At 60.4% G+C, this 57,671-nt stretch carries 45 protein-coding genes and 1 tRNA gene (1 of these 46 cut by a window edge); 20 read left to right on the plus strand and 26 right to left on the minus strand.

Annotation, left to right across the window (positions count from 1 at the left end; genetic code table 11):
• Positions 1-155: 155 nt before the first annotated feature.
• Positions 156-2,099 carry a DEAD/DEAH box helicase gene (locus AADH44_RS09225; RefSeq protein ID WP_341952508.1) on the plus strand — a complete coding sequence of 648 codons (1,944 nt, stop codon included), beginning with the start codon at positions 156-158 and terminating at the stop codon, positions 2,097-2,099.
• A gap of 43 nt (positions 2,100-2,142) precedes the next feature.
• On the opposite strand, the gene AADH44_RS09230 is transcribed toward AADH44_RS09225, so the two are convergent.
• The 6 genes from AADH44_RS09230 to AADH44_RS09255 all read right to left on the minus strand — a co-directional run bounded on the left by AADH44_RS09230 (position 2,143) and on the right by AADH44_RS09255 (position 7,933).
• Positions 2,143-3,009, minus strand: coding sequence for a glycosyltransferase (locus AADH44_RS09230; RefSeq protein ID WP_341952509.1), 867 nt, complete (start codon positions 3,007-3,009; stop codon positions 2,143-2,145).
• On the minus strand, positions 3,006-3,824 hold the full coding sequence (locus AADH44_RS09235) for a CDP-alcohol phosphatidyltransferase family protein (RefSeq protein ID WP_341952510.1): 819 nt from the start codon (positions 3,822-3,824) through the stop codon (positions 3,006-3,008). Before AADH44_RS09235 ends, AADH44_RS09230 begins: the two co-directional genes overlap by 4 nt.
• A 4-nt stretch (positions 3,825-3,828) precedes the next feature.
• Complete coding sequence (locus AADH44_RS09240; protein WP_341952511.1) at positions 3,829-4,857, minus strand: glycosyltransferase family 2 protein; 1,029 nt, start codon at positions 4,855-4,857, stop codon at positions 3,829-3,831.
• Positions 4,858-4,985: 128 nt separating this feature from the next.
• Positions 4,986-6,425: a trypsin-like peptidase domain-containing protein gene (locus tag AADH44_RS09245; RefSeq protein WP_341952512.1), complete on the minus strand. Its 1,440-nt coding sequence runs from the start codon at positions 6,423-6,425 to the stop codon at positions 4,986-4,988.
• Between the two features lie 147 nt (positions 6,426-6,572).
• Positions 6,573-7,385: a hypothetical protein gene (locus AADH44_RS09250; protein ID WP_341952513.1), complete on the minus strand. Its 813-nt coding sequence runs from the start codon at positions 7,383-7,385 to the stop codon at positions 6,573-6,575.
• Entirely contained in the window at positions 7,379-7,933 is a 555-nt protein-coding gene (locus tag AADH44_RS09255; protein WP_341952514.1) for a hypothetical protein, read from the minus strand. Before AADH44_RS09255 ends, AADH44_RS09250 begins: the two co-directional genes overlap by 7 nt.
• A 94-nt stretch (positions 7,934-8,027) precedes the next feature.
• On the opposite strand from AADH44_RS09255, the gene AADH44_RS09260 reads away from it, so the two are divergent.
• On the plus strand, positions 8,028-9,230 hold the full coding sequence (locus AADH44_RS09260; protein ID WP_341952516.1) for an aminotransferase class I/II-fold pyridoxal phosphate-dependent enzyme: 1,203 nt from the start codon (positions 8,028-8,030) through the stop codon (positions 9,228-9,230).
• A 74-nt stretch (positions 9,231-9,304) separates the two neighbouring features.
• On the opposite strand, the gene AADH44_RS09265 is transcribed toward AADH44_RS09260, so the two are convergent.
• The 7 genes from AADH44_RS09265 to AADH44_RS09295 all read right to left on the minus strand — a co-directional run bounded on the left by AADH44_RS09265 (position 9,305) and on the right by AADH44_RS09295 (position 15,415).
• Positions 9,305-10,120, minus strand: coding sequence for a carbon-nitrogen hydrolase family protein (locus tag AADH44_RS09265; RefSeq protein ID WP_341952517.1), 816 nt, complete (start codon positions 10,118-10,120; stop codon positions 9,305-9,307).
• 9 nt (positions 10,121-10,129) lie between these two features.
• Entirely contained in the window at positions 10,130-11,356 is a 1,227-nt protein-coding gene (locus tag AADH44_RS09270) for an FAD-dependent oxidoreductase (RefSeq protein ID WP_341952518.1), read from the minus strand.
• Entirely contained in the window at positions 11,356-11,547 is a 192-nt protein-coding gene (locus AADH44_RS09275) for a ferredoxin (RefSeq protein WP_009774276.1), read from the minus strand. The genes AADH44_RS09270 and AADH44_RS09275 overlap by 1 nt, the downstream gene beginning before the upstream one ends.
• Positions 11,544-12,422, minus strand: coding sequence for a fumarylacetoacetate hydrolase family protein (locus tag AADH44_RS09280; RefSeq protein ID WP_341952519.1), 879 nt, complete (start codon positions 12,420-12,422; stop codon positions 11,544-11,546). Before AADH44_RS09280 ends, AADH44_RS09275 begins: the two co-directional genes overlap by 4 nt.
• The gene (locus tag AADH44_RS09285; protein WP_341952520.1) at positions 12,415-13,326 is read right to left on the minus strand and encodes a catechol 1,2-dioxygenase; all 912 of its coding nucleotides are present in this window, start codon (positions 13,324-13,326) and stop codon (positions 12,415-12,417) included. Before AADH44_RS09285 ends, AADH44_RS09280 begins: the two co-directional genes overlap by 8 nt.
• Before the next feature lie 2 nt (positions 13,327-13,328).
• Complete coding sequence (locus AADH44_RS09290; RefSeq protein WP_341952521.1) at positions 13,329-14,792, minus strand: aldehyde dehydrogenase; 1,464 nt, start codon at positions 14,790-14,792, stop codon at positions 13,329-13,331.
• 122 nt (positions 14,793-14,914) lie between these two features.
• Positions 14,915-15,415 carry a MarR family transcriptional regulator gene (locus tag AADH44_RS09295; protein ID WP_341952522.1) on the minus strand — a complete coding sequence of 167 codons (501 nt, stop codon included), beginning with the start codon at positions 15,413-15,415 and terminating at the stop codon, positions 14,915-14,917.
• 138 nt (positions 15,416-15,553) lie between these two features.
• Between AADH44_RS09295 and AADH44_RS09300 the strand changes: the two genes are divergently transcribed.
• From AADH44_RS09300 to AADH44_RS09310, 3 genes are read left to right on the plus strand one after another with little or no spacing between them, the layout of a single operon-like run.
• On the plus strand, positions 15,554-16,807 hold the full coding sequence (locus AADH44_RS09300) for a cytochrome P450 (RefSeq protein WP_341952523.1): 1,254 nt from the start codon (positions 15,554-15,556) through the stop codon (positions 16,805-16,807).
• Positions 16,808-16,811: 4 nt separating this feature from the next.
• The gene (locus AADH44_RS09305; protein WP_341952525.1) at positions 16,812-18,182 is read left to right on the plus strand and encodes an aminotransferase class V-fold PLP-dependent enzyme; all 1,371 of its coding nucleotides are present in this window, start codon (positions 16,812-16,814) and stop codon (positions 18,180-18,182) included.
• A gap of 56 nt (positions 18,183-18,238) precedes the next feature.
• Positions 18,239-18,574 carry a cupin domain-containing protein gene (locus AADH44_RS09310; protein ID WP_341952526.1) on the plus strand — a complete coding sequence of 112 codons (336 nt, stop codon included), beginning with the start codon at positions 18,239-18,241 and terminating at the stop codon, positions 18,572-18,574.
• Positions 18,575-18,619: 45 nt separating this feature from the next.
• Here AADH44_RS09310 and AADH44_RS09315 read toward each other — a convergent pair whose 3' ends face one another.
• Positions 18,620-19,327 (minus strand): type 1 glutamine amidotransferase, encoded by a 708-nt coding sequence (locus AADH44_RS09315; RefSeq protein WP_341952527.1) that lies wholly within the window; start codon positions 19,325-19,327, stop codon positions 18,620-18,622.
• Positions 19,328-19,435: 108 nt separating this feature from the next.
• Here AADH44_RS09315 and AADH44_RS09320 point away from each other — a divergent pair, with 108 nt between their 5' ends.
• Positions 19,436-20,782 carry a glutamine synthetase family protein gene (locus AADH44_RS09320; RefSeq protein WP_341952528.1) on the plus strand — a complete coding sequence of 449 codons (1,347 nt, stop codon included), beginning with the start codon at positions 19,436-19,438 and terminating at the stop codon, positions 20,780-20,782.
• A 90-nt stretch (positions 20,783-20,872) separates the two neighbouring features.
• Here the strand turns inward: AADH44_RS09320 and AADH44_RS09325 are convergent, their stop codons facing one another.
• Positions 20,873-21,682 (minus strand): acetoacetate decarboxylase family protein, encoded by an 810-nt coding sequence (locus tag AADH44_RS09325; RefSeq protein ID WP_341952529.1) that lies wholly within the window; start codon positions 21,680-21,682, stop codon positions 20,873-20,875.
• Between the two features lie 141 nt (positions 21,683-21,823).
• Here AADH44_RS09325 and AADH44_RS09330 point away from each other — a divergent pair, with 141 nt between their 5' ends.
• The gene (locus AADH44_RS09330) at positions 21,824-23,320 is read left to right on the plus strand and encodes an APC family permease (RefSeq protein ID WP_341952530.1); all 1,497 of its coding nucleotides are present in this window, start codon (positions 21,824-21,826) and stop codon (positions 23,318-23,320) included.
• Between the two features lie 128 nt (positions 23,321-23,448).
• Here AADH44_RS09330 and AADH44_RS09335 read toward each other — a convergent pair whose 3' ends face one another.
• Both AADH44_RS09335 and AADH44_RS09340 read right to left on the minus strand, forming a co-directional pair.
• Positions 23,449-24,309 carry a sulfurtransferase gene (locus tag AADH44_RS09335; protein WP_341952531.1) on the minus strand — a complete coding sequence of 287 codons (861 nt, stop codon included), beginning with the start codon at positions 24,307-24,309 and terminating at the stop codon, positions 23,449-23,451.
• 121 nt (positions 24,310-24,430) lie between these two features.
• Positions 24,431-25,975 carry an amino acid permease gene (locus tag AADH44_RS09340; protein WP_341952532.1) on the minus strand — a complete coding sequence of 515 codons (1,545 nt, stop codon included), beginning with the start codon at positions 25,973-25,975 and terminating at the stop codon, positions 24,431-24,433.
• 218 nt (positions 25,976-26,193) lie between these two features.
• Here AADH44_RS09340 and AADH44_RS09345 point away from each other — a divergent pair, with 218 nt between their 5' ends.
• From AADH44_RS09345 to AADH44_RS09370, 6 genes are all read left to right on the plus strand, one after another.
• On the plus strand, positions 26,194-27,561 hold the full coding sequence (locus tag AADH44_RS09345) for a glutamine synthetase family protein (RefSeq protein ID WP_341952533.1): 1,368 nt from the start codon (positions 26,194-26,196) through the stop codon (positions 27,559-27,561).
• Complete coding sequence (locus tag AADH44_RS09350; RefSeq protein ID WP_341952534.1) at positions 27,548-28,291, plus strand: gamma-glutamyl-gamma-aminobutyrate hydrolase family protein; 744 nt, start codon at positions 27,548-27,550, stop codon at positions 28,289-28,291. Before AADH44_RS09345 ends, AADH44_RS09350 begins: the two co-directional genes overlap by 14 nt.
• Positions 28,288-29,649 carry an aldehyde dehydrogenase family protein gene (locus tag AADH44_RS09355; RefSeq protein ID WP_341952535.1) on the plus strand — a complete coding sequence of 454 codons (1,362 nt, stop codon included), beginning with the start codon at positions 28,288-28,290 and terminating at the stop codon, positions 29,647-29,649. The genes AADH44_RS09350 and AADH44_RS09355 overlap by 4 nt, the downstream gene beginning before the upstream one ends.
• A 33-nt stretch (positions 29,650-29,682) precedes the next feature.
• Positions 29,683-30,471 (plus strand): 3-oxoacyl-ACP reductase, encoded by a 789-nt coding sequence (locus AADH44_RS09360; RefSeq protein WP_341952536.1) that lies wholly within the window; start codon positions 29,683-29,685, stop codon positions 30,469-30,471.
• A complete protein-coding gene (locus AADH44_RS09365; protein ID WP_341952537.1) occupies positions 30,471-31,214 on the plus strand; it encodes an FCD domain-containing protein in 744 nt (247 codons plus the stop codon). Before AADH44_RS09360 ends, AADH44_RS09365 begins: the two co-directional genes overlap by 1 nt.
• A 68-nt stretch (positions 31,215-31,282) precedes the next feature.
• Positions 31,283-33,499, plus strand: a complete 2,217-nt coding sequence (locus AADH44_RS09370) for a S9 family peptidase (RefSeq protein ID WP_341952538.1) — start codon at positions 31,283-31,285, stop codon at positions 33,497-33,499.
• A gap of 2 nt (positions 33,500-33,501) precedes the next feature.
• On the opposite strand, the gene nadE is transcribed toward AADH44_RS09370, so the two are convergent.
• Complete coding sequence (nadE, locus tag AADH44_RS09375) at positions 33,502-34,326, minus strand: ammonia-dependent NAD(+) synthetase (protein ID WP_341952539.1); 825 nt, start codon at positions 34,324-34,326, stop codon at positions 33,502-33,504.
• Between the two features lie 275 nt (positions 34,327-34,601).
• Here nadE and AADH44_RS09380 point away from each other — a divergent pair, with 275 nt between their 5' ends.
• From AADH44_RS09380 to AADH44_RS09390, 3 genes are all read left to right on the plus strand, one after another.
• Positions 34,602-36,341 (plus strand): FAD-binding protein, encoded by a 1,740-nt coding sequence (locus AADH44_RS09380; protein ID WP_341952540.1) that lies wholly within the window; start codon positions 34,602-34,604, stop codon positions 36,339-36,341.
• A gap of 223 nt (positions 36,342-36,564) precedes the next feature.
• Positions 36,565-37,053 carry a hypothetical protein gene (locus AADH44_RS09385; RefSeq protein WP_341952541.1) on the plus strand — a complete coding sequence of 163 codons (489 nt, stop codon included), beginning with the start codon at positions 36,565-36,567 and terminating at the stop codon, positions 37,051-37,053.
• Positions 37,054-37,214: 161 nt separating this feature from the next.
• On the plus strand, positions 37,215-39,023 hold the full coding sequence (locus tag AADH44_RS09390) for a threonine/serine exporter family protein (RefSeq protein ID WP_341952542.1): 1,809 nt from the start codon (positions 37,215-37,217) through the stop codon (positions 39,021-39,023).
• Positions 39,024-39,380: 357 nt separating this feature from the next.
• Here AADH44_RS09390 and AADH44_RS09395 read toward each other — a convergent pair.
• The 3 genes from AADH44_RS09395 to AADH44_RS09405 form a co-directional block, all read right to left on the minus strand.
• Positions 39,381-39,454 (minus strand) — tRNA-Met (locus tag AADH44_RS09395).
• Between the two features lie 89 nt (positions 39,455-39,543).
• Positions 39,544-42,429 carry a UPF0182 family protein gene (locus AADH44_RS09400; RefSeq protein ID WP_341952543.1) on the minus strand — a complete coding sequence of 962 codons (2,886 nt, stop codon included), beginning with the start codon at positions 42,427-42,429 and terminating at the stop codon, positions 39,544-39,546.
• Positions 42,430-42,540: 111 nt separating this feature from the next.
• Positions 42,541-43,653, minus strand: a complete 1,113-nt coding sequence (locus AADH44_RS09405) for a S16 family serine protease (RefSeq protein ID WP_341952544.1) — start codon at positions 43,651-43,653, stop codon at positions 42,541-42,543.
• Between the two features lie 108 nt (positions 43,654-43,761).
• Between AADH44_RS09405 and AADH44_RS09410 the strand changes: the two genes are divergently transcribed.
• On the plus strand, positions 43,762-45,105 hold the full coding sequence (locus tag AADH44_RS09410; protein ID WP_341952545.1) for a zinc-dependent metalloprotease: 1,344 nt from the start codon (positions 43,762-43,764) through the stop codon (positions 45,103-45,105).
• An 89-nt stretch (positions 45,106-45,194) separates the two neighbouring features.
• A complete protein-coding gene (locus AADH44_RS09415) occupies positions 45,195-46,085 on the plus strand; it encodes a hypothetical protein (RefSeq protein WP_341952546.1) in 891 nt (296 codons plus the stop codon).
• On the opposite strand, the gene AADH44_RS09420 is transcribed toward AADH44_RS09415, so the two are convergent.
• Both AADH44_RS09420 and nudC read right to left on the minus strand, forming a co-directional pair.
• Positions 46,006-47,697 (minus strand): ATP-dependent helicase, encoded by a 1,692-nt coding sequence (locus AADH44_RS09420; protein ID WP_341952547.1) that lies wholly within the window; start codon positions 47,695-47,697, stop codon positions 46,006-46,008. The two genes, AADH44_RS09415 and AADH44_RS09420, sit on opposite strands and share 80 nt — an antisense overlap.
• Complete coding sequence (gene nudC / locus AADH44_RS09425) at positions 47,694-48,620, minus strand: NAD(+) diphosphatase (RefSeq protein ID WP_341952548.1); 927 nt, start codon at positions 48,618-48,620, stop codon at positions 47,694-47,696. The genes AADH44_RS09420 and nudC overlap by 4 nt, the downstream gene beginning before the upstream one ends.
• A gap of 67 nt (positions 48,621-48,687) precedes the next feature.
• Between nudC and AADH44_RS09430 the strand changes: the two genes are divergently transcribed.
• Positions 48,688-49,689: a phosphotransferase gene (locus tag AADH44_RS09430; RefSeq protein ID WP_341952549.1), complete on the plus strand. Its 1,002-nt coding sequence runs from the start codon at positions 48,688-48,690 to the stop codon at positions 49,687-49,689.
• A gap of 45 nt (positions 49,690-49,734) precedes the next feature.
• Here AADH44_RS09430 and AADH44_RS09435 read toward each other — a convergent pair whose 3' ends face one another.
• Entirely contained in the window at positions 49,735-51,192 is a 1,458-nt protein-coding gene (locus tag AADH44_RS09435) for an MFS transporter (protein ID WP_341952550.1), read from the minus strand.
• Between the two features lie 88 nt (positions 51,193-51,280).
• On the opposite strand from AADH44_RS09435, the gene AADH44_RS09440 reads away from it, so the two are divergent.
• A complete protein-coding gene (locus AADH44_RS09440; protein WP_341952551.1) occupies positions 51,281-52,129 on the plus strand; it encodes a LysR substrate-binding domain-containing protein in 849 nt (282 codons plus the stop codon).
• Positions 52,130-52,193: 64 nt separating this feature from the next.
• On the opposite strand, the gene AADH44_RS09445 is transcribed toward AADH44_RS09440, so the two are convergent.
• Both AADH44_RS09445 and AADH44_RS09450 read right to left on the minus strand, forming a co-directional pair.
• Positions 52,194-55,445, minus strand: coding sequence for an ATP-dependent DNA helicase (locus tag AADH44_RS09445; protein WP_341952552.1), 3,252 nt, complete (start codon positions 55,443-55,445; stop codon positions 52,194-52,196).
• Positions 55,442-57,671, minus strand: partial view of an ATP-dependent DNA helicase gene (locus tag AADH44_RS09450; RefSeq protein WP_341952553.1) — the 3' portion only. It continues 872 nt past the right edge of the window; only the last 2,230 of its 3,102 coding nucleotides appear in the window; its start codon lies beyond the right edge, outside the window — the gene reads right to left on this strand; it ends in the stop codon at positions 55,442-55,444. Before AADH44_RS09450 ends, AADH44_RS09445 begins: the two co-directional genes overlap by 4 nt.

Consider the following 57,671-nt stretch of genomic DNA (forward strand, 5'->3'; position numbering starts at 1 on the left):
ACTTCCCACCACACCGTTACCGAGCCGATGCTGATGCGGTGTCGTGAGATTGGGCCGCGGTTTCGATAGTACTCGCCCTGCCTCGCATGGAATTCTGGGGGGCACACTACTCGAATCCGCGGGATTTCGCAGCTTGAGGAGGTACGGTTGATAGAATGACCGATTCTGATTCAACCGCACCGTCTGACACCACCGAGACCGCGATCACTTTCTCCGACCTCTCGCTCAGCGATGCGGTACTGAAAGCGGTCCGCGACATTGGCTACGAGACGCCCTCTGCGATCCAAGCCGCCACGATCCCTACTCTTCTGGAGGGGCGCGACGTGGTCGGCCTCGCACAGACCGGAACAGGTAAGACTGCAGCGTTTGCGCTGCCCATCCTGTCCCGCCTCGATGTTTCGCAACGCAAGCCACAAGCGCTCGTGCTCTCCCCTACCCGCGAACTTGCCTTGCAGGTGTGTGAGGCGTTCGAGAAGTACGCCACCCACATGCGCGGCGTACACGTGCTCCCTGTTTATGGCGGCCAGGCTTACGGCGTTCAGCTTTCTGCTCTGCGTCGCGGTGTTCACGTTGTTGTCGGTACTCCCGGCCGCATCATGGACCACCTTGCCAAAGGCACCCTTGACCTCTCGGAGCTCAAGTATCTTGTGCTCGATGAAGCCGACGAGATGCTCAAGATGGGCTTCGCCGAAGACGTCGAGACGATCCTCGCCGATACCCCCGAAGACAAGCAGGTGGCGCTGTTCTCAGCAACCATGCCTGCTCAGATTCGCCGCATCTCCAAGAAATACCTGCGTGACGCTGAAGAGATCACCGTCAAATCGCAGACCACCACTTCGGCAAACACGAGCCAGCGTTACCTCGTTGTCTCTTACCCGCAGAAGGTGGATGCTCTGACGCGCATCCTCGAAGTCGAAAACTTTGAGGGAATGATCGTCTTCGTTCGCACCAAGAGCGAAACAGAAAACTTGGCGGAAAAGCTTCGCGCACGGGGTTATTCGGCTGCGGCAATCAGTGGCGATGTGGCTCAGGCTCAGCGCGAGCGCACCGTCAACCAACTCAAGTCGGGCAAGCTCGACATTCTGGTAGCAACAGATGTTGCTGCCCGTGGACTCGACGTCGACCGCATCAGTCACGTTGTGAACTTCGACATCCCCGTTGATACCGAATCGTACGTGCACCGCATTGGCCGCACGGGTCGTGCTGGTCGCAGCGGTTCGGCAATCAGTTTCGTCACGCCGCGTGAACGTCGCCTCCTCACCGCAATTGAGAAGGCAACCCGCCAGCCGCTCACCCAGATGCAATTGCCTTCAGTAGAAGACGTCAACTCCACCCGTCTCACTCGCTTTGATGACGCAATTACTGAGGCCCTCAACCAGCAGGGGCGTATCACCGCCTTCCGCGACATCATCGGGCACTACGTCGAGCACCACGACATTCCTGAAATGGATGTCGCTGCCGCTCTTGCCGTTGTGGCTCAGGGCGAGACTCCTCTGCTGCTGTCGGCTGAGGAGGAACGCGCCCAGCGTTTCAGCGAACGTGACGATCGCAACTCACGCAACGATCGCCCTGAGCGTGGCGGAGATCGTGGTGGAGATCGTGGAGACCGCCCAGAGCGTCGCCCCCGTTCGACCAAACCGATGACGGCATACCGCATTGAGGTGGGCAAGCGTCAACGCGTTGAGCCTCGCCAGATTGTGGGAGCCCTCGCCAATGAGGGTGGGCTCAGCCGGGAAGACTTTGGTCACATCCAGATTCGCCCCGATTTCTCACTCGTCGAGTTGCCTGCAGACATGTCGAAGGATGTGTTGGAGAAGCTGCGCGATACCCGCATCAGCGGCAAACTGATCGAGATCAGCCCCGACCGTAAAGCAAACGGTGGCGGAGCACGTGGTGGCGACGGCAAGTACCCGAGCCGAGACCGTTCTTTCGAAGGTGGAGCCCGCGCGAACCGTGAGCGTGAAGAGTCGCGCGGCTACAACAAGCGTGATTCAGGCCCGCGTGACGATGTTGGACGCGACAGCACCACTCGCGACAGCGGCACCCGCGACAGCGGCAGCCGTTACGAAGACCGCCCGACGCGCAAACCACGCAGCTAGGGTTCGCTGCTAGTGGTGCGCCTCTACTGCTGAGACGCCGAGTTTAGATCACGGGAGGGCGGCCGGCACGAGCCATCCGCCCCACGGTCGCCCAGCCAATGCTGCGGCGGCCTCCCGGGTTTTCTCGCCACCCAGCAAACCAGCCACCCCACCAGGCGCGCATGCCGACGGGGTCGCGAGCTGATCGCAGGATTTGGATCGCGGTCCAACTGGCAACGTAGATCGGCACAAGCACAATGGGCAGGTTGCGTTTTGCCAACCAGATGCGGTTGCGTGCGTTGAGTCGGTAATAGTAGCTGTGCCTGGCCGGATCGATGGCCGGATGATTGGCAACGAGATCTCCGGCATACCAGGCGCGTTTTCCTGCACCCCACACTCGCCACGCCAGCTCTATGCCTTCGTGGGCATAGAAATAGGGGTCGCCCCATCCACCGATTTCGTCGAACAGTGGGCGAGGCATGAGCACTGCACCTTCCCACACGGAGAAGACGTCACTCGGATGCTTTGGGTCACCCTTACGGATGCGGGGTATCCACCGCCGCGGGTTTTCTTTGCCCTCGGCATCGTCTACGCGTGGCTGCAGGAGCCCGATCGTGGGGTCGGCCACCATTCTGGCAACTGCGTCGTTGAGGAAGGTTGGTGAGGGGATGCTGGCGTCGTCATCGAGAAAGAAAATCCAGTCACCGGTGACGTGCTCCACACCGCGGTTGCGGCCTGCAGGAATGCCGAGGTTGTCGGCCAGGTGAAGGCCTCGCACGCCATCGGGAAGCCCGGTGGGCTCCCAGCCGTTGCCGACGACGATGATGTCGAGTTCAACGCCCTGTTGTGCTTGCAGGGAGGCGAGCCCGCGAGCGAGTTCGTCGGGGCGCTTTCCCTGAGTGAGGGAAACTACGCCAATGTGGTGGGTCATGAGCGAACGCGCTTGGATGCCATAATCGCAACGAAGTGACCGACCAGGGCGAGCGCTGCTAGCGGAAGCAGGATGAGAAGTACGGCGCGTTCGGCGGCCAGCGCGGGAACAAAGAGCGCCACGATCGCTGTTGCGAAGGCGATCATGGTGAGCTCTACCGAGTGGTACAGGCGGTGGAAGGGAACGAAACGGGCCAGTCGACGCAGTCGTGCAACGACGCTGTGACTCGGTTCGGCTTCGCCTTTGCGGTCGCTGAGTTTCTCTAGCCCAGCATTGGCGCGAGCCACGTGAACCATGTCATTGAGGGCTTTGTTGAGCACGATGAGAAGTGCGAGCGCAAAGCCGGCGGTGGTCCAGGCAAAATCTGCCGGAAAGTCGAGTGGCCACCCTGCTGCCCGGATGCCGAGGGCGATGGGGATGAGCGCTTCGGTTGTGTAGTGCCCAACTTTGTCGAGGAACACCCCGGCCGGTGAGCGCGTGTTGCGCCAGCGAGCAACTTCGCCGTCGCTGCAGTCGACGAGCATCTGTAGTTGGCCGAGTACGAGGGCGAGGGCGGCACCGGTGAAGCCGGGGATGAGGAGGGCCGCTGCGGTGAGCCATCCGGTGAGGATCATGAGCCCGGTTACACCGTTGGCGCTAATTGAGGTTTTGAGCAGTATCCAGGTGAGGTAGGGCGAGATGTCGCGCAGGTAGAGCGAAGCCGTCCAGTGTTCGGCGTTAGCTCGCATCCGCACTTCGGGGGGTTGCGTTATTTCGCGTAGTTGCGCAATGTTTTGTGGGCGGGCTGAGGGGTCTGCTGGTGTGTGGGTAGACACGCGGTCACCTTCCCGTTTGCGCAGTGATGTTTTTGGTGAGTTTTAGGAATCCGAGGATGAAGCCTGTGCCCCATCCGAAGTGGATGCACGGCAGCACGATCAGGTACCAGAGGCCTGATCGTAGCCCTTCTTTGGCGGCTGCAATGCCAGAGGCGCTGAGAACGAAGAGGCCGTAGATTGCTGGGGCGATGTAGGCGAGGTTCAGCCAGTTGGCATTTGTTGCGCTGCCGATGATACCGAGGATGAGTCCGAGGAGTGTTCCGAGCACTGCGAGGGGTGGCACGAAGTAGCGCAGGGAGTTTGCTGTGCCGAAGCGGCGGGAGAGTTCGCCACGCCAGATGCCGGTGGCAACGAATTGGCGGATGAGTTTGCGCAGGTTTGAGCGTGGGCGGTAAACAACCCGGAGCTCTGGCGTGAACCAGACTGTGCCGCCGCTGGCGCGGAGTCGACGGTTGAGTTCCCAGTCTTGGCCGCGCTTGATGTCTTCGTCGAAGAGGCCAACTGCGACGAGGCGGTGTCGTTGGAAGACTCCGAGGTAGGCGGTGTCGGCTGGGCCGGCTTTGCCGCCGGTGTGGTGTTGGGTGCCGCCGAGGCCTTCTGGCGATCCGTAGGCGTGCGCGACGGCCCGTTCGAACGGTGTGCGGCCTTCGGCTTTCATGATGCCGCCGACGTTGTCTGCCCCGGTGCTTTCGAGGGTTTCGACGGCGATGCGGGTGTAGTCGGTTGGCAGCACTGAGTGGGCGTCTACACGCACCACGATGGGGTAGCTGGATGCTCGAATTGCTGCGTTGAGCCCGCCAGGGGTGGAGCCGAGTTCGTTGATGATGTGGCGAATGCGTGGGTCTAGTCGCGCCATTTCGTCGATTACGGCGTTGGTTCCGTCGATGCTGGGGCCGAGCGCGAGAACGATTTCGAAGGGTCCTTCGTAGTCTTGCGCTGTGAGGCTTTCAATGGCTGCCTCGATGTGTTCAACTTCGTTGAGTACGGGCATTACGTACGACACACCTGTGAGGGCTTGAACCTTCTTTGCCATGTGTTCCAATACGTCGGACCGGGTTGTCGGTTGAGCTTATCGTGTGGGGTGCACACTGCGGGGCTTACACACGTATGCGGCGCGCATGGGCTGGTGTGCCCGTGCGCGCCGCAGTGGTGTTGTTGTTGTTAGTTCAGCGATCCCAGCGTGACGTCGACGGTGTTTGCCTTGCCGTCGCGTACGTAGCTGATGGTGGTTTTTTCACCGGCCGAGCGCGCACGCACTTGGGCGGTGAGGTCTGTTTTGTTGGTGATGGGTAGGCCGTCGAAGCTGGTGACGATGTCGCCGACTTTGAGTCCGGCGTCTGCTGCGGCGCCGCCTGATGAGATGTCGACGATGCTTGCGCCTACGACTTGGGCTTTGCTCTGGGCGGGGTCGTCGGTGACGTCGGCGACTGAGGCTCCGAGGAGGCCGTGGGTGGCTGTTCCTGTTTCGAGGATTTCGTTGGCTACTCGACTGGCAAAGTTCGCGGGGATCGCGAAGCCGACTCCGATGCTGCCTGCGGTGCCGCCTGATGATGCGATGGCGACGTTTATTCCGATGAGTTCACCGTCGGAGTTGAGCAGTGCGCCGCCGGAGTTTCCGGGGTTGATGGCGGCATCGGTTTGGATTACGGAGAGCGCTACTGAGGCTTGGTTTGCGGATCCTTGACCGCCGCCTTGACCGTTTTCTCCGAAGAGGTCGAAGTTCCAGAGGTCTGGGGATTCGGGGCTGTTGGGGTCTGGTGCGGTTTCGGGGTCTGCGGGTAGTGCGGACGATGCGACGGTGATGCTGCGGTTGAGGGCGCTGACGATTCCGCTGGTTACGGTGCCGGAGAGTCCGAGTGGGGCGCCGATGGCTACGGTGCTGTCTCCGACGTTGAGGGCGCTGGAGTCTGCGATATTGACGAAGGGCATGTCGCTGGCGTCGTCAATGTTGATTACGGCGATGTCGGAGATGGGGTCGAACCCTACGACGGTTGCGGAGAGTAGGCGTCCGTCGTTTGTGGTGACGGTGACTTTGGGGTCTGCGACTTTGCCGTCGAGGGTGACGACGTGTGCGTTGGTGATGACGTTTCCGTCTGCACTGATGATGACGCCGGATCCGCTGCCGCCGGCGTTTTGTCCGCTTACGTTGATGGTGACGATGGCGGGGGCTGCTTTGGCGACGACTGATGTGACGAGTGTTGCGTTGCCGGGGTCGTTGACGGTGATGGATGCGGGGCCTGCTGTGCCGCTGATGGAGGCGGTGTTTTGGTTGCCGACGGCCCAGAGGGTGACTCCGGCGCCAGAGGCGCCGCCAAGTAGCGCGACGATGGCGAATCCGGCGACGAGCCCGAGGGTCATGCTGGGTTTCTTTGTTTCGGCTTTTGCGTGGCTGGTGTCTGTGTCAGTTGTTGCTGCGGGGCCGAAGCTTGAGCTTGGGGTGGCTGCGGGGATTGTGGCGACAGCTGCGGGGTCTTGTGCCGGCGTTGGTGCGCTGGTGGGGGTTGTTTCGCGAGCGGTTGGTGTGTCGTTGCTCGGGGTGGTGGGGGTGGTGTTTTTGCCGGGTGTTGTTTCGGGGGTGGGTTCTTTGGGGACCTCAGTCATGTTGTGCTCCTTTCGGCTGTGCAAGCTTCTATCGCCAACCTGAGCATTCTATTTAGACGCGCTGTACGGGGGCTGCGTGCTGGCCGCGAGTCAGCCGGGGTGTTGTCAGTTGAGGTTTGTGGTGGGGTCGGCACGTTCGGGTTCGGTTTAGCAGCCGATTCCGGTGGGGTTGGCGTTGCAGTCTTTGTCTACGAGCACTGTTGTGGCGTGGCCTGCGGTTGCGGTGAGTGGTGGGGCGGCGATGGTGAGGGTGCCGATGACGTTTCGCCAGCTGGTTCCGGCTACGCGGTATTCGGCGCTGTAGGTGACAGTCAGGGTAATTGTGTAGTTGCCTGGCTCGTCGTAGACGTGGCTGGTTGGTGTGGGATCAAATTCGGCGATCTTGTATTTTGCCCAGGTTGTGCCTGCTGTTCCGAGTGTCGCGCTGGAGTTGTCGCCGTAGTTCCAGTTGTAGGCGATTGGGGTGAAGCGCACTTGGGCGGTGCCACCGAAGAGTGTTCCGTCAACGACATGAGCGGATGCGTTGGTGTAGAAGTTGGTGTCGAGCCCGACGATCATCCACTGGTTGGGTTGCATCCCTGCCGCTGGTTGCTGTGGTCGGAACGTCGCAATGTCGGAGATTGTGACGGGGCCGGTCTCTACTTCTGTGGCCGGTGGCGTCCGCGGGACACAGGGCAGTCGCTGAAGGTCGCACCAGCTCTCGCCCACCGAGTCGACGACTTCGACCGCGGTCCCGGCGTCGAAATCAACGCCGTCAGCCGAATTGTCGCTCGAGCTAGAGCCACCCGATTGACCGGTCGCGTCAGTTTCAATGGTCCCGACTACCTCCACCGCGCCTTGTTCAGGATCTATTCCGGCAAGCAAATCTTCTTCATTGGGCGGAGCTGCCTGAACGCCCACCGCAAGAACGAGCGATAGCCCAATCACCGCCTTTGCGGCGCTAACAGCGAGATTCAGCATTCCGATTCTGTCCACACATCGCGCTCGGAAAGTCGCAGCTTCTGCTCAAGCGGATCGAAGTCGAAAGTCACTTCAAGCTGAACTCTGGCTTGGCGATCGGCCTTGACGAGTGAATTTCCATCCGCATCAACCAACTCGACACCAGTGACATCGTGACAAACGTAGATTGTGATGATTTTCGCATTTCCACCTATCGCCGAGTAGCGTTGCAACACGGCCGAATCGAACTGAGCGTTGCCGACGCTCCTTTTCCCTTCGCGCCCAAATTTCTCGTAGGAATCGAGCGTCCGACTGGCAAAATCTCCTACGGTGATCGACTCGATCCGCTCGGGGTCTGCTCCGCCTTCATTGAGTATTTCGTTCGATATCGTGACGAACCCCGCATACGCCTCCTCTGCCGCGGCGAGCGCCTCTTCGTCGGTCGCATAGGGCGCGACGAAAGTCGCGGCGGGGTCTGGTGGGGGTGAAGCGTCGGACGGCGCGCATCCACTGAGCAAAGCCAGAAGGAGCGCACCGCCCGCCACATATACGAGGTTCGGTAGCCGCATACATCGACCGTAAACATCGCCCGCGAATGCGGTAGTCAACTTTCCACAGACAAAAGCAGAAACCAGAACAGCAAGTAGTTAGGCTTGCAGAACGATGACTGTTACCGGATCTTGGGAACGCGCCGCCAATGGTGCCATGCTGCTTGGTGCCGACGGGCAACTCAGCCAAACAATTTTTGCCGAAATGTCTGCCCTTGCTGTAGCCACTGGGGCAATTAACCTCGGCCAAGGCTTCCCCGATGAAGATGGCCCGCCCGAAGTGCTGGAGGCCGCCCGCAAAGCCATCAGCGACGGCATCAACCAATACCCACCCGGCAACGGCCTACCCGTGCTGCGCAACGCGATCGCCGAACATCAAGAACGCTTCTACGGAATCGACCTCGACCCCGACACCGAAGTACTTGCCACCGCAGGTGCCACCGAAGCACTAGCCGCCACCATTCTCGCCCTTACTGACACCGATGACGAAGTCATCACCCTTGAACCCTTCTATGACGCGTACGGCGCCATGATCAACTACGCGCGGGCCACCCATGTAACCATTCCGCTGCGCTACCCCGACTTTCAGCCTGACCACGACGACATCCGGGCTGCCTTCAGCGGACGCACCAGACTGATCATCCTGAACAGCCCCCACAACCCCACCGGCAGTGTGCTCGACCGCGAAACCCTCGAACTGATCGTCGAACTCGCGCACAAATATGACGCGCTCATCGTCACCGACGAAGTGTACGAACACATCACCTTCGGCCACGAACACATCCCCATCGCGAGCCTGCCGGGTGCCTTCGACCGCACCATCAGCATCTCCAGTGGCGGAAAAACGTTCAACACTACCGGCTGGAAAATCGGCTGGATCACCGCACCCCAACCCATCCTGCAAGCCATCATGGCCGTCAAGCAGTACCTCACCTACGTCAACGGCGCACCACTGCAGCCTGCAATCGCTGTCGGCCTCGGGCTCTCAGACGACTACTTTGCGGGACTCGCCGACGGGCTCGCCCGCAAACGAGACACCCTCGGGGCTGGTCTCCGCAACGCCGGCTTCGACGTCACGACACCCCAAGCCGGCTACTTCATCATCGCGGATGCCGCACCACTCGGAGTGACCGACGCCGCCGAATTCTGCCGCACCCTCCCCGAACTCGCCGGAGTCGTCGGAATCCCCGTCACCGCGTTCGTGCACCCCCAGAACCACGACGACTACAACACGCTCATCCGCTTCGCCTTCTGCAAAAAGACAGACGTGCTCGACCGCGCAGCAGCCCAACTCTCCGGAATGAAACTGCGCCACTAGCGCGGCGGGGAGCGCGCCGCGAAATCGGCAGGAGTAGAAACGGCGCAATCAGAGCGAGCGCCGGAAACTAGCGGTCAGCGCTCCTCGCGCGGGCGCACTTCATAGCGCCGCAACTCGAGCGCGGGATTGATAGCCCGCACCTCATCGAGGCGCGCGTGCTCAATGTGGGCGACCGCAACATCCGTGCGCTCACCAATCGTCACCAACTCAACCCCCATCGGGTCAACCACCATGCTGTTGCCGACACCGATCGGCGGCGCATGATCCGCAGCCGCGACGAAGACCGTGTTTTCGATCGCACGCGCCGTGAGCAGAGTGCGCCAGTGGTACTCCTTCAGCGGGCCACGCACCCACTCGGCGGGCACCACAATGAGGTTGGCCCCGGCATCCACCAAACGGCGTGACACCTCCGGGAACCGGATGTCGTAACAGGTCTGCAAACCGACAGTGAAGCCCTCCCACGCAAACGTCTCCGGCGCACCAATCGACCCCGGAATGACCCAGTCCGATTCGCGCTGCCCGAACGCATCGTAGAGGTGCTGCTTACGGTAAGTCGCCACCACAGCACCGGTGGGTGCAATCGCCACCAGGGTGTTCGAGAAGCGACCGATTTCGTCGCTCGACTCCAACATGCCAGCAGCGACATGAATGCGCAAACGCTGCGCCAGTGACGTCAACGCCTGCACGAAAGGGCCATCGAGCGGCTCCGCCGCCGCCACCCAGTCATCCCCCATCGTGGGCGTAAAGTACGCCGAATACTCGGGGAACACCACAAAATTAGCCCCCCGCGAAACCGCCCGCCCAGCGAGCTCCGTGATCTTGGCGATATTCTCATCGCGATCAGCACCGGGCGCAAACTGGGCAACAGCAATGGTCGAGGCGGAAGTCATGACCCCAGCCTACGACCCACCCTCAGCAATCAGCTTGCGATACGGCAGCAGCGCAGCCTTCATGCCAATTCCCAGCACCCCCACAAGGCGGTCGTCGCGGTAGTAGCCCACGGCAACTTGATCGGCGAGGTCTCCCTCAAGGATGCGGATGTCGTCATCCGAGACCAAACCCAGCAGACCATAAGCCTGCAGTTTGATCTCGAACTGGTTCGACCAAAACGATGGCATTGGAGCGAAAGGCTTCGCAACAACCTCATCGAAAGAACCGTCATCGGCAAACCACGCAGCCAGCACTGCGCCAGCGCGCTTGCCCGTGTCGGTCGGGATATTCCAGTGCTCAATACGACGAGCCACATCATCAAACATCGGGTTCGGGAAACGCGCAATATCGCCAACGACATAGACGTCATCGAGCGCGACACCCTCGGTCGTCACGGCACGCATCGCGTTATCAGCGAGCACACCATCTCCCATGTCGAGGCCAGTGCCCTCCAGCCATTCGATATTGCAGTCCGAGCCAACAGACTCAATCAGAACATCAGCCTCAATCACGCGGCCATCGCTCAACTCAACAGACTCGACCGAAGTCTCACCATTGATTGCAGCAACAGTCACACCAGAGAAAATCTCCACGCCCTCAGCGTTAAGTCGCCGACGCATCTCCTGAGCGACCAGCAACCCCAACGGGCGAATCATTGGCTCAACGCTCGGAGTGACAATCGTCACCGAACAACCCAGCTTGCTGGCGGTCGCACTCAGCTCGCAGCCCAAAAAGCCTGAACCGACAACAACCACACGCGCACCGTCAGTGAGCTCCGCGCGCAACGCCATCGCGTCATCCAAGGAACGAACCACGTGACGGCCGGCGATCGGCTCAAAATCCAAGCGACGGGCGCGCAAACCGGTCGCAATCACCAGGGCACGCCACTCGTGCACGTTGCCATCGTCAGTAGTCAGAGTGCGAGCCTCGAGATCCACCGCGGATGCCCGAACCCCGAGCATCCACTCAACATCACCCATCTCCGCTCGCGACGGAAACGCCACAGCCTCGTGGGTCACGTCAGTGGCCAACACTTCCTTGGACAGGGGCGGACGGTTATAGGGCGCATGAAGCTCATCGCCCACGACACGAATAGCACCGGTGTAGCCCGAACGACGCAGAGACTCCGCCGCGCGAAGCCCACCCATCGCCGCACCGACAATAACGACCGGTGCGGCGGGGTTAACCTCAGACACTATTCGACGATTCGGATGGCCTGCATCGGGCACACATCAACAGCAGCTTCAATGTTGTCGCGCTCAGAGTCGGGCGCTTCAGCCACATACTCAAGCTTGTCGTCATCGTTGAGCTTGAAGTTGTCGGGTGCCTCAAACACGCACTGGCCATAGTGCTGGCACTGGTTCATGTCGACTTCGATTTTGATCATCGCTTTTCCTCAACTTTCGACGGGTAGAGATCTTTAGAAGGAGTACGAATTCCTCGGAACTCCCAGTCGCCACCCATTGCGGTCGACATTACCTCTTCGCTCTGGGTCGGCTGTGCACCCACGTCGGTGCGGATCGGAGTCGGGCCAGTAACAATGCGGTTAGTGAGCTTTCCGAGGCCTTCCACTTCAACCTCGACGACGTCTCCGGGCTGAACCGGACGTGAGAACGCGGGCGTTCCCGAGAACAACAGGTCACCAGGGCTCAGCGTGATTGTGCGCGCAATATCGGCAACGAGATAGTTCATATCCCACTCCATGTTGTCGGTGTTGTCGTCTTGCTTCACCTCACCATTCACAATGGTGCGCAACTGCTTGCCACGGAAATCCCAGTCTGTAACCAGGCCAGGACCGACCGGGGCGAGCGTATCGCTACCCTTCACTCGAAGCATGGAACCGGCATCCGTGTCACGGAAGTCATGCAGTCCGTAGTCGTTGCCGATGGTGTAACCAGCGATGTAGTCGCCAGCTTCATCAGGAGAAACGTTGCGGCACGTGCGACCAATGACGATCACAATTTCACCCTCGAAGTTCAACCACTTGCAGCCCTCGGGGCGCACAACATCACCCTTGTGGGTGTTGAGAGCGGTGACCGGCTTGTGAAAGTACGTCGGAGCTCCGGGCAGCTTGGTCATGAACTCTTCGGTGCGGCTTGCGTAGTTCAAGTGCACGGCAATGATTTTGCTTGGTTCGGTTGGCGGCAAATGGATTGCTTCATCCACGCCCACCTCGCGACCGTCACCGGCCACGAGGGTGTCACCATGGCGCACCACCTGTGTTGGGTAGCCGTCAAGAAGTACTCTGCGAAGCTCAGTCACGAGAGAGGACCACATCCTTTGCTGCGGGGAAGCCACCTTCGGGCTTCGGGAACCAGACATGTACCTGGCCGGTGCCGATCGAGTTCTCATACTCGCTATACATCACACCGGGAGCCGTGCACGCTTCTTCACCGATCGCACCCGCCGTAATCAGCCAATGGCCAAACATTGCTTCGGGGCGAACTTTCTGGAACGCCGGCATGGTCTCCAGCACCTTCGCGTGGTTGCCCTCCTTGAACCAGTCAAGACGCTCATAGTCTGCCTCGCGGGCGGCATCCGAGAAGATGTGTGCCGGGTCGGCCATCTCGTGCTTGCGCAGTTCGCGCAGCTTGAAGAAGGTGTGCGAGAGAGCGCCAGAGGCGAGCAGGATGACGCGGCGGTCACTCTTAGCGATAGCCTCACCAATCGCACGGCCTGCACGCAGGAAGTCCTCGTCCGTTGCGGTCTGGCAGATCGAGACGCTCACCCATTTCTTGTTAGGCAGTCCCTTGCCGAGGTAGTCCCACAGGTTGATCGTGGCGTACATGATCGGCAAGTACTCGTCATCAATCGGGGTGATCCAAGTACCGTTTTTCTCGGCCTGCTCCCCCATCAGCTTCGCAAGCTCAGGGTCGCCCTTAAAGTCGTAAGGCACAGCACTCATGCCACGCGGAAGCTCCTCCGAGGTGAACTTGCCGTGACGACGCTCATGCGAAGTAACAACAAACTCCACAGTGGTTGCCCAGTGGCTGTCGAGCACGACAACAGTGTCGTAGTCGTCGTTCTCGAAGTAATCCTTGCGGAGCCGTTCGAGGCCTTCAACGAGCGTCGAGTCTTTGCCCTCATTGAGCTCCATACGGGTCTCTTTAGGCAACATGATCGTGGGTACGTGAGCAATCAGCCCAACCCCAACAACTTCTCCCATGACTATTCCTTCCATCCGTTCGGTGAAACCACCGTGTTCTTAACATCTGCATAGAAATCAAACGACCAGGTGCCGCCCTCGCGACCAACACCCGACTTCTTCGAGCCACCAAAGGGTGCCCGCAAGTCACGGACAAAGAAGCAGTTGACCCAGATTGTGCCTGCCACAAGCTGCTTGGCAATGAGATCGGCGTGGTCGCGGTTGCCCGAGACCAGAATTGCGGCCAAGCCAAACTCGGTGCCGTTGGCCATCGCCACGACTTCCTCATCGGTGCGGAATGTCTGCATCGTCAGCACCGGCCCGAAGACCTCCTGAGTGACAATCTCACTACCAACTTCGGGATTTTTCACCAGAGTCGGTGCGAAGTAGAGCCCGCCTAGTTCGGCGTTCGGGGTGCCGCCAACAACGATATTCGCGCCGCCCTCCTTTGCACGATCGACGAAGCCCTTGATCCGCTCAAAGTGCACGCGGTGAATCTGTGGGCCAATGTCGGTCTCGATGTCGCGAGGGTCACCCTGACGCAAAGTCGCAACCTTGGCCGTGAAAGCGTCGGCAAAGGCATCCGCGATGTCTTCATGAACGAGGATGCGCGTACCCGAGAGGCATACCTGCCCAGCGTTGTCGTACTGCTCCACCGCAAGGGTTGCTGCGAGCTCGAGGTCGGCATCGTGCATGACAATGCACGGGCTTTTGCCCCCAAGCTCAAAACTGCAGGGGGTCAGGTTGTCTGCCGCTGCACGGGCGATCGACTTGGCGGTGGGCACGGAGCCAGTGAACGAGATACGACTGAGGTCGGGGTGGGCCACTAAGGCTGCACCCGCCTCTTTGCCGTAGCCTTGCACGACGTTGAACACGCCTGCCGGCAAGCCTGCTTCGACGGTGATGTCGGCCAACAGCGATGCGGTGAGCGGCGTCCATTCTGCGGGCTTCAGCACCACGGTGTCCCCGGCGGCGAGCGCGGGGGCGATCTTCCACGTGGCAAGCATGAGGGGTGCATTCCACGGGGTGATTAGCGCGGCAACGCCCGAGGGATCCCACGAGACGTGGTTGTTGTGACCGCGCGTTTCGAAGTCGGGATGCCCAAGGTCGTTCACGAGGTAGTCAGCGAAGAACCGGAAATTGTGCGCCACTCGCGGCATTACACCGCGCAGGTGGCTGCGCAGTAGTGCGCCGTTGTCCATCGTCTCAACGTTGGCAAGTTCGCTGACGCGATCTTCGACAAGGTCGGCGATCTTGTGCAAGATCGCTGCACGGTCATGGGGGCTTGTTGCGGCCCATGCGGGGAACGCTGCACGCGCTGCCGCGACCGCAAGGTCGACTTCTGGTTGGCCACCGCGGGAAATTTCTCCGAGGTTGCTGCCGTCGATGGGGGATGTGTTCGTGAAGGTTTCGTCGGAGGCTACGCGTTCTCCGTTGATGAAGTGCCGCGTATCGACGGTCACCCCGGCTACTTGAACGTTCGTCATAGTGGTCCCGTCTCGAATTGCTCGCCGTTAAGTCATTCGGATACTAATGACTTACCTTAGCGAGTGATTCCAAGCCAAACAAGCGTTAGCAGCGTCTGACCATCAAAAAATATGGGCGAACACTAATTCTTCGGCTCGACGCCAGCCGTAATAACCCGCAGCATCTCAGCCAGTTCTTCACGTTTGGCGGGATCAACGGGACCGGTCACTGCCTGCTCTTGAATGTTGAATGCCGGAAAGAGTTCTATCATCAGCGCGCGGCCACGATCCGTGAGCTTGACGACAACTAGGCGTCCATCGCTCGCACTACGTTCACGGGTGAGCCAGCCGCGGCGTTCGAGTGTGGAAAGCACGCCAGTGAGGGTCGCTTTCGAAAAACCACCCTCGAGCGCGATCTGACGAGTCTCGATGGGCTCCCAGATCCATGTGACCCACAGCACAACAAAGGCCGTCCACGACAGGTTGTGTTCTGACAGAACCGTGCGCTCAAAGTGATTGCGCACAGCATTTGCCGCACGAAAAAGGTTCGACGCAACTGCCATCGCAGAGTAGTCAAGCGGCAAGCCGCCAACTCTCGCCTGTACCTGACGCTCTGTTTCGGTGAGTGTGTGTGGTCCGGCCACTGAGGTCCCCTCGCTCGCATTTAGCTGCGGTTACTCTATCCAACCACCGGCGTCGAGAAAGTTTTTGTGGGCAACCACTCGCCCTAACGTGACCACGTGCCCTATTGTTTGGATACAAACAACTTTCGGAGGATTGAGTTGACTTCAACGGCGAACGTCACCCTGGCAGACCTAGACCTATTCGAAAACGGCACACCGTGGAACGTTTTCGACAAGCTTCGAACAGAAGCACCCGTGCACTGGTCAGAAGAAGCAGCGCCCAACCATGGCTTCTGGTCGCTCACTCGGTATCACGACATCGTTGCTGTGCTGCGGGATACTGAAACGTTTTCGAGCGAACGTGGCGGTGTCAACATTGAAGAACTTGATGACGAGCAGCTCGAAGTACGCAAGTCAATGCTCGAGACGGACGGTGTGCGTCACCGGGCACTCCGACGACTGATGCAGGGTGAATTCACGCCCAAGGCGGTCGGTGGTTATGAGATCTTTCTCCGCGGCCTCACTGCGAGCACGCTGGATGCTGCGTTTGCCAACAAGGAGTTTGAGTTCGTCAGCCAGGTAGCGGCAGACTTCCCTATCCGCGTTCTCGCCAAGATGCTTGATGTTCCCGACGCGGACACCCACAAGCTCATCGACTGGGGCGACCGGATGATCGGCAACGACGATCCGGAACACGCCGATGTGCTGGCAAGCTCCGCAGAGAGTGAAGAGTTTCGTCTCCTGCCTTTCCGCTCCCCGGCCGCACGTGAAGTATTCGAATACGGCAATGATCTGGCCAACAAGCGTCGCGGAAAAGATGGCACCGACCTCGTTTCGCGCCTCGTCAACCAAGAGCCGATGGATGGTAAAGCTCTCAACGAGCGCGACTTCAATAGCTACTTCCTGCTGCTCGTCGTCGCCGGTAACGAGACCACTCGCCACACGATTACGCACACCATGAACTACCTCATGGACAACCCTGAGCAGATGGCGCTGCTGCAAGAAAAGCCCGAGCTCATCCCGTGGGCTGTTGAAGAGTTCTTGCGCATGGCAAGCCCCGTCTATCACTTCCGTCGTACGGCCACGAAAGACACCGAGATCAACGGTCAAGCCATCAAAGAAGGCCAAAAAGTCGTCACGTGGTTTGCCGCCGGCAACCGTGACCCCGAGGTCTTCGAAAACCCCTACACAATGGATGTCACTCGCAACCCGAACGAACACATGGCGTTCGGTCGCGGTGGTCCGCACATGTGTCTCGGAAACTCTCTTGCGCGTCTTGAAATCCGTATTATGTTCGAGACGCTGTTGCCCCGGATTTCCGGAATGACGAAACTGAGTGAAGCAGCACGTCTGCGCAGTAATTTTGTCAACGGAATCAAACGACTCCCGGTACGCGTCGAATTAGCAAAGTAGGCACATGAGCGAGGTACGCCCACAAGGTCGGCCCCACGCGGTGTGGGGCGACGAGACTGACGTAGTACAGCTCGCCTTGGACTGGACCGCCAAACGGATGGTTCGCAAAACCGACCCCCTGTCAACAGCTCGGCCCGCAGCCGAACTTGCGGCGGAGGTTGGCGACGCGATCCGTCCGGAAGGCATCGGAGGCGCGGAAGCTTTGCGCATCTTCGACGAAATTCTTGAGCCCGCAACTCGTGCTCAAGATGACCCGCTGAACCTCGCGTATATCGCTGCTGCGCCCACCCGGGCTGCGGTTGCGTTCGATCTCGTCACGAGCGCTGCGAACATTTTTGGTGGGCTCTGGGAGTCAGGCGCCGGGGCGATCTTCGCAGAAAATCAGGCACTCCAGTGGATCATCGGACTGCTCGACTGGCCAGAAACGGCCGGCGGAACCTTCGTCTCGGGGGGCACCTCAGGAAACCTCTCTGCGCTCATGACTGCACGCGAAACCGCCAAGACCCGCCGTGGTGGAAGACCCGCGGGAGGTTGGCAACTCGCCTGCACCACCAACGCGCACTCGTCGATTCAGTCAGCTGCGAAAGCGCTCGACGTTGACGTGGTTGATGTACCAATCGATGACCGAGGGCACATGACCGGTGCTGCCTTGCGGGCCATTCTTGAACAGTCACCTAATGTGTTTGCCGTTGTGGCATCCGCCGGCACCACCAATGAAGGTCTCGTCGATGACCTTTCGGACATTGCCGACGTCTGCGAGGAGTTCGGAGTGTGGATGCACGTTGATGGCGCCTACGGCGGCGCGGGGCTCGCTGCCCCGAGCATCCGGCACCTGTTCGACGGCATTGAACGGGCCGACAGCTTCATCGTTGACCCGCACAAGTGGCTCTTCGCACCCTATGACTGTTGTGCCCTCGTGTACCGCGAACCCGAGCTTGCGCGAGCGGTGCACTCGCAGCATGCCAGCTATCTGGATGCCATCGACCGCAACGAGTGGAACCCTAGCGAACTCGCCCTGCACCTTTCGCGGCGCGTACGCGGGCTACCGCTGTGGTTCAGTCTTGCTACCCACGGCACCGACAAGTATCGGGATGCGATCGAGAGTTCGGTGACAACTGCTCGCGAAGTTGCCCGCGCCATCGACGAGAGCGACTTTCTCGAACTCGTTCGCGAACCAGAACTGTCGGTGCTGCTGTTCGAACGAAAAGGGTGGACGGGCGAGCAGTATTCGGAGTGGTCGAAGAAGGCTGCGCACGATGGTGTGATCCTGTGTGTTCCCACGTCATGGCGCGGCAAGAGTGTGCTGCGACTCGCGTTCGTGAACCCCGATACCGAGACCGCACAGGTGATGGCGGCCCTCGAAACGCTTCACTAGGCAAGGCAATCGCGTTTGCCTAACGTTGGTGAGAACAAAGGGAAAGGCGTGACGGCATGAAAACAACAGTGTCTCTTGTTGACCTAGCCGAAACAGAGTTGGCGCGTGCTATCGAATCCGAAAACGGGCGTAGTGCCGTCACCGTGCAGGGAGGTCGCGATCAGCAGCTCCGTCAAACTCTCATGGCGATGCGAGCTGGCGAGGGCTTAGCGGAGCACTCGAGCCCCGGCGAGGCAACCCTGCAGGTGCTTATCGGTCGCGTCATGCTGCGTTCAGGCGAACAATCGTGGCCCGGAGTTGTTGGAGATCTTCTTCCGATCCCTGCGGCCTCTCATGCTCTGGATGCCGTCGAAGATTCAGTGGTTTTGCTGACGGTCGTGAAGGCTGTCTAGCGTCGCGCTGGCCCATGCGAGGTGCTGATTGAGCTTCGCAAGGCACTAGCCGAGCTTGGCTACCCGATCCAAGAAGGCATCCACAAGTTCCGCCGTGCGCTGGCCAGCGATGCCCTCTTCGGCGCGAGTTTGCGCCAGCATTGCCTCGGGGTTTTGACCATCGGCGATCACTTCGTTGATGCCCCCTTGGTCAAGCCAGCCTGCGAGGATGGCAGTGTTCAGTTCGGGGTGAAACTGCACCGCCAGGCTGCGGCCATACGTGAATGCCTGCGGGGCAATCGGGTTGCGGGCGATTTCGACGGCGCCCTCGGGCATCGTCCACTGGTCGTAGTGAAACTGGAACCAGGGGCCATTAGAGACGAGCGATGTGTCGTCACTGTGGATTGCCGTCCATCCGATCTCAGCCTTTACTCCGCGGGCGACAGTTCCGCCGAGCGCGCGAGCAATCAGCTGACCGCCGAAGCAAATTCCGAGCACCGGGATGTCTGCTTCGATGGTTGTGCGCACCCACTCAAGTTCGGGAGCCAACCAACGGCCGATGCACGCATCATCCCAGGCACCCCAGGGGGCACCCATCGGAATAACGAGGTCGTACTGGGAAGCATCCGGAAACTCGAAGTCCACATTGGGGGTCTCGAAGTTCTCTTCGGTGACGACCATGATTTCGTCGATGTCGAAACCGCGTTCGCGGAGACGATCGCCTACTGGCCCGCTCGCGGTGACGTGATCATGCTGCACCAAGAGTGCTCTCATCTGTATACCTTTCAGGTAAATTCTCGCTAGGAGTGGACAGCGACACGGCTATGTGGCTTAGTATCTCACTAATCGTTCAGTGCCGAACGATTTATTTTCGGAGGAAGAATGACTCTCGACATACCAGCTCTACAAGCAGACTTGCAGGCCAAAGGGATCGATGTTCTGCGCCTGATTTTCCCTGATGTCCTCGGGCTCACGCGCTCGAAGGACCTTCTTGTCAGCCAACTTCACAACACCAAGTCTCCGATGTTCTGTCAGGGGGTGTGGGTCACTACCACCGGCGGTGACGTGCTCGATGGCAATCACATCATGTCCTCCGGCCTCCCGGATCTCCTCACCCAGATTGACCCCAACACACTGTCAATGATGCCGTGGGAGCCCGGCGTTGCGATGGTCATTGGAGATGCCTTCAACCCCGACCACAGCGTCAGTGAAATCGCGCCCCGCTCGGTACTGCAGAGCGTTATCGCACAATACACAGCGCTCGGACTCACACCGATCGTGGGCCCCGAACTCGAGTTTTACATTGCCAACTACGACGAAACAGAGGGCTGGAGCCGCAGCCTCAGCCGCACCGGCCGCGTCTACACGACCGGAGAAAGCGTTGACCCTGGTGGTCAGTTCCTCAACCTCATGCGCATGCTCGACGGAATGGACATCGGTGTCTTCGCCGGCAACCACGAGTTCAGCCCCTCGCAATATGAGATCAACCTCTGGCACAGCGAAGCCTTGGATGCCGCCGACCGCACCTTCTTGTTCAAGACAGCGGTTCGCGACATCGTCGCTCGCACCGGCAAGCACGCTCTCTTCACTGGCAAGCCCTGGGACGACGAGGGTGGCAGTGGATTCCACCTGCACTTCTCTGTTGTCGACCAACAGGGCAACAACATCATGTCGGATGGCGGTCACGGCCTTTCCGATATTGCCCACCACATGATCGCGGGCCTCCTCGAGAACGCCGGAGCAATCGCAGCGCTCTCGAACCCCACGATCAACGCCTACAAGCGCTTGGGGCCAGACACACTCGCTCCCTACCGCGCCAACTGGGGCCACGATAACCGCAGCGCGATGTTGCGCGTACCGCCTGAGCGCGGCGCCGGGACGCGATTGGAAATGCGCCTTGGCGACCCAGCAGCGAACCCCTACCTGCTGATCGCATCCACGCTGGCTGCCGGGCTCGATGGCATCACGCGGAGCCTTACGGCCCCAGCACCGGTCGCAGGCTGGGCTTACGAAGACAACTCCGCCCCGATCCTCCCGATGACCCTCACCGCTGCTCTCGACGCCTTAGACGCGGACACAGTGATGCGGGAAGCTATGGGCAGCACCGTTATCGATGTCTTCAGCGTGCTCAAGCGCGATGAAGTGAAGCGCTACGAAGATTCTGTGGCAGACAAGAACACGCGCGAAGTGAGCCAGTGGGAGATCGACGAGTACTTCGCCGACTACTAAACCTTGACCGCGGTCCAATGTGGTCGTTGGGAACATATGAAAAGCCTCGCCGAGTGGATTGGCGAGGCTTTTCTTATGCGCAGAGGCTATTTAGATGGCGTTCGAGCGATCTTCCACTAGGTCTCCACCATTGAAGGTGACACCGATTTCGCGGTAGTAGCCCCCGAGAATCTCCTCAACGGGAAGGATCGAGTGCAGTTCGTCCCACTGGGAATCGCCCAAGTGCAGTTCTGCATCTCCCTTCCAGGTCTCACCAATCTCCACGTCAGTGCCGCCCATCGTGATGAGCTGGTCGAGCGACATGCCGGCATCTTTACTGATGGATGGCATGAAGCGACTGTGCAACATCTTGTGTCCATTGACAAAACCGTTGCTCTCGGCAGGCTCACGCAGCGTGACGACGGCGGAGGCGAGACGGTGATCGTAGGCCGCGATGGACGCGCCGAATTGGCCACCGTTCTCGAGCTTGGGAGTTGCCTTGCCCTTGTTGAACACCCGCGTGACAGCAATGTTGCCGAGCTTCTTGGGGTAACCCTGGAACCAACCACGGCCAATCGCGAAGTCTTTGGTCACCCAGATGGCGACGCAACGGCTGTACACCGTGCCCTTGTACGAACAGCGCACAACCATGAACGCTTCTAAGTACTGTGCACGCACGGGATCAAGTAATTCGAGACCACCGGTGCTGCACGACTGCCAGTCAGCCCAGACGATGGCAACCGCACCGGGCTGCTCTGGGGCGAGGTCAATATCGGGTGGGAGAATCGCACGTACGTTGGCTGGATCGGTCAGATACTCGACGGTGAGTAGCGTTCCCGAGTAGTACCAGGGCATCTCAGGTACGAGCGAACTCGACCCTTGCGGTGTGAGCGGCGGGAGAAATCCTTTGAGTTCGGTCATGCGCCAGAGTTTAGCCCAAAAGGTTCGTATCCGAATGAATTTTTGTATTCACTTGACTAAGACGCCCTGTCTTCGCCATTGTTTAACTCAACTCGTTCGGATACGGACGAATTGATATAAAACTCAACGAGGAGTTTCACTATGGCGCTAGACCAAAAATCCCAAGAAAACTCCGATCGGACCCTGCGCAAAGAGCAGCTCGGTGTAATCGGAATCGTCTTCTTTGTCGTGGCAGCAGCCGCGCCTCTAGTCGGAATGACGGGCGCAGTGCCCGTCGCAATCGTGCTCGGCAATGGAGCGGCCGCCCCCGGCGCCTACCTATTCGCGGGCATCATCCTTCTCTTGTTCAGTGTCGGCTACGCCGCAATGAGTCAACGCGTAACAAACACGGGAGCGTTCTTCGCCTATATCGGTCGCGGGCTTGGTCGCCATGCCGGAATCGCCGCATCCTTCGTTTCGGTGCTCGCCTACCTCACGATTCAGCTCGCCATCTTTGGATTCTTCGGCGGCGTTATGGCAGGACAAGTCGGCCTGCTCCCCTGGTGGGGTTGGACGCTCCTAGCTTGGCTGGCCGTAACGGCACTGTCATTGCTGCGCGTAGACGTCGGCGCCAAACTGCTCGGTGTGCTGATGCTCGCCGAACTCACGGTGCTCGTAATCGCCGCAGTTGCCATCCTCATCGATGGTGGACCCGAGGGACTCAACTGGGCAGCATCGTTCTCGCCTGACCTTATTCTTGCCGGAGGTCTTGCGGGTTCCGCCGGAATTGCCTTCGCGTTCGCCTTCGCCTCGTTTATTGGATTCGAAGCCACCGCAATTTATGGCGAAGAAAGCAAAGACCCGAAGCGTGCCGTACCGCGCGCAACCTACCTCGCTGTTGGCGTGATCACGGTGCTCTTCGCCTTCACGTCATTCGCACTCGTCACCGGAATGGGCGCCTCGAACGTTATCGAAGAAACGCTTGCTCGCTCTGGAGGACTCGAAGACCCCGCCGGCGTGCTCTTCTCGCTCGCCAGCGACTACGTCGGGCCTTGGCTCGCCACCGTCATGAGCATCCTCGTGCTGTCGAGCCTGTTCGCGGGACTGCTCGCATTCCAGAACGCCGCAAGCCGCTACTTGTTTGCACTCGGCCGCGGTGGCGTAATTGCCAGTTCGGCAGGAACAGTAAATGGTCGCGGCGCTCCTGGCCGTGCATCCATGATCGTGTCGGTTATCACGGGAATCGTGATGATCCTGTTCGCCGTGTTCCAGCTCGACCCGATCGCCAACATGTTCTTCTGGTTCAGCGGCCTCGCGGTCGTAGCGATCGTGCTCATCGAGGCGCTCGTGTGTATTGCGATCATCCGCTTCTTCCTGCAGAACAAGGGCACCGAGAACATATTTGTCACGATGATCGCACCGATCTTGGCATTCATCGGCCTCGTGCTCGCCGAGTACCTGCTGATGTCACGCTTTGGACTGCTCGCCGGTGACCTCACGCTCGCTGCCGGAGTCGATCCCACAGTGACCGCATTCGGGCTCAACGCGTTCGGCTGGTTCCTTGTGCTCTCACCATTCATCGTTCTCGTAATCGGCTACATCGTGTCGCTGACGCGTAAGAGCGTCAACGAAGAACTACTTCGGGATGAGATTTCCTAGATTGCTCTCGACGGGCCCTGGCACTGCGGTGTCAGGGCCTTTCGGCCTTAATGCGTCGCGTCAATAGCGGATACTGCGAAACCCGTCGCAGCGGGCTGTCGGCTCCAGCGCGTGCTACCTCTGACTCGCTACGGGTTCGGTCCGGTCGCGACCGAACGCTCAGGCTGATTCACCCACGCCGACCACGAACCCGGAAACAGTGCCGGGCGGAAGCCCGCGACAGTAAGCGCCAACGCATCGTGTGCCGCTGTGATGCCGGAACCGCAATACACACCGACGGGCCGATCCACGCTGACACCGAGTGATTCGTAGTGCTCACGCAACGAAATGGCATCGAGAAATTGGCCAGTGTCGTTGAGGTTTCCCGAGGTGGGAGCGCTGATCGCACCAGGGATATGGCCGGCACGTGGATCGATCGGTTCGGTCTCACCGCGATAGCGTTCACCGGCACGAGCATCCAGCAACACACCACTGTGAGGCAAAGATGCTGCGTCATCGGCCGTCAGCACAGGTTCGTGTCCCGCGCTCAGAGTGATGGTTCCCGGCGTGACGTTCGCCATCTCGTCAGTTCCTGTAGCAAGCGGATGCCCAGCCGCCGTCCACGCGGGCAGCGCACCGTCGAGCACCCGCACATTCTCGGCGCCCATATAACGCAGAAGCCACCAAGCCCGGCCCGCAGCGAGACTATTCCAGTCGTCATAGACGATGACGGTTTCGCCGTCGTTGAGTCCCCATGCTCGCGCCGAGGCCTGAAACGCGTCAGCTGCAGGCAAAGGATGACGCCCCTCATACGGTTCGCCATCACGAGCGAGCTCAGTGTCGAGATCGACATACACCGCGCCAGGAATGTGGCCTGCGTCATAGAGCGGGAGTCCAGCCGGCCCACCCAAACTCCAGCGCACATCGAGAACCCGAACGGGTGCTCCCCCGCTGGCGGCATCGTTGAGCAGTGCAGCGAGTTCGTTCGCCGTGACAAGAGGATGAGGCATCCGAGGCTCCGATCGTGGGGGTAGCTCCATGATCGCACTCACCGCAGATGGTTCACACCCACGCGATTGTGCTCCCATCGACGCTGCACATGCGGTCGATGGGAACACAGCATCACGCTATCTAGCTCCGGGGCTCATCGCGTCCGTCGAGCGCGAGGAGTTCCTCTTCGACGGCGCCGCCATAGCCTTCCTGTTGCGGATCTCTGTGCAGCCCACCTGAGATCGCATACTTCTCCTCTGGCGAGAGCACGAGACGCTTGCGTCCATACAGCGCGAAGATGATCAGCATGACGATATAAACCACGGCGATCGCGGCGATCGCCGGTCGTGCCGGTTCGTTGATGAAGAACCCGAAGAAAATCGCGAGCGAGAGAACACCAGCGATGATTGCGCCGGGAACACCCCAGGGGCTCCGATACGGACGGCTCGCGTTCGGGAACTTCTTACGCAGGATAAGGAACGAGACCATCTGAAGGACGTAAGCGATTACCGCACCCCATACGGCGATGTTCAGGACGATCGCGCCAGCGACGCCTTCTGCACCGCCGAGCGAATCCACGAGCACCAACGCCACGAATCCGATGATGGCACCCACGAGCAGTGCAACTGCTGGGGTCTGGCGCTTACCTGTTAGCGACAGGAACTTCGGGTAGTAGCCAGCCCGCGAGAGCGAGTACATGTTGCGCCCGTAGGCAAACATGATCCCCTGCAGCGACGCGAGCAGCCCGACCAGGGCGAACAGTGCGAGCGCGGCGGCGATCTGATCGCCGACGATGGCGCGGAACCCGTCGAGGAGAGGCTCGCCCGAGCTTGCGATCGTAGACGCACCGACAACGCCCGTGTTCAGGAAGAGCACCAGCAGACCAGTGATGATCAAGGTGGTGCGGGCGATCAGTCCTGCTTTGGGGATGTCGCGAACGGGGTTGTGCGCCTCTTCAGCCGCGAGTGGGAGCTCCTCGATGCCGAGGAAGAACCACATCGCGTAGGGAAGCGCGAACAAGATCGGGATCACACCGTGCGGCAGGAACGACGATTGGCCAGGATCGGGAGCGATATCGAAGAGGTTGTCCCAGCTGAACAGCCCAGAGAATGCCGCCATTGCCGAGAACACGAGAAGGATAGCGATCGAGATGATGGCCACAATTATCGCGAACTTAAAGGAGATGGCAGCGCCGGCGGAGTTGAGCGCAATGAAAACGATGTACAGGATCAGCCACCAGACTGGTGCCGGCAGCGAGAAGCCCAGCAGCTCACTGGTGATGAAGTCCGCGTAGCCCGCTGAGAAATAAACGATAACAGCGGTGGTGGCGACGTATTCGATCGTCTCGGCAAGGCCGGTGACGAAACCACCCCACGGCCCCATTGCCGCACGGGCGAAGGAATAGGCGCCTCCCGTGTGCGGCATTGCCGAGGCCATCTCTCCGATGCTAAAAATCATGCCGTAATACATGAAAATGAGGAGCGCGAAAGCGATCAGCATTCCCCCGAAACCGGCAAAGCCGATGCCGAAGTTCCAGCCCGAGAAGTCCCCGGAGATGACGGCTGCTACGGCGAGGCCCCAGAGGCCCCAAATACCAGCAGTGCGTTTGAGGGTGCGCTTCTCGAAATACCCAGCCTCAGCCGTGGTGTACTTCACCCCGGAGACGTTCAGTGTGTCTTTGGACATCCTGTTTCCTTTGCGCTCTGGTTGCATGCAGCGACGGGTCGGGCACACAACGCTGTGAGAATACCTGCGATGACTATACGGCGATCAATGGTTGTTGACTACCCATAACCAACATAATTTTTGCCTGTTGCCGGGATATTTCTTCCGACATCTCGGACATATCTGTGATCTAATGGTCGAAAAGTGCACCATTTGGCTTGCTCAACGAGGAGAAGTTCATGACACCCCGCTCCGGAAACCTCACGCTCGATGAACTGTCAGCAGACGTCGCCACTGGCGCGATTGACACGGTTCTTGTTGCCTTCACCGACATGCAGGGACGGCTGGTGGGAAAGCGACTCTCGGCGAGACTCTTCCTCGAGGATGCCGCCTCTCACGGAGCGGAGTGCTGCAACTATCTGCTCGCCGTCGACGTCGACATGAATACTGTCGACGGCTATGCGATGTCGAGTTGGTCGCGCGGCTACGGAGACATGGTGATGCTGCCCGATCTGGCGACTCTCCGTCGTGCGCCTTGGCTTCCGGGCACCGCGCTCGTCACTGCTGATCTCCGCTGGCACGACGACTCCCCTGTTGCTCCTTCACCCCGTCAGATCCTTAAGGCCCAGCTCGAGCGTCTCGCCGAGCGCGGCCTCGACACTTTTGTCGCGACGGAGCTCGAATTCATCGTCTTCGATGACAGCTACCGGGAGGCGTGGAAGAAGGGATACCGCGCACTCTCCACCGCCAGCGACTACAACATTGACTACAACGTGCTGGCATCGACTCGAATGGAGCCGCTCCTCCGCGACATCCGGAACGGTATGGATGGCGCCGGGATGTACTGCGAGGGCGTTAAAGGCGAGTGCAACCTCGGTCAGCAGGAGATCGGATTCCGCTACGCGTCCGCACTAGACACCTGCGACAACCATTCGATCTACAAGAACGGCGCCAAGGAAATCGCTGACGCCCACGGTAAGAGCCTCACCTTCATGGCGAAGTACGACGAGCGCGAAGGCAACAGTTGCCACATTCACATCAGTCTGCGGGGAACAGATGGCACTGCGGTCTTTGCCGACAAGGATGCCGAACACGGCATGTCAAAAATGTTCCGGCACTTCATCGCTGGCCAGCTCGCCGTAATGCGGGAGTTGACCCTCTTCTCGGCGCCGAACATCAACTCCTATAAGCGCTACGTACCGGGAAGCTTCGCCCCAACAGCGCTGGCGTGGGGAATGGACAACCGCACCTGCGCGCTGCGCGTAGTTGGCCAGGGTCTGGGAATGCGCGTCGAGAACCGCGTACCCGGTGGTGACGTCAATCAGTATCTGGCAGTCAGTGCCCTCATCGCGGCTGGTCTCTATGGCATCGACAACGAGCTTGAGCTCGAGGACGCCTACGAGGGCAACGCGTACGCGAGCGACGTCGCTCGCGTGCCGGCCACGCTGAGGGAAGCCGCGGAACTCTTCGCGTCGTCAACGTTTGCTCGCGAGGCATTTGGCGACGAAGTCGTCGACCATTACCTCAACAACGCCGCGATCGAGTTGGCAGCCTACGACTCTGCAGTGACCGACTGGGAAAAGGTGCGCGGCTTTGAGCGTCTCTGATCGGCCCGTTATCGGCCTGACCACCTACCTCGAACAGTCACAGACCGGCGTCTGGGATGTTCCAGCAGCGTTCCTTCCGAAGGCATACTTCGAGGCCGTGACGCGAGCCGGTGGCATCGCGGTTTTGCTTCCGCCTCAGCCGGTCAGCCCTGAAATCGCCCGCCGGGTACTCCACGGACTCGACGGACTGATTATCACCGGTGGCAAGGATTTCAACCCGGCGCGCTACGGCCAAGAACCCCACGCGACAACGGACGAACCTCGGCTCGACCGCGACGCCTGGGAAGACGAGCTCCTTCGCCAGGCGCTCGATGCTGACCTTCCCTTCCTCGGCATTTGTCGGGGCGCACAAGTGCTCAATGTTGCGCTCGGCGGCACCCTGCACCAGCACCTCCCCGACATCGTCGGTCACACGAGATATCAGGCCGGCGGAGGAATCTTCACGCACGTGCCGGTCGAGCTCGAGGGGGATTTGCTCACCCGGGCGATGCTCGGTGGCCAGCCTGAACCGCTGGTCGTCCCGTTATACCATCACCAGTCCATCGACCGCCTCGCCGAGGGACTCGTTGTCACGGCGCGCACCAGCGACGACGTGATTCAGGCTGTCGAACTGCCGTCGGCTACTTTCGCGGTTGCCGTGCAATGGCATCCGGAGGCAGCACCAGAAGACATCCGACTGTTCGAGGGCCTTGTGAAAGCGGCCCGACACTACCGAAAGGCTTTCGCGTGAGCACCTACACCGTTATTAACCCAGCGAACGAGACCGAGATCGGTGCTGTCGATCTGCTCGATATTCAGGCCACGGACGAGGCAATCGCCCGGGCCGCCATTGCCCACAAGGCGTGGGCTCAGGTCTCCCCCGCGGACAAGTCCCTGCTGTTGCGGCGTTTCGCGCAGACCGTAGACGGAGACCTTGAAAACCTTGCCGCGCTGGAAGTGAGCAACTCCGGTCATCCAATCACACAGGCCCGCTGGGAAGCCGGCCACGTTCGTGATGTTCTCAACTACTACGCGGCGGCACCCGAGCGGATGTTCGGCCAGCAGATTCCCGTAGCGGGCGGCCTCAACGTCACCTTCCACGAACCCCTCGGCGTCGTCGGCGTCATTACTCCGTGGAACTTTCCGATGACCATCGCGGCGTGGGGCTTCGCCCCGGCACTCGCGGCAGGCAACGCCGTAGTGCTGAAGCCCGCCGAATGGACCCCGCTCACCAGCATCCGTCTGGGAGAACTCGCCCTCGAAGCTGGTCTTCCCGAGGGCCTGTTTCAGGTTTTACCTGGCAAGGGCTCCGTTGTGGGTGAGCGGTTCGTCACCAACCCCACCGTGCGCAAGATCGTGTTCACCGGGTCAACCGCTGTGGGTAAGCAGATTATGGCCGGATGCGCCGACCAGGTGAAGCGGGTCACGCTGGAGCTCGGAGGCAAGAGCGCCAACATCGTTTTCGCCGATGCCGACCTCGAAAAAGCGGCCGCTGCGGCACCATACGGAGTGTTCGAGAACGCCGGCCAAGACTGCTGTGCACGCAGCCGCATCCTCGTTGAACGCAGTGCCTACGACCGCTTTATGGAACTTCTCGAACCCGCCGTTGCCGGCGTGCGCGTGGGAGATCCTAGCGATGAAACGACCGAAATGGGTCCACTCGTTTCGGCGAAGCACTTGGCTTCAGTGCAGTCGTACGTTCCCGCTGACGCGCCCGTCGCGTTCCGGGGAACCGCACCGGAAGGAGCCGGCTACTGGTTCGCGCCAACGGTACTGACCCCACAATCTCGGAACGACCGCACCGTCACCGACGAGATCTTCGGACCCGTCGTGACTGTGCTCCCCTTCGACGACGAAACCGATGCGCTGCAACTAGCCAATGACTCCGAGTACGGGTTGTCTGGTTCTATCTGGACCAGGGACGTCAGCCGGGCGATCCGAGTGTCACGTGGCGTCGATGCGGGCAACCTGTCGGTCAATTCGCACTCATCCGTGCGCTACTCCACCCCGTTCGGCGGCTTCAAGCAATCGGGCCTCGGCCGCGAGCTCGGCCCCGATGCACCGCTGAATTTTACAGAAACCAAAAACGTCTTCATTGCCGTCGACTGACCATCGCTACACTTCCCACTCAAGGAGCACCCAATGAGCATCACCCCTATTGACCTCACCCAGCGCCTAGCCGGCAAAGTCGCCGTCATCACCGGCGGAGCGAGCGGGATCGGTCTAGCCACGGCACGACGGTTCGCGGCCGAGGGTGCAACAGTCGTCATCGGCGACATGGACGAGACCGCAGGCCTCGCTGCCGCCGAACTGGTTGGCGGCCTATTTATCAAGGTCAACGTAACGAGTGAGGAACAGGTGAATGCCCTGTTCGATACCACAGCCAGCACCTATGGATCAGTAGACATTGCGTTCAACAACGCCGGGATCTCCCCCCCTGACGACGACTCAATCCTCACCACGGAACTGCCCGCCTGGGAAAAAGTGCAGGACGTCAACCTCAAATCGGTGTACCTCTGCTGCCGTGCAGCTCTTCGGCACATGGTCAAGCAGGGCAAGGGATCGATCATCAACACAGCGTCGTTCGTTGCCATTATGGGATCGGCCACCAGCCAGATCTCGTACACCGCCTCCAAGGGCGGCGTACTGGCCATGAGCCGTGAGCTTGGCGTGCAGTTCGCTCGAGAGGGAATCCGAGTCAACGCTCTCTGCCCCGGTCCGGCAAACACACCCCTGCTTCAAGAACTCTTCGCAAAGGACCCGGAACGTGCGGCCCGCCGCCTCGTCCACATCCCGATGGGGCGTTTCGCGGAGGCAGAGGAACTCGCGGCCGCAGTTGCGTTCCTAGCCAGCGATGACTCTTCTTTCATCACCGCGTCGACGTTCATCGTCGACGGCGGCATAAGCTCCGCTTACACGACGCCCCTGTAATGGAAGAACCAGCCAGCCTCAACGGTGAATTGCTTCTGCGTCCCGTGCGCGGTGGCAACTCCTTCGAGGAGACCGTTCAGCGCCTCCTGCAGACCGTGCGCCTCGGCCTGGTCGGCCCGGGCGAACGCCTGCCTGCCGAACGGGAACTTGCGACCATGCTCGCCGTCAGCCGTGACACTGTGCGCGAGGCTATCGCCTCCCTCAGTGACGCCGGCTACCTCGTGTCGCGGCGCGGTCGGTATGGGGGAACCTTCGTCAGTGAGGTTCTGCCGACACACATTCCCGGCACGCATCCGGACGAGGCGTTGGCACCTGCGCGAGACCTCTCCCCCGAATCTATCGAAGACACCCTTACGCTTCGTGAGATCCTCGAAGTCGGGGCCGCGCGTCAGTCGGCAGGCCGCGCCCTCACTCCCGGCCAACGGGAACTGCTGTGGCTGAGCCTCGTCGAGGCGAATGCCGCCAGCGGCGAAGAGTACCGCCGCCTTGATTCGCGCTTCCACCTCATGATTGGCGAACTTGCCGGTTCGGCCTCGCTGACACCGCTCATCGCCGACGTGCGCATGAGGGTCAACGAGTTGCTCGACAGCATCCCTTCGCTCGGGCCGAACATCACTCATTCCAACACCCAGCATGAGCAGATTGCGATCGCGATCCTCACCGGCCGCCCGGATGCCGCTGCTCAGGCAATGAGCGAACACCTCGCGGGCACAGCGCTGTTGCTGCGCGGATTCCTTGAGTAGCGCTTCCATAGAGTGCCGTCACTCGGCTTGAGCGCCCAGAGCGAGGAATTTCGGCATACGCTGAAGCCATGCTCACGCCACCAGAAGCCGCGAAGGTTCCCACCGAACGTATCCACCACGGTGACCACTACGTCGACAATTACGAGTGGATGCGCGATAAAGAGAGCCCCGACACCCTCGCGCACCTTCACACCGAGAACGCTTTCACTTCGGCGCGAACGAGCCACCTCACCGTGCTGCAGGAGCAGATCTTTGAAGAGATCAAGGCCCGCACTCAAGAGACCGATCTGAGTGTTCCCGTTCGCCGCGGCCAGTGGTGGTATTTCAACCGCACCGAAGAGGGCAAGCAGTACTCGATTCACTGCCGGGCGCCAATCACGGGCGACGACGACTGGACTCCCCCGACGATTGCTGCGCCAGAGTCAGAGGTAACTGCCGCTGACACTTCTGCAGCGCCCCTCACCCTTCCCGGCGAGCAGATCCTCCTCGACGACAACGTTGAAGCCGAGGGCAATGACTTCTACAGCCTCGGCAGTTTCTCGCTCAGCGACGACGGCACCCTTCTCCTCTATGGGGTGGATGTCGAGGGCGACGAGCGTTACACGCTGCGCGTGCGCCAGCTGGGCGACTCCCCCACTTCGACCGCGGGCATCGCTACGGCAACCGCGACTGACGGGGTAACCCGCTTCAGCTCGGCCAACGACCTCCCCGATGAGATCCCCGGCACCGCCGCTGGTGCACTGCTGGATGCCATAGGCAACTACGTCTTCTATACGACGGTGGATGACGCGTGGCGCCCCGACACCGTGTGGCGTTACGAGTTGGGTACTGCTGCGGCATCCGCGGTTCAGGTGTTTCATGAGCCAGACGAGAGTTTTTGGGTCGGTGTTGGTCGTTCACGCAGTGGCAAGTATTTGGCTATCGAGGCTGGCTCGCGCCTGACGAGCGAAACCCGCTTGCTCGACATGCGCACTCCGACCGGCGACTTCGAGGTTGTGTGGCCCCGTGAGGTTGGTGTCGAATACGACGTTGAGCATGTGGTGGTTGGCACTCAGGATCGGCTGCTGATTGTGCACAACAAAAACGCCATCAACTTTGAGCTTGTGAGTGTTGCTGCCGATGATGCTCGCGGCGAGCGCCGCATAATTCTTCCCCACAATGAAGCGGTGCGGCTTGAGGGCGTGGAAGCATTCCGTGAGTTTGTGGCGATCGAGTACCGTCGCGAAGGGCTTACGCGAGTGGCCGTGGCGATGGTTCCCAAGCATGGCGGACGCTACGAAGACACCCCGCACGAACTGCAGTTCGACGATGAACTTTTCACCGTGGGCCTCAGCTCCAACCCCGAATGGAATCAGCCGAGCATCCGTCTCAGCTATGGCAGCTTTGTTACCCCCACCATCGTCTACGACTACTTGGTGGATGAGAATGAACTACTGCTGCGCAAACAGCAGCCGGTGCTGGGCCGCTTCGACCCCGCGCTGTATACCCAGCATCGGGAGTGGGCCACCGCATCTGATGGCACGCGCGTGCCGATCTCGCTTGTGTACCGCAACGACCTCGTGGCTCCGGGCACCCCGGCACCGACGGTGCTCTATGGCTATGGCTCCTACGAGATCAGCATCGACCCTGGCTTCGCTGTTGGTCGGTTGAGCCTGCTCGACCGCGGCATCATCTTCGCAGTTGCCCATGTTCGTGGTGGCGGCGAACTGGGTCGCACCTGGTACGAGGGCGGCAAGAAACTGCACAAACGGAACACCTTTACCGATTTTGTGGCCTGCGCCCGGCATCTCATCGATATCGATACGACGTCGAGCGACCGACTTGTCGCCGAAGGCGGTAGCGCGGGTGGTTTGCTGATGGGTGCGGTCGCGAACATGGCCCCACAACTGTTCTCGGGCATCCTCGCGGTCGTACCGTTCGTTGACCCTCTCACCTCAATCCTCGATCCTTCGCTGCCGCTCACGGTCATCGAGTGGGATGAGTGGGGTGACCCCCTCCACAATGAGGAGGTCTACTACTACATGAAGTCGTACTCGCCGCTCGAGAATGTGCACGATACTCACTACCCGCGCATCCTTGCCGTGACCTCGCTCAATGACACCCGTGTGCTTTACGTCGAGCCAGCCAAATGGGTGGCTCGACTACGCGAGGTGGGGGCGGATGCTCTGCTCAAGACCGAGATGGCTGCGGGTCACGGCGGCGTCTCTGGTCGCTACGACGCGTGGCGCGAACGGGCATTCACCTACGCGTGGACGGTCGACGCGGCGCGTGCCTCAGCGCACTAGCACTATTCGGTCCACCACTCGTCGTACATTGACACCGGCACGGTGCGCTTGTGGCGCGTGTTGAGGTACTTGGTCTCGATTTCCACCGCGACCTCGGCGGGCACGTCACGCCCCTCGAGGTAGTCGTCGATATGGTCGTACGTCACCCCAAGGTTGGCCTCGTCGGCTTGGCCGGGCGTGTGGTCGAGCAGGTCGGCCGTCGGCACCTTCTCATAGAGCCGCTCGGGTGCATTCAGGTGTATGAGCAGCTGCTTACCCTGACGCTTAGTGAGCGCCGTCAAGGGCAGCACGTCGGCTCCACCGTCACCATACTTGGTGAAGAATCCGGTCACAGCTTCGGCGGCATGGTCTGTTCCAACCACAAGATAGCCGAGCTGCCCCGCAATCGCATACTGCGCCACCATGCGCTCGCGAGCTTTCACGTTGCCCTTGGAGAAGTCAGTAATCGGCTCCCCTAGGGCATCCGCGAATTCGGCAGCAATGCCGTCAACCGCACGCTGGATGTTGAAGGTCACCTCCCGGTCTGCCTCAATGAAGTCGAGCGCTAATTGCGCATCATCTTCGTCGTGCTGCACCCCGTAGGGAAGTCGCACCGCCACGAACTGGGCCTCGGCGCCCTCGGCCCGCAACTCGGTGACAGCTAACTGGCAGAGCCGCCCGGCAAGCGAAGAGTCCTGGCCGCCACTGATCCCCAACACGAGCCCCTTGACATGGGATGCCCTGAGATATTCCTTGAGAAAGTCGATACGCATGCGAACCTGCTCGGCAGCATCGATCGTGGGCTGGGTGTTCAAGTCGTAAATGATGCGCGCCTGCAACGGGTTCATGTGATTAAATCTAACCCCCACATTCGGCATTGGGATTATTCAGTACCGGCTCACCCTGCCAATCCGGCAGACTAGCGGGAAAATGCAACACGCTCGAAACGTAGAGCACCCGAATGCGGGATCGCGTTGAAGCGGGATCGCGCTGCTGCGGGAGATGCTCGTCGCACGCGGCTGACGCCCCGCATGATCGGGCGAAAGCCCAGCAACGGGAGCTAGCGTGATGGCGGGAGCCGCGCTCAGTGCGGCTCCGTATTGTTTCCCGGAAAGGCCTTCCCATGCCAGACAACACCGTCACTGGTCGCCGCATTTCTACCTCCGTGCTCGTCATCGGCACCGGAGGTTCTGGCCTGCGGGCCGCGATCGAGCTGTCTGAGCGCGGAGTCGACGTTCTTGCCGTCGGAAAGCGCCCCAAGAACGACGCACACACGTCACTGGCGGCGGGAGGGATCAACGCGGCCCTAGCCACGATGGATGCCGAAGACAGCTGGCAGCAGCACGCAGCAGACACCATCCAAGAGAGCTACTTTCTCGCCAACCCACACACCGCCGAGATTGTGACGAAGAACGCTGGCCGCGGCATCCAAGATCTCGAGCGATGGGGCATGCCGTTTGCGCGCGAGAATGACGGGCGTATCAGCCAGCGCTATTTCGGTGCCCATAAATACCGTCGCACCGCTTTCGCCGGGGATTATACGGGTCTCGAAATCCAACGCACCCTGGTGGCCCGGGCCGCCCAGCTTGAGGTGCCCATCCTGGATTCGGTGTACATCACCCGCATCCTGGTGCGTGACAACGTGGTGTTCGGCGCCTATGGCTTCGACCTGCGCGACGGCAGCCGGGTGACGATCATCGCCGACGCAGTCATCATCGCCGCCGGCGGACACAACCGCATCTGGCGTCGCACCTCCAGCCGCCGCGACGAGAACACCGGCGACTCCTTCAAGTTGGCGGTGGATGCTGGCGGTCGGCTGCGCGACGCCGAACTGGTTCAGTTCCACCCGAGTGGCATCCTGGAACCAGAGAATGCCGCAGGCACCCTGATCAGCGAGGCCGCCAGGGGCGAGGGCGGGGTTTTGCGCAACGCCCTCGGTGAGCGGTTCATGGCCAACTACGACCCCGAGCGCATGGAATTGTCCACTCGCGACAGGGTCGCCCTTGCCGCATACACCGAGATCAAGGAGGGTCGCGGCACCGCAAAGGGCGGCGTGCTGCTCGACATTTCTCACCTGCCCCGCGAAACGATCATGACGCGCCTACCCCGCGTCTACCAAACCATGCTCGAATTGCAGGTACTGGACGTCACCACCACCGCCATCGAGATCGCCCCGACCGCGCATTACTCGATGGGCGGCGTGTGGGTGCGACCGGATGACCACTCCACCGATGTCGTCGGGATGTACGCCATCGGCGAAGCATCCAGCGGGCTACACGGCGCCAATCGGCTCGGCGGCAACTCGCTCATCGAGCTGCTCGTCTTCGGCCGGATTGTCGGTCAGGCTGCGGCCGAGTACAGCGCGGGGATCACCTCCCAGAATCGCTCACAGGACGCGATCGACGCGGCAGAGCGAGAGGTGACCGACACTCTTGCCTCGGACGGACAAGAGAATGTGCGGGCGTTGCAGCGCGACATCCGCAACACCATGACGGACTTCGGCGGAGTGGTTCGCGACGAGGCGGGGCTGCTGGAAGGGCTGCGCCAGTTGGACGACCTCGACGATCGCCAGAGCCGAATCGGCGTGCATCCGGATGTCGCCGGCTTCTCCGGCCTCGCACATGCCTTTGACCTGCGCGCCTCCCTCATGGCCGCGCGAGCAACCCTCGCCTGCGCACTCGAGCGTCGGGAAAGCCGCGGTGCTCACAACCGCAGTGACTACCCTGACATGGACCCCACCCTGCAAGTGAACCTGGTGTGGTCAGCCGACGGCTCGATCACCCACGAGCAGATCCCGCCGGTACCAGCCGAAATTGCCGCACTCATGGAAGACGTCACCCAGGTCGGTAAGTTGCTTGAATAACAGGGGTACCCGGAATCTTTGATTCAACGATCACTTCACGGCAGACAACCTAGCCTGCTTAATCAAGCCACAGTAGCGGGCAAATGGTTCCCCGGCCCCTCAGACGATTAGCGCGCCAACTTTCGGCAACCCTTCCGTGAAACCGTTATCGGGTTTTCTCCAAAAAACCGTTACCTCGCTAGAGTGAGCGCAGAGCGGGGTCTAGGTGGAGGGAACTGACTACATGACACGAGAGTGGAACTCCGAGCACGACTCGTGGGCTGTCTATGGCGGAGACGCCCCAATCGATGACGCAACCCGGGCTACCTGGAGGGAATCCGTCGATGACGACACTCCCCCGGTGCGCCTCATTGCCCACTCCCCCTACTGGTTTTGGGGAACACTAGGTGCCCTCTACGCATTGTCGTTCGCGAACCCGCTAGCCAACGTGGCCAGCGGAGTTGCCGCAGTGGTGGGCATGCTCGCCGTCATGCACGCAGCGTTTCGCGATCGAAATCTCCTCACACATCGCGGAGCATATCCTGTTGCCTCACCCCTGTGGATGTTCCTCAGCCCGATCGCCTACCTCGTCGCCCGATCACTGGCGCTGAAGTCAGTTCCTGGCCATCGCCATGGCTTCGTGGGCTGGTATCTCGTTGGTCTCGGGATAGTCGTCGGCTGTGTGCTGTTCTTTCTTGCCGCACAGGGCCTCATCGGCGCCGCGGCGATCTGATACCGCGCAGGTAAACCGCACCCGTTCGCTCCCGCCAGCGGTGCTCAACGCACTCCCCTTACGCTGCGCCACATTCGCCGTTGCCGAAGATTCCGCGTACGTTTTCATACACACCGGTTCGCCACAGAAACCGGTTCGCTACAGAAAGGGGACACTCGACGATGAGAGACGCGATGCGCTGCCTGAGCATTCGAATGCTCATCGTCGCGGCGTGCGCTGCATCCGTGTTCGCGTTGTCTGCTCCTGCCACCGCGGCCCCTGCCCCTGCGACAGCAGTGGCGATCGCAATCGACGAGCCCGGGGCCATCGAGCCGACAGCACCGGCGACTCCCACTCCGACAGTGCCTGCGACTCCAGGCCCAACTCCGACGATCGCGCCGACTCCGTCGCTCACCCCCGCTCCGATTCCGTCCGAGACGATCGCCCCCACCCCGACCCCAACGCCCACTCCGGTCGAAACTCCGGCAACCCAAGACAACGAGGAAGTTACACCTCTTCCGGCGATCCCCCCGAGCTTTGCGACGTCAAACGTTTCACTCACGTCACTCCTGATTGCCGTCGCAGTGCTTGCGGTGAGTCTCATCGTGCTCTGGCTCGCGCTTCGTCGGCGCTCAGTCACGGCGCGGACGGCACAAGCCTCGACGCCGCCGCGCGACCGAGCGACCTCCGCGGCTGTGGTTCTCGATTCGATGGCCGATACCGGTGAAGCAATGATCGACAGTGGCTATCCGGTGAGCATGGTTCGTTCCGCCGTGCAGGATGTCGCCACCGCGAACGGCTACGCCTCAGCCGAGGTAGTCGTCTTTCCGACGGCACTGTTCGTGTCGCTAGATGACGAAGGTGCCACTCTCACTCGAGCAGTCTCAGCGGGCAGACAGTCGTATCTACTCCACCACGTCGATGTCATTGATCGCGTAGTAAAGGTGGGACGGGTTCGCCCGGGCTCCAGCGGGTGGGTCACGCGCCAGCTCGCGAAAGTGCGCAACCTTCCTGCACCTTTTTCGAGCACTCAGCGAGTGTTCGCATATGCGCTCACTTCGGCTGCGATCTCCGTACTCTTGGGCTCTTCATGGTTGGGAGTGCTCTTGGCCGCGCTCCTCGGCATCGGTGTTGGCACCCTGCTGCTGCTTGGTGAGCGCCTACCTTCCAGCTATAGCGCGCTGGTCATTGTCGGTGCCGCACTCGGATCCTCTCTCATAGTGCTGCTCGCAGCTCGGGCATCCGCTGATCCCGGAGTGTTGCCGTCACTGGTCGCCCCGTTAGTGATTCTGCTGCCCGGAGGGCTTCTAACGACCGCGGTAATCGAGCTCGCTACCGGCCACATCATGTCTGGTTCGGCTCGGGCGGCTGCAGGCGCAATGCGACTAGTGTTGCTCGCCGTCGGAATTGTGTCGGCTGGCGCACTCGTCGGGGTGCCGAAAATCGAACTCGGTGGTGCCAGCGAACCGCTCGGCCCGCTTGCCCCGTGGATCGCTGTCGCGGTCTTCGGGGTGGGAATCACCATCTACCAGTGTGCACGACCAGCCTCCATCCCGTGGATTCTGCTAGTGCTCTATGTCGCCTACGGCGCTCAAGTGATCGGTGACGTATTGTTCGGCGGGGTGCTCTCAGCACTCATCGGTGCCATCGCGATGACCCCGGTCGCCGTGATTGTGGCGCGGCACCGGAGTGGTCCTCCCGCGATTGTCAGCTTCCTCCCCGCGTTCTGGCTGCTGGTCCCCGGTGCACTGGGACTTGTCGGCGTCACCGAGATTCTGGGTGGTGACGCCAGCGCTATGAGCACCCTCGTCACGACCGTCGGCACAATGATCGCGATCGCCCTTGGCGTGCTCATCGGGCTCGCCGCGTCGAGCTCCTTGCGCGATCGGCGACTGCCAACACTTTTTGACTTCCTCGAGCCGCTTCCGGTTTCGGAGCCGGGGCAAGACCCAGAACCCGAGCCCAAGCCCAAGCCCAAGCCCAAGAAATAGGCTCCCTGTTCCCTCACCTCAGCTAGGCGTCAAGGTGCAAACATTGAGCGGTGGCAGCATCTGACAGGCGGCACGGTTCGAAGTTTCTCTGTGGCCTAGACGACGGGACGCTTGCTGAGAACGAGGTTCCAAACCCGCTGCGACTGCCACCCAGACACGGCGCATCAGAGGAATTGCGAGGATGCCCAGCACGGCGACGAGCGGCACTCACGAACCCTTCTCAGCCTCATCGCCTAATGGTGAGGCAATAACCCGTGAGATACCGTCCAGCGCATCCAGGTGTTTCGACAGGAAACAACAAAATCCCCCTCCACTATGGAGAGGGATTTTAGTTGCGATGTCTGAGACATCTTTCCGTTGCGGGGACAGGATTTGAACCTGCGACCTCTGGGTTATGAGCCCAGCGAGCTACCGAACTGCTCCACCCCGCGGCGTGTAATCAAGACTAACACAGGGTGAAGGACACGAAAACCGAACTCAGCGGGCCACAATCTGCTGCGGCCCGCCGAGCTAGAACGTGCTATTGGGTTGCGGCGATTGCCTGCTGAATTGCGGCGACCATGCGGTCATCGGCTTCAGCAGCCGCGACCAAGTCGTTGGCTGCATAGGCTGCCTGGCGGTCGGCCAATGCTGCCTTGTAGTCAGCGAGCGCCTTGTCGAGGGCCGGGTTGTCGCCAGCGGTTCCGGGGTCGACGGGTGCCTCAGGATCAACCGGAGCTTCAGGATCAACCGGAGTCTGCGGATCAACAGGGACTTCACCATCGCCAGCCTCAGCACCGGAGTCTCCACCAAACAGTGAGTCAAGTGCCTGGTCAAGGGTGTCCTCGAAGGCAATCTCATCACCGAATGACACCAGAACCTTGCGCAGCAGCGGGTACTGGGTTCCACTCGTCGACTGCACGTAGACCGGCTGCACGTAGAGCAGACCGCCACCAACAGGCAGGGTCAACAGGTTACCAAGCCTTACCTCGGTGTCACCTCGCTGCAACAGAGCTAACTGGTTGGCGACAGTCGTGTCGGTGTTGAAGCTGTTCTGCACCTGACCGGGGCCCGGCACCGTATCCTTCTTCGGCAGGTTCAACAGAGTGAGCTTGCCGTAGTTGGGTCCGGCATCCGAGTTCGCCGCGAAATAACCCGTCAGAACGCTTCGACTCGCATCCGCTGTTCCCTTTGGGATGAACGTGGAATAGATCGTGAACGCGGGATCGTCAGTGCCGGGAACCTTCATGGTCAGGTAATACGGCGGCTGAGTTGACCCGGTCGTCGACACCGGATCTTCTGGACTGACCCACTGATCATCACTCGAGTAGAACGAGCCGGCATCCGTCACGTGGAAGGAACCCAAAATCTCGCGCTGCATCTTGAACAGGTCAGCGGGGTAGCGCACGTGATCGAGCAGTTCAATACTCATGTCGCTCTGCGGCAGCAATGTGTTGGGGAAGATCTTGTTCCAGGTCTCCAGAACCGGATCTTGGTCATCCCACGCATACAACTTCACCGAACCGTCATAAGCATCAACGGTCGCCTTGACCGAGTTGCGGATGTAGTTGATATCATCAAGCGCAAACTGCGGCGCCGGCGTGTAAGTGTCTGCAATCGCGCTCGAAAGCTGCTCAACCTGCGAGTACGGGTAGTTCGCTCCCGTAGTGTATCCGTCGACAATCCAGACAATGCGGCCATCCACGACGGCCGGATATACGTCACTGTCAACGGTAAGGTACGGAGCTACCTTCTTGACACGGTCGAGAGGCTCACGGTCGTACAGAATCTGCGACTTGCTGGTGACATCTGACGAAAGGAAGATTTGCTCCGATTGGAACTTGATCGCATAAACAAGCTTCTTGAAAATGTTGTCGAGCACTGGTCCGCCGTCGCCGGAGAACGTCGTGGTCGCATTCTGGTCGCTATCTTCACCACCCGAAGGGAAGTCGAGCTCGATGTCCTTCGCCCCCTCAGGCGCACCAACTATCGAGTACTCCGGCGACTTCTCACCGAAGTACACGCGCGGCTCAAAGTCACCAAGTGCTCCTGTGCTGGGAATTCCAGACTGTAAGAACACCGGCTGTCCGTCGGCGGCGCGCTGGTTACCGAATGCAGCCACAATTCCATAACCGTGGGTGTAAACGACAGTGTTGTTATACCACGACTGCGAATCACCCAAACCAGACTGATTCAGTTCACGCACCGCGATCACGGTGTCTTGAGTTTGGCCGTCGATGTCATAGCGGTCAACATCGAGGTGGCTGTCGAACTGGTAGTACTGCTTGAACTGCTCAAGCTGCGCAAACGCCTGAGGCGCAATCGCAGGGTCGAGGATACGGATGTTTGCCGTGGTGGTCGCGTCTTCACGCAGCGCGCCCGATTCGGCATCAGTCGTGGCGCTATAGGGAATCTCTTCAATATCTGCGACACCGTAAGCGTCTCGAGTCGCGGCAATGCTTCGATCGATATATTCGGATTCATAATTACGTGCGTTGGGATCAACCTGGAAGCGCTGCACAACCCACGGGTAAAGGTTTCCCACGACAAGGCCACTCACGAGAAGAAGGGCGGTGCCGATCATGGGGAGACGCCAGCGACCGATAATGGCCGTGACGATAAAGAGGATGGCGACGATTGCGGCAATCCCGGCCAGAATCGCGCGGCCGGGAATGGTGGCATTCGCTTCGGTGTAACTTGCACCAGTCTGCAGGAATCCTTGGCTGGATGAGTACAACGTCGTGTACTGGTCAAGCCAGATACTTACAGCCTGAAGGGCAAAGAAGATTCCCGCGGTGATGGCCAGCTGGATACGAGCAGAACGCGAAATGCGAACCTCACGCCCGTTGACGCTGAGCGCACCGTAGAGATAACTCGTAGCGAGAGCCCCGACGAAGGAGACCAGCAACACGGCGGAAGCAAAGCCAACAATGCCGTGGTAAAGGGGCAGTTCGTAGAAGTAGAACCCAATGTCGAACCCGAATTGTGGGTCAACTTCACCGAATGAGGTGCGGTTGAGCCACTGCAATACAACGGGCCAGCTGCCCGCTGCAGAGACGCCACCGAAGATGCCCAAGAGCACCGGGATGCCGACCATGGCTATCTTTCGTAGCGGCTCGACTACCTGCTGGTAGCCCTCCAACTGCGCATTGAGCTTGGCGTAGATGGGGCGTGCGCGGAAGGCAACGAGAAGGCTGATGCCTACTGGAACCGCCATTGCGACAAAGCCAATGAGGAACATCGCTGCATTAGCGATCCATTGGGTAGTGAGAACACCTAGGTAGCCGGCCTGGTCAAACCAGAGAACATCGGCGTAGAGATTAGAGAACAAGAAGAATGCAATAACAATTACGGCGAGGATTACCGCCGTAATTGTTAGCGCGGTCCTCGTTTTGTTCGGTGGGGCTGATTGGGTTTGGCTCGACACAGTACTTCGCTCCTGAAATTGGGGGCCTAGCGGTATCTTAAAGGTCTTTTATGCGTGCGGGGCGGATGATCGCTCTCAGCGTCAATCGGGGAACCACTCAAACAGTGGCGCTCAACTTGCGTCGCATGACGGAAGACCTGTGCCACTCAGTCCAGCACGAATGCTGGCTAGCGCAACTAGGGCATCGTTGAGGTCGTCGATCGCGTACACGGTGAGGCCCTCGGGAATGTTGCCCGCAACCTCATCGCAGTTCTCTATGGGGGCAAAGAAGAAGCTGGCTCCCGCATTACGCGCGCCATACATCTTCTGCTGGATGCCACCGATTGGGCCAACGTCGCCGGTTGCGGTGATCGTTCCGGTTCCTGCAATTTCTTCGCCGCCATTGATTGCACCCGGCGTGAGCTTGTCGATGATCCCGAGGGCAAACATCATGCCCGCGCTCGGGCCTCCGACGTTTTCTAACTGAATCTTCACGTCGACGGGGAAATTGTAGGCGCTGCCGACCACAACACCGATGACCGCGATGGGTTCGTCTCCCTCGGTCATTGTTGGGGTGATCTCGACAGTCTGCTCTTCGCCGTCACGGTCAAAAACGATTGTCGCGGCAGCAGTCGTGCCGTTATCGGCGATCTTATTGCGGAGCCCTGTAACGTCAGCGAAAGCCTCGTCGTTGACAGAGCGAATGATGTCGCCCGCCTGCAGCACGCCATCTGATGGTCCACCGGTGCTTGTCTCAGCGACGGTGAGCGTTGCGTCAAACTCATAGTTCAGATCTGAGAGCGCAGCCGCAATTGCTTCCTGCTGCGAGCTTTCCATCTGGACGCGACCGGCCTCGGTCGAATCTTCGAGCGTCACGCCGGGTGGGTAGACGGCTTCGACCGGAATGATTGAGCGACTGCGATCGAAGAAGGCGGCGCCGACCTCAAACCAGCTGAGTGGTGAGTCAGGGTTTCCCTGCACATTAACAGTCAGCATGTCGAGCGCACCCTCGGTGGGATACGTCGTTTCCACAGGAATTTGGATGAGCGGCACAAGCTCACCGTCGATCTCGACGTCACCCAGGGTGTCGTAGACAGGCCCTGGTTGCTCGATGATGTACGGCGAAGGAACAAGTGTTGCCAACAGCGTGCCGACGAGCGCAACACTGAGAATCAGCCACCCCAGCCAGCCACTTCGGGCACGGCGCGATGAAGGTTCGGGACGATTATCAGTAAACAGGGCCACCTAGGTCCTTACGGGGTGGAAGCGGTGTTCGCCACAGGCGCACGGTAGGAGTTACTAGCCTAGGTCAAAACTCAGCCGCACACGGCATCGAGCGAGTAGCGTTAATCCATGGCTGACGACGCTGACAACAATTCCGAAGACGAGTTCCGCGACATGATGCGCGAGTTCCTCTCCGGCGATGGAGAGATCGATCCCGCGAAACTCGCTGCGGCCGCTGGACTGCCCAATGATCCTGCGATGATCCAACAACTGCTCAGTCAGCTCCAGAATGCGCTGGGAAAGAGCGACGACGGAATCAACTGGGATATCGCGCTTGAGCAGGCCAAGAACCTTGCCTCCCAAAGCACTGTCGTCTCGCTGCCCGCAGAACGCTCCAAGCTGGAACAAGCCCTGCACGTGGCATCCCTCTGGCTCAATGAAGTCACCGATGTCTCTGAATTGACCGTGGAACCCAAACTGCTCAGCCGCAGCGAATGGGTCACCATCACGATGCCGATCTGGACTCAGTTGGCTGAACCCGTCGCCAATTCAATCGCCAACTCGCTCACCGATGTTCTCAAGCAGAACGCCCCAGAAGACATGGATGAAATGCTCAGCGGCGCGAGCAAGATGATGCGCAACATCGGGGGCACCCTCTTCGCTATGCAGCTTGGTCAGGTGGTAGGGCAACTCTCCAGCGAGGTTGTATCGGGTGGTGATATCGGCATCCCTCTGCTCGATGAGCAGCAAGCGGCACTCATTCCTCAAAGTGTGTTCGCGTTCGGCAATGGACTCGACATCCCCGACGAAGAAGTACACCTCTACTTGGCAGTGCGCGAACTCGCCCATGCCAGACTCTTTAGGCATGCGCGGTGGCTGCGACTGCAGTTGCTCACCTCGATTACTGCCTATGCCCACGACATCCACATTGACGCGGATGCGATTGCTGAACTTGCGAGCGGATTCGACCCCAGCAATCCAGAAGAGTTGCGCGACGCCATGACCAATGGCTCGTTGATTCCGCCAAAAAGTGAAGAACAGCGCGACGCGCTCGAACGGCTCGAGACTGTGCTGGCGCTTGTCGAGGGCTGGGTTGATGTCGTCACTGCCGCCGCGACCACTCGACTGCCTTCTCGCGGTGCGATTGCGGAGACCGTGCGTCGACGCCGCGCCTCCGGAGGCCCGGCGGAATCTGCATTCGCTACCCTGGTGGGCCTTGAACTTCGCCCGCGTCGACTGCGCGAAGCTGCAGCGATGTGGCAGCACGTCAGCGACGAACTCGGGGCAGAACAGCGCGATGCGCTCTGGTCGCACCCCGACCTGATGCCTACCGCAGCCGACATCGACGACCCTGCCGCACTCGTGGCTCGCCTTCGTGACGGTGGCAGCACTCCCGACGATATCGATCAGGCGATCGATGCCCTCCTGAATGACGAATCGGGCGACCGCCCGCACGAGGGCGACAACTCCTAGATCGAGCGTCACCGACGGCGGCATCGCGATCACCGTACCCGCTGTGGAACCTTTGCACTGACCGATCCGAGGGTGGGCACAATGGGCACATGATCCTGCGCGTAGACCCCCGACTACCTCTGGTGTGGCGCTCCCCCACGAGCGCGCAATTGGGCATCGACCCACCCGCTGTCGTGCTGCCCCACGTCACCGAAATCCAAGAAAAGATCCTCTCGGCTCTTGTGACCGGCATCAGCCGCAGCGGCATCGGCATGCTCTCCCGATCGCACCCCGAAGAATGTGATGACCTACTCGATGCCCTCTCCCGAGTGCTCACTGCTACCCCACCGCAGCCGCCAAGTGCCCATGTTGCGGTGCTCGGCACCGGATCCTTGGCCGAGTCCATTGCTCGAATACTCGCGGCGAGCGGGGTAACGGTCTCCGTTGAAGAGACTGCGGATGAGCTGAGCAACCCCGATCCTGATCTTGCGATTGTGGTCGGCCACTTTGTTATCCCACCCTCGGTGCATTCGTATTGGCTTCGCCGTGATATCCCGCATCTGCCCGTCGTGATTTCAGATTCCGCGGCCGAAATCGGGCCCGTCGTCACTCCAGGAATCACCGGATGCCTACTCTGCGTCGAGCTGCACCGGCGCGACGCCGATCCCGCCTGGCCGGCCATCGCAACCCAACTCATGGGGCGCACCTCGCGCGCCGGAAGCCCAGTGCTGATTGCGGAAACCGCGGCCGAGACGAGCCGCATGGCGTTGCACCGCCTCGGCCGCGTGGGTTACACCGTTTTTGATCAGACCCCGGCCGATGCGACCTCATCAGTGCGCATCGATCACGCCACCGGCCGCCGCGACGAAAGTCTTCGGTTTCGGCATCCGGAGTGCGGATGTCAGCAGGTGGACAGCATCCCTAGCGTGGGGTCCGGTCACGCACATCGTCGAGAAAGCGACTGGGGGCGCGACGCCCACCCCGACCTGTTTGTGCGCTAGCCGACCACGACATCCCGAGCGATCGGCGAGCACGAGTAATCCCCACGTAGAGGAGTCGTCGTTCTTCGTCGATTGCTTCGGGAGTGCGGGCATAACTGATGGGCAGCAAACCCTCGTTGAGCCCGACAATATGCACGCAGTCCCACTCCAAGCCTTTCGCCGAGTGCAGGGTTGCAAGGTTCACTGCTGACCGCAATGGTTCGTTGTTGCTGCTCTGGCGATCAACCAGGTCCGCAACGAACTCGCGCAGGGTCATAGTTTCGGGTGCATCTTCGGCAAGACGCATGATCACATTGAGCGATTCCCAGCGATCACGCACCGCGCCGCCACTCTCGGGCGGCTCCTGCGACCATCCGATTGACCGCAGAACGTCACTGACCGACTTAAATAGTGGCTCCGTGGCGGTGGTGATGGATGCTCCACGCAGCAGCATGATCGCCTCTTTGACCTCACGCTGATCAAAGAACCGGGTCGCACCGCGCACGAGAAAGGGAACTCCGGCCGCGGTGAGCGCCGCCTCTATTGGCTGCGACTGTGCATTGATGCGATAGAGCACCGCTATCTCTTCGGGGCTTGTCCCCCCTGCGATCTGCCCGGCTATCGCCTCGGCTACTGCCGCCGCTTCGGCCTGATCGTCATCGAATCCGGAGACCGCTGGCGTTGGGGAGTGCTCTGCGGTGGCCGACTGCAGCGTTAGCGCTCCCGGCTGATTGGACATCAGCTTGTTCGCGGTGTGCACGATCTCGGGCGTTGACCGATAGTTGCGCTCCAGCCGCAGCACGATCGCGTTTTCATGGCGTGAAGCGAAACGCAACAGGAAATCTGGACTTGCACCGGCGAAAGAGTAGATCGTTTGACTGACGTCTCCGACAACACAAAGATCGTCTCTGTCTCCGACCCAGAGGCGGAGCAGTTCATGTTGCAGCGGCGAAATGTCCTGGTATTCGTCAACAACAAAGAATCGGTATTGCTCGCGAACCTGCTGGGCGATCCGTGGTTCAGCTTCGATCATGCCCGCAGCAGCCAGCAACACATCTTCAAAGTCGATCTGTCGACGCGCATCCTTGGTCGCCTCGTAAGCAGTCTGCAGCGCAACCATGCGATCGATCGTGAGGGCCGCCGGCACGGTGCGCCCCGCATCCGCGTACTGTTCGATCGACATGCGCGAGGTCTTTCGCCACTCAATCTCCGCGGCGACATCGCGCAGGGTTGCCGTATCCAGCTTGAGTTTCACCGAGTCGGCAGCGTGCGCAATCATGCGCGCTTTGCCTTCAAGCAGGCGCGGCATCGTTCCACCGATGGTTTGCGGCCAGAACGCATTCAACTGCGAGAGTGCAGATGCGTGAAACGTTCGAGCAGACACGCCTTCCGCTCCGAGAGAGCGCAATCGGCCGCGCAACTCACCCGCAGCACGGTTGGTAAACGTGAGTGCCATTACGCGGCTGGGCGGGTAGACACCGGTCGCCACGCCATACGCGATTCGGTGGGTGATCGCACGGGTTTTCCCGGTTCCCGCTCCCGCGAGGAGGCATACCGGCCCAAGGAGCGTTTCCGCTGCTTGGCGCTGGCCTTCATCGAGAGCGGCGAGCAGGGCGTTTGCTTCCAGAGTCACGGTTGTTCGTCAATCGGTTGCCCATACCAGTGCTCAATAATCGCGCGCGCAATCGATGAGTGCCCTGGCAGACGGATGTCATTCAGCGAGGCAGCAAGTTCTTCGCGGCTAAACCAGCGCAGGTCGAGAATTTCGGTGCCATCGGGGGTTCCCAGACCAGTAAATCCGGGGGCGACCGATGCCATGAATCCGAGCATGAGTGATGCTGGGAATGGCCACGGCTGGCTCCCCAAATAGACGGGGTCGACGACGGGAACGCCAGACTCTTCAAGGATTTCGCGTTGAACGGCTGACTCAAGCGACTCGCCTGGCTCGACAAATCCGGCAAGGAGCGAATATCGATTCGATTCCCAGAGTGCATTCGATCCCAACAGAAGCCGGTCAGCGTCATCGGTGATGCCCACAATAATTGCGGGGTCGGTGCGAGGAAACACTTCGAGCTTGGAGGCAACATCGCGACGCACCCAGCCAGCTTTCTCCACTACCGTCGGCTCACCGGTGCGTGGCGAGAACAGGTGCGAGGAGTGCCAGTTCAGAATAGCGAGGGCCTCAGTGAAAAGCCCGGCATCACGGTCGCTCAATTGAGTTGCGATCGAACGCAAGTTTCCCCAGTTTGCTTCGGCAAAATGCCCCGCATCCTCCAGCTCAACGGTGACGATGGGAGTGCCAACGGGCTCAGGACTCGAGGTCGACGTTGACCGTCCGAGGTAGACACTCGTGTGGCCGCGCTCGATCGCATCCGGTCGCAGAAGCGCTAACGAACCATCGGCCGCCAGCAGTGCGGAGCCGTCGAAAATTGGCAAAACCCGCGTCGTTGTGTCGCGCCACAAGCGGTCAAGAAGACGAGGATCTTCTCTCGCAAGGTGGTCACGATCAATTTCATATCGCGACAGTGGCAGTCGTGAAAGAAAAGACTGTGACATGTATCGACCCCGTCCCAAGTGCGTGGCGTGCGGCGAATGCGCGTCAGAGCAACCTACCCTGAGTGTTATGGCCAGATCACATCTCACTCTAGCCGCGCTGGCGACCTCCGCTGTCGAGGGACTCGATGTTGCCGCAGCCGCAGCGTTCGGCACCGGCAATGGCAACGACTTCGACTCCGCCCTCGTTACGGGGCGCGACGGCAAGCACTGGATTATTCGAGTGCCCCGCAATACTTCTGCAGAAAATGTGCAATCCGCCGACCTCGTCGCGCTGCGTGCGCTCAGCGCCGGTGTGCGCACCCGTTTGCCATTCGCCGTCACCAGCTACGCCGGCCAAGTGCCTGTCGGCCAGACTCGCGGCATCGTCTACGAATTTGTGTACGGCAGCAAGGTTCCTATGCGCTCGTACACCACTGGCCCCGGCTCGCTCTCCGCATCGATCGGTACCGCGATCGCGGCGATTCACAGCCTGCCAACTAGCTTCGTTGCGGATGCCGGACTCCCCGTGCAGACCGCCGGCGAGAGCCTGCGCGCCTGCATCTCGATTATCGACCGGGCCGCTGCCACCAAACTGGTTCCCGCAGCTCTCCTCGAACGCTGGCGCGAGGCTGCTGAAGACTCCAAGTTGTGGCAGTTTCAGCCGACCGTCGTCAATGGCTCGTTGGTCTCAGACTCCTTCTTGACCGCAGACAACGCGGTTACTGGCGTGCTGGGTTGGCAAGATATTAAGGTTGGCGACCCCGCAACTGATCTGCAGTGGCTGCTCGGCCCGCGCAACGAAGCAATCATCGACTCCACATTTGGTGCATACGCGGATGCCCGTGGTGCTGGCGACCGCCAGCTTAAGCAGCGAGCGACCTTCTACGCCGAGCTTTCGGTAGCCAAGTGGTTGCTTCACGGAACCGAAGTGCGCAGTACCGAAATTGTGGACGACGCAGTCGAAATGCTGACCACACTGCTCGACGACATCCGCGATGACGTGATGAATCCGATCAGCGCAAACACGATGCCCACCATGGCTGTCGATGAGGTCGAAGCCATGCTGCGCAAGAACAGCCGCGCGGTTTAGCCCGAAGGTGAAGCACTGCCGCTAGCGCTACCGCGTGCGCGAGGGCTAGTGCCCCGTGCTATCCGAGCGCCGCTTGCTGGCCGAGCGTGAGAGCGACGACCGCAACCGGCGCAGCCTGTTGCGGGATGGTGGCGCCTGCACGGCATCAGCATCGACAATGGTGATGGGCTCGGTAATCGCACGCGACCGATGTTGTGGCACGATCGCGACCCAGTGGCCATTGCGGCGCGGTGCCACCTTCACCGTGAGTCGACCAGAACGCGCGAGTACGATTGCGATCGCAATCGCGACAGCAGCAGGCACCCCACCGGCGATAACGAACGCCACCTTGGCACCCCAGATTTCGGCGATGGTTCCCATCAACGGGCCACCCACCGCCTGGCCACCAAGAATCACCATTACGTAAAACGCCATCACCCGGCCGCGGATGACCAGGTTCGAGGACAACTGCACCATGGTCTCGGCCGCTGTCATGAGCAGCAGCCTGCTGAGTCCGATGCCGATAAGCACGCCGAGGAAAAGCCCGTAAATTGGCACAATCCCAGCGAGCATCATCATGAGGCCATAGAGCGCCGCACCGAAGATAATCGTGCGCAGGCGAAGACTCGCCCTGCGCGCGGAGGCTAGCGCTCCGAGCAGGGCACCAATTGCGGCAAGCGAGTTGTACAGGCCATACCCGCTAGCGCCGGTTCCATACACGGTGTTTGCCATCGCAGCGAGCAATGTGGGCATTGGCATGCCAAACACAGCAACGATGAAGACCATCACCATGGTCCAGAACAGTGTCGGCTTGTTGCGGATGTACCGCATTGCTTCGCGAATTTGCCCCTTCGATTCTGGAGCACGCGGGGCGATCAAGAGTTCGTTTTTGCGCATTGACGCGAGGATGATGACGCCGATCACCACGGCAACCGCGTTGATCCCGATGGCCCAACCCGAACCTGCTGCGACGATAAGTGCACCACTGAGCGCGGGGCCCAAGAAGGCACCGGAGTGGAAGATCGACGCGTTGAGGCTGATTGCGTTGCGCAAGTGGCGTGGCCCAACAAGCTCATTCACGAACACTGCTCGCGCGGGGTTGTCGAAGACTTGAATGATGCCCATGAGTAAGACAAGGAGATAAACGAGCCAGAGCTGCGCGGCGCCCATGATTGTCACAATGGCGAGGGCAAGGCTCAGCAGTCCGATGATCGATTGGGCGACCATGAGCGTCGCACGTTTGTCGAAACGGTCGGCGATGACGCCAGCATACGCACCAAGAACGATGGTCGGAGTGAACTGGATTGCGATGGTGAGACCCACCAGAGCAACATTGCCGGTGAGCTCAAGAACTAGCCAGTCAACGGCAATGCGCTGCACCCACGCAGCGGTGTAGGCGATGAACTGCGCGATCACATATAGCCGATAATTGTGGAGGCGCAGCGAGCTGAAAGTGTCACGCCAGAGTGGGCGCTGCATAACCGCCGAGATAGGCACAGTTGCCGGTGAGGTCTCAGATGTCATTGCCACACTCTCAACCGTATTGTCTCACTGCTCATTCCCGTGCATAATCGAGCCTATAAATTCAATTACGTTTCGTAATGGAGAGCTTGTGTTGGATCCCGTGCTGCTGAAGTCTTTTGTCGCCCTCGCCGACACTCTTAGCTTCACCGATGCCGCCCGAGCGCTAAGCCTGAGCCAGCCGACGATCAGCCAACATATCCGTAAACTTGAGGCCGCTGCTGGCCGCATACTCGTGATGCGTGACACTCGCGCCGTCTCTCTCACCGACAATGGCGAAGCAATGCTGGGGTTCGCCCGCGCGATCTTGGCAGAACAAGATCAGGCCATGAAGTACTTTACGGGGTCAGCGATGCGCGGCCGGCTGCGGTTTGGCTCCGCTGACGACCTCGCCCTCAACGAGCTGCCGGGGATCCTGCGCAACTTTCGTCAGCTCTACCCACAAATCAACCTTGAACTCACGGTCAGCCAGAGCGGTGCGCTCGTTCGCCGCCTCCAGGCCGGACAACTGGATTTGATCTTCGTGAAGCAAGGAACCGGAACTGAGGGCGGGCGCCTCGTTCGCCGAGACCGGATGGTATGGATGGGCCACAAGAGCACAGCCCTTGAGTCGGACGCGCCCGTGCCGTTGATCGTCTACCAAGCGCCAAGCTTGGGGCGCACGTACGCTATGCGCGCACTCGAAGCGAACGGCCGCACGTGGCGGATTACCTGCAACGTCAAGGAGGTGAACGGGGCTCTCGCGGCCGTGCGGGCGGGAATTGGGATTGCGGTGTTCCCCCAGTCGTTGATCCCAACAGATCTCGCTCAACTCCCCGCCACTTTTGAGCTGCCAGAGCTTGGCGACGTCGATTTTGTTTTGCTCGACAACCCACTGGCAGCCCGAGAGCCCATCGATGCGCTCAGCACCGCAATCTTGAGCCGCCCGGCACTGCTCTAACTAGCCGCTGCCCGACTAGCCGCTCATCCGACTAACCGCTCAGTAGCGTTGACCGCTCAGTAGGCTAACCGCTGAAGCTCGGCGCAGCCCCAACCGATCGCGCCCACGCTTCGCGCAGTTCGCTTTCGCTGTAGATATGCTCGGGGCGAATCACTGTGTCGTCGGCGACAAAATAGAACGCTGCGTCGATGTTCTCGGGCGCGATGCCCTTCCACTGCGCATACGCCAGGCGATAGAGGGCAAGCTGCAATTGTTTGGCTTCAAGATCGGCAGCATCCCGCGGCGCACGGCCCGTCTTCCAATCCACAATTTCGTAATGGTCGCCGTCGGCGTACACAGCATCGATCTTGCAAATCACGATGCGGTCGTCAAAGGGAACGTGGATCTCGATTTCTACGTCGACCGGCTTGCGCGTTGCCCACTCTGAGCGTTCAAAGGTGGCCTGCAAGCGTGCGAGCTGTTCGGCATCCGCAACGCCATCGGCGTCAGTCCCGTCGATTTCGAGCGGCAATGCGTCGAGGGTCTCAGCGGATGATGAAGCCCCAAAGCGAGCTTCAACCCATTCATGAAATTGGGTTCCCAGTCGCGTGGCCCGATAGGGCCTCTCGGGCATGGGTCGGCGCAGTGAGATCGCGACGGCTTCTGGGTCGGCGATGTAGTCCTTGAACCGAGAGGCGGGGATGCGTTGCGGCAGCGGTGTGCGCTGGGCTTGGCTTGCCGCCCGATTGCGCTCAGCCACCAGCAGATCGATTTCGTGCGACCAGAGTCCGTCGCCGCCCGGATCGGCGACCCGAACAAGGTGAGCAGCAGTTTCGACGCTCGTACGGCGATTGCCGAGGGGGTCGAATGGCCAGAGCGGATCAACCACGTCATTCAGCGTCGGGTTTTCGTCGTTCTCTGGTTCGGTGGGAAGCTCGGCGATGAGTCCACGCTCTTCGAGTTCCTGCAAGAACACACTGGGCACCTGAGGTTTGCTGCGACTCGACCAGAACGATCCCGTGAGCAACAGGTTGTCTCGCGCACGCGTAATTGCGACGTAGCCAAGTCGACGCTCCTCTGCCTGGTGGCGGTCGGCAAGGGCCGCCATGAATTGTTTGAGCGAGGCATCGAACTCGGACTGGTAGTTCGCACCCTCCCAGCCCAGCTCGGGCAGCTCAGCGGCGTCACCACGGAACGCAAAGGGGAGCTTGCCGAAACCAACCCAGCCTTTTCCTTCTCTCGACGTCGCCGGCACTTCCCCTGCAGCCAGTCGTGGAAGCGCAACCAGATCCCATTCCAAACCTTTAGAGGCGTGAATGGTGAGCAACTGCACGGTGCCCGCTTCGGCATCATCGCTGCGCGGGCCCATCATGTCTTGCTGGGCAGCACGCCTAAGCCAGGACAGAAAGCTGCCCAGATTGGCCTGGTCGTCGCTGGCAAGAAAACCTGCCAACTCATCGTGAAACGCGTAAAGATTTGCCATTGGCTGCCCTGGTGGACGACTGGCAACGACCTCAACATCGAGCAACAGTTCTTGCTCGAGCAATCGCACCAAATCACCTAGTTCAAGCCCGGCCCGCGATCGGAAGAACGCCAGTTGCTTGGCTGCCTCTGTGAGCCGCGAAATACCCTCTTCGCTGAACCCCTGCAGTTGCGAGTGGCCAGCGGGTGCCTCGCCCACGAAGTCGAGAGCATCCACGATGGATGCCGAATCGTCGACCGCAACAGAGTCCCGCATCCGCTGCCGAACTTCGACGCTCAGCTCTTGTTGCGTGACGGAACGGCTCAGCAGCCACCGCGACAGGTTGGCAAGTTCTTGCAAATCACGGGGCCCAATGGACCAGCGCGCTCCCGAGAGCAAGCGGATCAATTCTGAGCCTGCGGTGGGATCGTGGATGACGGTGAGTGCGCTTACGAGGTCGACGATTTCTGGGGTGGAGAGAAGGCCTCCGATGCCGAGTACGTGGTACGGGACCTCTTCAGCGCCGAGCGCTGCCGCGAAACGGTCCATATCGCTGCGGCGGCGAAAGAGGATTGCGGCCGTGGGCGGCGAGGGGGCGCTGGCCCCAGGGTCGGGGTCGTAGTCGTTCCAGGCTTGGGGTGCGAGCGCTCGCGCAAACCACTTGGCCACTCCTCTGGCTTCTTCGTCAATGTGCTCAAAGTAGTAGGCGTCGATACTGCCCTGCGGTGCGGCAGGGCGAGCAACCAACGACTCAACGCGCACGGGCGAACGAGCACTGAGCGGTTCAACAATGACGTTGGCCGCATCGAGCACGGTCGTGGCGTTGCGCCAACTCGTAGACAACGCAAAGTACTGAGCGTCGCCGTTCGCGGTGAAGTCGCGGCTGAAGCGGGCAAGGTTTGCGGCGCTTGCTCCGCGCCATCCATAAATTGATTGGTGGGGGTCGCCGACAGCCATCACCGAATGATTGCCAAACAGCCGCGCAAGCAGTCGTGTTTGTACGACGCTGGTGTCTTGGTATTCGTCAAGCAGCACCACCCGGTAGCGGTCTTGGTAGTGCTCAACGATGTCAGCGGAGCGTTCGCTGACCTCGAGCGCTAGAGCAACTTGGTCGCTGAACTCGAGAAGGCCCTGTTGACGTTTCTGCTGAGCGTATTGCACCGCCAGTGTGAGCAGCGGTGCAAGTGAACCGACCTCCTTCACCGCATCAACGACGGAGACATAGGGTGTCTTTTTGCGAGCGGTGTCTGCAAACGGCAGTTCGGAGAGTTCAGTGAAACGCTGCGCGTAAGCGGCGACCTCATCGGCGCTGGCCACGTTGTCGCTGAGCGCATGGCTGAGGCTGAGCACCGCCTCCGTGAGAGCATTTATTGACTTTTCGAGCCCGATAAGACGTTCATCGGTGCTCGCCACCACTAGTTTGCGCGCCAACTGCCATGACGAGGGGTCGTTGAGCAGCGTCGACTCTGGCTCGCGACCGATGAGCAGGGCGTTCTCGGTGAACAGCGCGCTGGCGAAGGAGTTGTAGGTCGAGATGGTGGGCTGGTCGAACTCGATCGACGCAGTTTCGGGGGTCGCCACGAATCGTTCCGGGTGTCGTGCTTGCACGCCTCGCAGAATCGCAATGCGCTCGCTCACACGTTTGCTGAGAGAACCAGCCGCTTTTCGAGTGAAGGTGAGCCCCAAAATTTGATCAGGGGTCGCAAGGTTGTTGGCGACGAGCCACACCACACGACTAGCCATCGTGTCAGTTTTTCCGCTGCCGGCACCGGCAACAACGAGTGCCGGTGTCAGCGGCGCCTCGATTACCACCTGTTGCTGTGGGGTTGGCGCGTGGATCCCCATGAGTTCTGCGAGATCGACGGAGGAGATCATCGTGCACTCACCGCCGGAACTACGTGGATGCGGCAATTGCCAAAACTCCACGGATCGGTGCAATGGCTGCTGACGCGGGCCACGAACACGTTGGAGGCCATTCCCCTGGCGTCGTCGATTACTCGCTGGCGGAATAGTTCGAGCTGCTCATCAGTCATCGGGGCCTGCTGTGGGTCGACATAGTCGCGAGTTTTTGCTGATGGTGACAGCACAACAAGCTTGGCACCGCCGTTGACGAGCCCTTCGGGCACCCCATCGATTGCCCCCGAGGCAAACGCCAGTTGATAGGCCGCCAACTGAGGATGTTCGGCCACCGCGCTATCGGTGGATGGTTCGTTCTTGCCGGTCTTGAGGTCGACGATAACGGCCGTTGTTCCGCCATACATTTCGACGCGGTCAATTTTTCCGCTGAGCCGTGCTTGCTCGAGGGGCAGCACAAAGCCCATTTCGTTGCTGATGAGCTCTCCCCCGTTGGCTTCGAAATCACGCAGGTAGGTTGCCAAATGTTGCGTCAGTTTGCGGGCGCGCAGCTTCTCCGCTTCAGATTGCCAACTCGCTTCGAAACTCATCTCATTCCAGCGTTCTTCGACCGCTCGGAAGAGTGCTTCGGCGCTGAATTCGGTTGCCGTCTCCGCGACTCCATGGATGAGCGAGCCCAGATTTGAGGCGACGTTAGATGTTGATCCCCCCAATTGGTCGATAGCCCAGTGCAGTGGGCAACTTTCGAAGGACTCCATGCGCGACGGCGAAACTCGAACCTCTGCTTCCGGTTCGGTCAAATCGACCAGGGGCGCGATAGTGCTTGGCGCGCGCAGTCCGTACCACGAGCGGGGATCCGCACCGGGAACGCCCTCTTTCGCTAGCCGTGCGAGCGATGCTGCGGCAGGCCCGGGATTAGTGGCGGTGGTGAGTTCCCGTCGAAGCACCCCAACAAGCCCGCGCAGGCTGAGCGGTGGTCGAGCACGCACCGGTTCATCCGGCGCAGGAATCAGTGTGAGAAATGGCGACGGCATATTGTCATCGCCCTCAACCGCAGTGACGATAACTTCGCCAGTCGCGCGCGAAACGGCTTGGGCAAACATCCGTAATTCATCATGCAAAACTTCACGCCGGCGGTCGGCCACTGCGAGCTTCTCTCCCGCAAGCACTCGAGGCAGATCATGCGCGCCCAGGAGCGAACCGCGCACGCGCAGGTTGGGCCAGACGTTCTCTTGCATCCCCGCAATAACGACCACCTCAAATTCTTGGCCGATGACGGATGCCGGGGTGCCAACGGTGACTGAGTCAACGATCGAGCGGGCGGCAAGGGTGTCTTCGGAGACATCAGCCGAAAGCCAGTCGTTAAGAAAGACATTGGCGGGGGCATCGGGCCGGCGCTCAACGAAACGCTTAGCAGCAGAAAACAGCGCAACGACAGCATCAAGATGACGGTTGGCTTCTTCTGCGACAACACCGGAGCCGAGGGCCTGAGCGAACCATCGATCGGCGAGCCCACTGCGCTGCCAGGCGCCCCACAGCAGCTCTTCGATGGTGTCGCCAGCGGCGCCCGCGGCAGCAGTTTCGCGCAGGTTCGTCGCAACCGCCGCGGCGTGCCGTGCCACCCGAGTCTCAATGCTCGTGAACCCCGCAGGTGCGTCGAGCGCCTGCGCAATTAGTTCATCGGCCGAATCATAGATCTCGGCACCCAGCGCCTCGTGGCGTAGCGCTGCCTTCAGCCGACGCAACGAGACCGCGTCAAAGCCACCGACCGAACTGCAGAGCAGCTCTACCGCTGACGCGGCATCCACAGCTCGACGTCCCAACGCGAGTTCGAGCAACACGATCAGACCGTTGACACTGAACTCGTCGCGCACGGCACTGCGAGCACTCGACACACTCGTCACAACTTCGAGCGTGCGCAACTGGCGCGCGAGGGAAGGAATCAAGGACCCGGTGCGCACAATTACTGCCATACGCGACCACGGCACCGACTCAAGCACATGCTTTTCGCGCAGATGGCGCGCAATAAACGCCACTTCTTCGGCCGGGGTTGCTAACTGATAACTGTGGATGCTCGACGGAGCCGTGGCGACTGCCGCAGACTTGCGCTGCTCGATGAGCCCCGATACCCCGATGCGCTGAGTGAGCTCAGTAATTGTGTGACGCAACGCTGCACTATGCCGGTGCACCGAAGAAAGGAAAAGAGTTTGACAGCTATCGAGTTCAAGTCGCTCAGCCCACGCCGCA

The sequence above is a fragment of the Salinibacterium sp. TMP30 genome (assembly GCF_038397785.1).
Lineage (GTDB): Bacteria > Actinomycetota > Actinomycetes > Actinomycetales > Microbacteriaceae > Rhodoglobus.

Bases quoted from the DNA above. Each gene is read 5' to 3' on its own strand.
- AADH44_RS09430 (WP_341952549.1), top strand. From the start codon at position 48,688: ATGGCCAGATCACATCTCACTCTAGCCGCGCTGGCGACCTCCGCTGTC.
- AADH44_RS09415 (WP_341952546.1), top strand. From the start codon at position 45,195: ATGATCCTGCGCGTAGACCCCCGACTACCTCTGGTGTGGCGCTCCCCC.
- AADH44_RS09315 (WP_341952527.1), bottom strand. From the start codon at position 19,327: ATGAGAGCACTCTTGGTGCAGCATGATCACGTCACCGCGAGCGGGCCA.
- AADH44_RS09255 (WP_341952514.1), bottom strand. From the start codon at position 7,933: ATGCGGCTACCGAACCTCGTATATGTGGCGGGCGGTGCGCTCCTTCTG.
- AADH44_RS09390 (WP_341952542.1), top strand. From the start codon at position 37,215: ATGAGAGACGCGATGCGCTGCCTGAGCATTCGAATGCTCATCGTCGCG.
- AADH44_RS09330 (WP_341952530.1), top strand. From the start codon at position 21,824: ATGGCGCTAGACCAAAAATCCCAAGAAAACTCCGATCGGACCCTGCGC.
- nadE (WP_341952539.1), bottom strand. From the start codon at position 34,326: ATGAACCCGTTGCAGGCGCGCATCATTTACGACTTGAACACCCAGCCC.
- AADH44_RS09360 (WP_341952536.1), top strand. From the start codon at position 29,683: ATGAGCATCACCCCTATTGACCTCACCCAGCGCCTAGCCGGCAAAGTC.
- AADH44_RS09240 (WP_341952511.1), bottom strand. From the start codon at position 4,857: ATGGCAAAGAAGGTTCAAGCCCTCACAGGTGTGTCGTACGTAATGCCC.
- AADH44_RS09265 (WP_341952517.1), bottom strand. From the start codon at position 10,120: ATGACTTCCGCCTCGACCATTGCTGTTGCCCAGTTTGCGCCCGGTGCT.
- nudC (WP_341952548.1), bottom strand. From the start codon at position 48,620: ATGTCACAGTCTTTTCTTTCACGACTGCCACTGTCGCGATATGAAATT.
- AADH44_RS09435 (WP_341952550.1), bottom strand. From the start codon at position 51,192: ATGACATCTGAGACCTCACCGGCAACTGTGCCTATCTCGGCGGTTATG.
- AADH44_RS09445 (WP_341952552.1), bottom strand. From the start codon at position 55,445: ATGATCTCCTCCGTCGATCTCGCAGAACTCATGGGGATCCACGCGCCA.
- AADH44_RS09225 (WP_341952508.1), top strand. From the start codon at position 156: ATGACCGATTCTGATTCAACCGCACCGTCTGACACCACCGAGACCGCG.
- AADH44_RS09365 (WP_341952537.1), top strand. From the start codon at position 30,471: ATGGAAGAACCAGCCAGCCTCAACGGTGAATTGCTTCTGCGTCCCGTG.
- AADH44_RS09335 (WP_341952531.1), bottom strand. From the start codon at position 24,309: ATGCCTCATCCTCTTGTCACGGCGAACGAACTCGCTGCACTGCTCAAC.
- AADH44_RS09305 (WP_341952525.1), top strand. From the start codon at position 16,812: ATGAGCGAGGTACGCCCACAAGGTCGGCCCCACGCGGTGTGGGGCGAC.
- AADH44_RS09310 (WP_341952526.1), top strand. From the start codon at position 18,239: ATGAAAACAACAGTGTCTCTTGTTGACCTAGCCGAAACAGAGTTGGCG.
- AADH44_RS09385 (WP_341952541.1), top strand. From the start codon at position 36,565: ATGACACGAGAGTGGAACTCCGAGCACGACTCGTGGGCTGTCTATGGC.
- AADH44_RS09275 (WP_009774276.1), bottom strand. From the start codon at position 11,547: ATGATCAAAATCGAAGTCGACATGAACCAGTGCCAGCACTATGGCCAG.
- AADH44_RS09340 (WP_341952532.1), bottom strand. From the start codon at position 25,975: ATGTCCAAAGACACACTGAACGTCTCCGGGGTGAAGTACACCACGGCT.
- AADH44_RS09250 (WP_341952513.1), bottom strand. From the start codon at position 7,385: ATGCTGAATCTCGCTGTTAGCGCCGCAAAGGCGGTGATTGGGCTATCG.
- AADH44_RS09410 (WP_341952545.1), top strand. From the start codon at position 43,762: ATGGCTGACGACGCTGACAACAATTCCGAAGACGAGTTCCGCGACATG.
- AADH44_RS09245 (WP_341952512.1), bottom strand. From the start codon at position 6,425: ATGACTGAGGTCCCCAAAGAACCCACCCCCGAAACAACACCCGGCAAA.
- AADH44_RS09290 (WP_341952521.1), bottom strand. From the start codon at position 14,792: ATGACGAACGTTCAAGTAGCCGGGGTGACCGTCGATACGCGGCACTTC.
- AADH44_RS09260 (WP_341952516.1), top strand. From the start codon at position 8,028: ATGACTGTTACCGGATCTTGGGAACGCGCCGCCAATGGTGCCATGCTG.
- AADH44_RS09380 (WP_341952540.1), top strand. From the start codon at position 34,602: ATGCCAGACAACACCGTCACTGGTCGCCGCATTTCTACCTCCGTGCTC.
- AADH44_RS09345 (WP_341952533.1), top strand. From the start codon at position 26,194: ATGACACCCCGCTCCGGAAACCTCACGCTCGATGAACTGTCAGCAGAC.
- AADH44_RS09230 (WP_341952509.1), bottom strand. From the start codon at position 3,009: ATGACCCACCACATTGGCGTAGTTTCCCTCACTCAGGGAAAGCGCCCC.
- AADH44_RS09285 (WP_341952520.1), bottom strand. From the start codon at position 13,326: ATGGGAGAAGTTGTTGGGGTTGGGCTGATTGCTCACGTACCCACGATC.
- AADH44_RS09370 (WP_341952538.1), top strand. From the start codon at position 31,283: ATGCTCACGCCACCAGAAGCCGCGAAGGTTCCCACCGAACGTATCCAC.
- AADH44_RS09325 (WP_341952529.1), bottom strand. From the start codon at position 21,682: ATGACCGAACTCAAAGGATTTCTCCCGCCGCTCACACCGCAAGGGTCG.
- AADH44_RS09320 (WP_341952528.1), top strand. From the start codon at position 19,436: ATGACTCTCGACATACCAGCTCTACAAGCAGACTTGCAGGCCAAAGGG.